Here is a 57,671-nt window from a genome sequence, read left to right on the forward strand (position 1 = left end):
CCAGGGTGTGTCACTTGCTCCACGACACGAACTGTGTCAACTCAGCTGAGACTGAAGAGGACATTTCGTCCGAGTTGACACCCCTCCCTGGGTGTGGCTCGCTCCGGTGCGACTCGTGACGAGACCCACCCCACCCGAAACGCAACCACCTACGCAACCGGCGGCCGCCCAACGCAACCGGCGTGCCATCAACCCGCCCGCGGCGCTGGTGGGTCTTTGATCAGATTGGCGGGGTCCGGGGCGGAGCCCCAGAAAGCAACCGCCGGATCAGGACCCCACGCAACCACCTACGGACACCCAACAGGAACCCGCCAACGCACCAGGGGGACGACCTACGAAACCGACGCGCCCCCCAAAGCCGCCGTACTCCCCCGAACCACCAACGCAGGCAACACATCCTCAACGTCAGTAGGAGAAGCCCCTTCCAACACAGCCAACAAAGCCCGAGCAGCCCGAGCCCCGAACGCGAACGTGTCCCGAGACAACGCGGTCAACCGCCCGTGCTGACACAAAACCGAGTCATCCCAAGCCACGATCGACAACTGAGACGGCACAGCAACCCCAAGCGCCCCAGCCACCTCAGCCCCGGCAACCGCCATCACGTCGTTGTCGTAAACGATCGCAGTAGGCGGCTCCTCAGAACCGAGCAACTCCCGAGTGGCAGCAGCCCCAGCCTCAGCCGTGTAATCCCCGGCCACGATCACACCGTCCACAACAGACGCCAAGAACGCCTGATCCCGCCGAACGGTGTGCAACAACGAGGGCAACCCGGCGACACGGGCAATTCGCCGATGCCCCAACGACTTCAGGTACTCGACCACCGAAGTCATCGCCGCGTAGTCATCCGCCCACACAGAGGCCAGCGACCCGTGGTGCCCCGACCCGCCGACCACGACAGCCGGCAGCCCGAGGTCGGACATCAACGAGACCCGAGGATCCGACACCAGCAGATCCACGAGGAACACCCCGTCCACCCGATGCTCGGCCCACCACCGCCGGTAGAGCTCGATCTCCTCCTCCCGAGACGAAACCACCTGCAGCAGCAACGCGGCAGACATCTCGGACTGCATCCCAGCGATCAGCTGGAAGAAGAACGCCTCGTCCCCCAACGCCCGAGGCGGCCGCACCAGCACCAGGCCGACCGCATCAGCTGACGCGGACGACAACGCCCGAGCGGTCACAGAAGGCCGGTACCCCAACGACGAGGCGACCGACAGCACCCGCGCGCGGGTCGCCTCGGAAACACCGGACCGGCCGTTCAACGCGAGCGACACAGCCCCCTTCGACACCCCGGCCGCGGCCGCGATGTCCTTGATGGTCGGCCTCTTCACGCAGCCACCCTGTCCAAAACGAGACAACAAGACGTCCGGAGGCTAGCCGGAGATAAACCGGTTTAGCTAGGGTCCGCGACCAAGGAGGTGGGTGTCAATGAAGAGGCGCACGTTCCTCGCGGGCCTGGCGGCGGTGCCCGTCGCGGGCTGTGGACTGTCCGGCACGTCCAGCACGTCGTCAGCAGGAAATGGCCAGGTCACGGGCGAGATCACGTTCCAGACCTGGTCGCTCAAGCCCAAGTACACCGACTACGTCAACGGTGTCATCGACGCTTTCCAGAAGCAGCACGCCGGCACGACCGTGAAGTGGGTGGACCAGCCGGCGGACGGGTACCTGGCCAAGGTCATGGCCGACGCGAGCGCGGGCAGTCTGCCCGACGTCATCAACGTGCCGCCGGACCTCAGCTTCCCGCTCGCCAAGGCCGGGCAGCTCGTCAACCTCGACGAGTCGCTCAAAGACGCGAGGTCCGAGTACCTCGGGAACGCCTGGCAGGCCTTCGAGATCCCCGGCAAGGGCGGCTGCTACGGGTTCCCCTGGTACCTCAACACCGGGCCGATCTTCTACAACAAGGCGCTGTTCCGGCAGGCAGGCCTCGACCCGGACAAGCCGCCGACGAACTTCAAGGAGCTGGAGGAGCAGGCGCTCAAGCTCGCCGAGAAGAAGATCGCCATGCTCGGCCAGACACCGAGCATCGCCGACTTCGGGCTGTACGGGGTGAAGCTGTTCGAGAACGACAAGTTCACGTTCAACGAGCCCAAGGGCGTCGAGTTCGTCCAGACCTACAAGCGGATGTACGACGCGGGCGCGCTGATTCCCGAGGCGCTCACGCAGAACTACACCGGCGCCGGCGCGAAGTTCATGGCGCAGCAGACCGCGCTCAGCCCCGGCAGCGCGTACGACCTCGGCAAGTTCAAGACCGACGCGCCGAGCCTCTACGCGAACATCGGCATCACCAAGCCCATCACGAACACGGGCAGCGCCAACATGTTCCTGCACGGCGTTAGCGTGCCGAAGAGCAGCAAGAACCAGGCGACGGCGCTCGCGTTCGGGCGGTTCGTCACCAACGCCGAGAACCAGGTGAAGTTCGCCAAGCTCGCGTCGATCTTCCCGAGCACCAGCAAGGGCGGCGACGACCCGTACTTCACCACGGAGGACGGCACCGACGAGGCACGGGTGCGCGTCGCGGCGGCCAAGCAGCTCAAGACCGCCGTGAACTACACGCCCGTGCAGTTCAGCGACCAGATGCGGGAGGCGCTGCTGCAGCAGCTCGCCGACGCGATGCTGGGCAAGAAGTCCGCGAAGCAGGCGTTGGACGACGCCGTCAACGAGTGCAACCGGCTCCTCAAGTGACCTCGGGAAAATGACGCACAGGCCGTACACCCCGTGGCTGTTCCTGTTGCCAGGACTGGCCGTCTGCCTCATGTTCGTGATCTTCCCGTTCCTGAACATGATCGTGCTCGCGTTCACCGACGCGAGCGCGCTCGGTGGCGGCCGGTTCACCGGTGTGGACAACTTCGTGCGGATGGCCCAGGACCCGAAGTTCTGGGTGGCCGCGCGCAACAGCCTGCTCTACCTGGCGGGCGTCGTGCCGCCGCTGGTGCTGTTGCCGCTGCTGATCGCGATGCTCGCGCAGAAGGTCGTGCCGGGCATCGGGATCTTCCGCACCGCGTTCTTCACTCCGGTGATCGCGTCCGCGGTCGTGGTCGGGCTCATCTGGACGTGGCTGCTCGACAGCCGCGGCCTGGTGAACAACGTCGTGGAGGCGTTGGGCGGCACCAGGATCCCGTTCCTGACCGACTCGACGCTGCTGCTGATCAGCTCGATGCTGGTGACGATCTGGCGCGGCCTGGGCTACTACATGGTGATCTACCTGGCCGCGCTCGCGAACGTGCCGAAGGACCTGCACGAGGCCGCGATGGTCGACGGCGCGGGGCCGATCAGGAGGTTCTGGTCGGTCACCGTGCCCTCGCTCAGGCCCACCATGGTGCTCATCGCGGCCCTGAGCGCGGTCAACGGCTTCCGCGTGTTCTCCGAGATCTACCTGCTGTCGGGCGGATCCGGCGGACCGGGCGGCGCGAGCACCACGCTGGTGATGCTCATCCAGTCGGTCGGCCGCGGCCTCACCGGCGAGGTCGGGTACGCCTCGGCGCTCAGCCTCGTGCTGTTCGTGATCCTGCTGGGGCTCCTGCTGATCACCCTCAAGCTCAACCGCAGGGAGGACCAGCTGTGAAACTCGCACTGCGCTACCTCGGGCTGCTGAGCGTTCTCGCGATCAGCATCGGCCCGTTCCTGTGGCAGTTCATGACCAGCATCAAGGGGCCGGGCGAGGACGTCTTCGTCCCGGACTTCATCCCGGACGACCCGACCTTCAGCAACTACGCGGCGGTGGCCGACGTGGTGCCGGTCTGGACGTTCGCGCTCAACTCGCTCGGCGTCGCGAGCGTCAACGTCGTCACCAACTGCCTGGGCGCCGCGATGGCCGGCTACGCCCTGGCACGGCTGAAGTTCCGGGGCCGCAGGCTTGCCGCGGTGATCTTCGCCAGCAGCATCCTGGTGCCGTTCGAGGCCATCCTCATCTCGCTGTTCCTGGTGATGCGCGGCCTCGGGCTCACCAACACCCTCACCGGCGTCGTGCTGCCCGGCTCGATCGCCGCGCTCAACGTCCTGTTGCTGCGCAACGCCTTCCTCGCACTCCCCGCCGAAGTCGAGGAAGCCGCGATCATCGACGGCGCCAACGCGTGGCAGCGCTTCACCCGCCTCGCGCTGCCGTCGGTGAAGGGCACGCTGGTCGTGGTGGCGCTGTTCTCGTTCATGTTCAGCTGGGACGACTTCCTCTGGCCGCTCGTCGTGCTGAGCGACCAGGAGAAGTACACGCTCACCATCGGGCTGGCGTACCTCCAGGGCACGTTCGTGCAGAACCAGCGGCTGGTGGCGGCGGGCACGATCATCGCCGTCCTCCCGCTGATCCTGCTGTTCCTGTTGCTGCAAAAGCACTTCTTCCGCGGTGTGGGAGAAGGCGCGATCAAGGGATGAATCTGTGCGTTTCGGCGTGAACTACACCCCGTCGGCCGGCTGGTTCCACCACTGGCTCGACTTCTCCCTCGACGACGTCAAAGCCGACTTCGAGTCCATCGCGGGCCTCGGGCTCGACCACGTGCGGGTCTTCCCGCTGTGGCCGGTGTTCCAGCCCAACCGCGGCCTCGTCCGGCCGCAAGCCGTCGAGCAGCTCGCCCAGATGCTCGACGCGGCCCACGAGACCGGCCTGGACGTGCAGGTCGACGTGCTGCAGGGCCACCTGTCGAGCTTCGACTTCTACCCGTCGTGGGTGCAGACCTGGCACCGCCGCAACATCTTCACCGACCCGGATGTGATCAGCGGACAGCGGTTCTACGTCCGCACGCTCGCCGAAGCCCTGCGCGACAAGCCGAACTTCCTCGGCTTCACCCTCGGCAACGAGGTCAACCTGCTCACCGAGTCGAACCCGTGCACACCACAGCAGGCCGGGGAGTGGATCGACGCGCTGCTCGGCGAGTGCGAGTCGGCCGCGCCGGGCCTTCCGCACGTGCACTCGGAGTACGACGCCGTCTGGTACGAGAGCGATCACTCATTCCTGCCGGAGCACGCGGCCACCAAAGGCGCGATGACGACCGTGCACTCGTGGGTCTTCAACGGCACCGCGCAGCGCTACGGACCCCTCAGCACGGAAAGCGTCCACCACGCCGAATACCTCGTCGAACTGGCCAAGGCGCACGCGGAGGATCCGCGGCGCCCGGTCTGGCTGCAGGAGGTCGGCGCCGCCCAGCCCGAGATCAGCGCCGAGCAGGCACCGCAGTTCGCCGAGCAAACGCTTGCGAACGTGCTGACCTGCATGAACCTGTGGGGTGTCACGTGGTGGTGCTCGCACGACGTCGACCGCGCGCTGGTGGACTTCCCCGAACGCGAGTACGAGTTGGGGCTGTTGACGACGGAACGCAAAATCAAGCCGCTCGGGGAGGCGATCGCCAGGATCGTGCGCGATGCGGAACCGGTCCCCGCCGAGCGCACGCCGATCACGCTGCACGGCGACCGGTCCTCGTGGGGACCTGGCGGCGCTTTCTTCGAAGAGTGGATGACCCTCGCGCGCGACGGCGTGCGGGCCTCGATCGAGCTGGGGTGACGACGAAGTGCACGACGAACGCGCGCTGCTGGAAGAACGACTCAACCGCACGCTGAAGGAACGCATCCGCCCGGCGATCTACGGCGAGACCGCGCCGCTGGAGCTGGCCGTGTGGAACGTCCCGGACGAGCCGGTGCCGGTCGCCGAAGCACTGGCAGCAACCTACGAACCGGCGAGCGTGGGCGACGCCTGGGGCGCGCCGTGGAGCACCAGCTGGTTCCGGCTGACCGGGCGGGTTCCGCAGGCGTGGCAGGGCAAGCAGGTCGAGGTCGTCCTGGATCTCGGCTTCACCCACCCCGGCCCCGGTTTCCAGTCGGAGGGCCTCGCCTACAACGCTCAAGGCGAGCCGATCAAGGGCATCGAGCCGCGCAACACCTACCTGCCCGTCGAAGGGGACGAGGTCCTCTTCTACCTGGAGGCCGCGGGCAACCCGACGATTCTCGACTTCCACCCGTTCCTGCCGACCCCGCTGGGCGACAAGGACACCGCGGGCACCGACCCGTTGTACAAGATCCTCAGAGCCGAGCTCGCGGTGTTCCAGCCGCAGGTCTGGCACCTGATGCTCGACATCGAGGTGCTGCAGTCGCTCATGAAGGAGCTGCAGGACCACGACCCGCGCCGGCACAAGATCCTGCACGCGCTGGATCGGGCGATGGACGCGCTGGACCTGAACGAGGTGGCGGCGACCGCCGACTTGGCCCGCGCCGAGCTCGAACACGTGCTCTCGCTGCCCGCCACGGCCTCCGCGCACAAGGTTTCCGCGATCGGTCACGCGCACATCGACAGCGCCTGGTTGTGGCCGCTGCGCGAGACGGTCCGCAAGTGCGCGCGCACCTTCTCGAACGTCACCAGGCTGATGGACTCCTACCCGGACTTCTACTTCGCGTGCTCGCAGGCCCAGCAGTACGCGTGGATGAAGGACCACCACCCGCACGTGTGGGACCGGATCCGCGAGAAGGTCCGCAGTGGACAGTTCGTGCCGGTCGGCGGCATGTGGGTCGAGTCGGACACGAACATGCCCGGCGGCGAGGCGATGGCCCGCCAGCTCGTGCACGGCAAGCGCTTCTTCCTGGACAACTTCGGCGTCGAGACCGAGGAGGTGTGGCTGCCGGACTCGTTCGGCTACAGCGCCGCACTGCCCCAGCTGATCAAGCTGTCCGGCTCGCGCTGGTTCCTCACCCAGAAGCTGTCGTGGAACCAGATCAACAGGTTCCCGCACCACACGTTCTGGTGGGAGGGCATCGACGGCACGCGGATCTTCACGCACTTCCCGCCGGTCGACACCTACAACTCGTCGTTGAGCGGCGAGGAGCTGGCGCGGGCGTCCAGGCAGTTCGCCGAGCACGCCAAGGCCTCCAGGTCGCTCGTGCCGTTCGGCTACGGCGACGGCGGTGGCGGGCCGACCCGCGAGATGATGGAGACCGCGCACCGCGTCGCGAACCTCGAAGGCTCCCCGACGGTGAAGGTCGAGCCGCCGCGCGACTTCTTCCAGGCGGCGCAGGACGAGTACCCGGACGCACCGGTGTGGGCGGGCGAGCTGTACCTGGAGAAGCACCGCGCCACCTACACCACCCAGGCCAAGACCAAGCAGGGCAACCGGCGCAGCGAGCACCTGCTGCGCGAGGCCGAGCACTGGGCCACCGCAGCGGCGCTCCAGGGCCACGACTACCCGTACGAGGACCTCGACCGGTTGTGGAAGACCGTGCTGCTGCACCAGTTCCACGACATCCTGCCGGGCAGCTCGATCGCGTGGGTGCACCGCGAGGCCGAGGCCACCTACGCCCGCGTCGCCGCCGAGCTGAAGGCACTGACCGCACAGGCCATCGACGCGATCAAGGGCGACGGCGACGACGAGCTGACGTTCGACGTGCTCGGCGGTGACGCCCCGAAGCCGTTCGTCGCGCCCCAGAACGGCGTGCTCGACAACGGAAGGCTCCGCGTCACGATCGACGCCGACGGAATCGTGCTGTCCATCTTGGACCTGGAGGCCGACCGCGAGGTCCTGCCGCCGCACGGGTGCGCCGGCCTGCCGCAGCTGCACCGCGACAACCCGAACCAGTGGGACGCCTGGGACATCGACCCGTTCTACCGCAACTGGAAGGCCGACCTGATCCCGTCCGAACGCGTCGACGCCGAAGACGGTGTCGTGGTCACGGCCAAGTTCGGCAACTCGGTGCTCACCCAGACGATCCGGCTCAGGGAGGGCGCCAAGCAGGTCGACTTCGACACCGAGGTCGACTGGCAGGAACGCGAGAAACTGCTCAAGATCGCGTTCCCGCTCGACCTGCGCGCCGAGGTGTCCACCGCGGAGACCCAGTTCGGCCACCTGCACCGCCCGGTGCACACCAACACCTCGTGGGAGGCCGCGAAGTTCGAGATCTGCGCCCACCGCTTCCTGCACGTCGGCGAACCCGGCTACGGCGTCGCGGTGGTCAACGACTCGACCTACGGCCACGAGGTCACGCGCACGACCCGTGAGGACGGCGGAACCACCACGACCGTGCGGCTGTCCCTGCTGCGCGCGCCGAGGTTCCCCGACCCGGAGACCGACCAGGGCGAGCACCGCTTCCGCTACGCCCTCGTGGTCGGCGCGGGCATCCCGGACGCCATCGACGCGGGGTACCGCATCAACCTGCCGCCCCGGACCGTCCGCGGTTCCCTGGCGCCGGAACCGCTGGTGCGCACGGACAACCCGGCGGTGCGCGTCGAGGCCGTGAAGCTGGCGGACGACCGGTCGGGCGACGTCGTCGTCCGGCTCTACGAGGCGCACGGCGGCCGGGCCCGCGCCTCGATCGGCACCTCATTCCCGTACCAGCGGGTCCAGGAGACGGACCTGCTGGAACGGCCCCTCGGTGACGCGTCGGCAGAGGTCGTGTTGCGGCCGTTCCAGGTGATCACGCTGCGCTACACGAGGTAGTGGACCGAACGGAGCAATTCGGGGCCTCACCCACGCGCAAGATCGAGTTCCCGTTCGCCTACACCTGCACGGCGGAGAACGCGCAGCTCGACAGCCAACCCGGCGGACAACGAGATCCTCGCGAGCACAGCAGTGCGCGCGGCGGCCGCACGGATCAACCAGACCCCTCAGTTGGACGCGCGAGGGCCTCACACCTGGGCCTGGGCACCTGGGTAAGGGGTCTCACGGCCGGGCCTTAGGTGATCTTCCGATGTAGGAGCCCACCCCTCAGGAGCACTCTCACTCTCGTCGGAAAACGAACTGAGGAGTGAGTCAGATGGAGTGGACGCCCGAGGCGATCAAGGCGGAGATGGACTACCGGCAGGCTGCCCTGCGGGAGGACGCCCGCCGCGTCCAGGAGTACTACCGCAACGGCGGGAAGCCCCGCTCGTGGTGGCACCGCATGACGCACAGGCATGAGCCTGAGGTCCCCAACGGACAACAGGCTGCGTGATGCCGGGGGTAGTCGTGGGGTGGTTCCTCTCGTCCGGGAACCACCCCACGACTGTGTGCTGAGCTCGCTAGGCCTTGGCCAGCCAGGCCTTGACCTTGTCGCCGTTGGCCTCGACCCACTTCTTGGCCGCGTCCTCGGGCTTCATCTTGTCCTCGGCGATGTACTTGGCGACCGTGTTCTGGTCCTCGTTGGTCCACTTGAAGTTCTTGACCAGCTGGTAGGCCGGGCCGTTCGCGTCGGCGAACTTCTTCGACACGATCTTGTCGAGGTCGTAGTCCGGGTAGTCGCAGGCGACCTTCTCGGCGTCGGCGTCACAGCCGGGCTTGTACTCGGGGAGCTTCACCTTCTCGAGCTTGATCTCGTTGAGCAGCCACTGCGGCGAGTAGAAGTAGCCGATCACCCACTTCTTGTCCTTCTCCGCCTGGCGGAAGGCCTGGATCAGCGCGGTCTCGCTGCCGCCGTAGACGACCTTGTAGTTGAGGTTCAGGTTCTTCACCAGAGCCTCGTCGTTGGTCACGAACGACGGGTCGCCGTCGAGCAGCTGGCCCTTGTCACCGGACTCGGACGTCTTGAACTGGTCGGCGTACTTGTTGAGGTTGTTCCAGTCCAGGACGTCGGGGTGCTCCTTGGCGAGCCACGGCGGCACGTACCAGCCGATCTGGCCCTTCACCCCCGTCGACCCCGCGCTGACGGCCGTCTTCTGCTCGTCGATGTACTTCTTGCGCAGGTCGTCGTGGCCCCAGTTCTCGACGACGGCGTCGACCTCACCGGTGCCGAAGCCCTGCCAGGCGACCTCTTCCTTGAGCTCCTTCTTGGTGACCTTGCACTTGAGCTCCTTCTCGGCCACGTACGCGAGCACGGCCGCGTTCGCCTCGTAACCGACCCACGGGTTGACCGCGAGGTTGAACGTGCCGCAGTCGCCGGCCGCACCCGATGAGGAGTCGCCAACCTTGGCGCCACCGCAACCGGCCAGCGCAAGCGCTCCCACGAGCACTGCTCCCAGCACGCTGTGCCTTGCCACTTTCCAAACCTCCTAGTTGGTCCACCGCTTGGCGGCCGCCTGGGTGAGGCGGTCGAGCATCACGCCCAGCACGACGATCGCGACACCGGCCGCGAGCCCCTTGCCGTACAACTGGCCCTGCGAGAACCCGGCCACGACGTCGTAGCCGAGTGCGCCGGCGCCCACGAGGCCGCCGACGACGACCATCGAGAGCACGTAGATCAGCCCCTGGTTGGCCGCGAGCGTCAACGCCCTGCGCGCCATGGGCAGCTGCACCTTCACGATCGTCTGCCACGAGCTGGATCCCAGCGCCGTGGAGGCCTCGACGGTCGCGGGCGACACCGCGCGGATGCCGTCCGCGATGATCTTGATGGCGACCGGTGCCGCGAACACCACGGCCGCGATGATCGCGGTGAACCGCGTGGCCGAGAACAACGCCAGGATCGGCACCAGGTACACGAACGCGGGCATCACCTGCCCCGCGTCGAGGATCGGCCGGATGAACCGGTCCGCCCGCCTGCTGCGGCCCATCCACACGCCGACGACGACACCGAGGATCATCACCAGGATCGTGGCGACCAGCGTGGACGCCAGCGTGATCATCGCGTCCTGCCACAGCCCCGTCGCGACCAGGACACCGAGGCACGCGGCGGAGACCACGGCCGCCCTCACGCCACCGATCAGGAACGACAACGCGACGATCACCAGCGCCACCAGGAACCACGGCGACTCGGCCAGCAGCGCCTGCAGCGGGTTGATCAACACGGACGTGACGAAATCCTTGAAGCCGTTCGTGATCACCGGCAGCGAGTCCTGCACCCACTCCGTCACGGCCGTCGCACCCTTGCGGATCGAGCTGCCGATCTCCACCTCCGACGGGAACTCCGCCGCCCACAGGTAGGTGTAGGAGAAGTACACGGCGACGCCGGTGACCCCGAAGCCGCCGAAGAAGGCCCAGCGCGGCAGTGAGCGGCGTTCGGTCGCCGCGGTCGTCACGCGGTCCAGCACGATCGCCAGCACCACGATCGCGAGGCCCGCGTTGAACGCCGTGCCGACGTCGAGCGTCTGCAACGCCTTCACGACCGTCTTGCCCAGGCCCGGCGCGTCGATCAGCGCGGCGATCGTGACCATCGACAGCGCGGCCATGATCGTCTGGTTGACGCCGAGCACGATCGTCTTGCGCGCGGACGGCAGCAGCACCTTGAGCAGTGTCTGCTTCCTGGTCGCGCCGAGGGACTCCGACGCCTCGACGGTGTTGTGGGGCACCGAGCGGATGGCGTGCGCGGTGATCCGGATCGCCGGCGGTGCCGCGTAGATCAGCGTGGCGATCGTCGCCGAGGCCGGACCGATCAGGAAGAACAGCGTCAACGGTGCCAAGTAGACGAACGTCGGCATCGTCTGCATGAAGTCGAGCACCGGCGTCATGATGCGGTTGGCCCGATCGGACAGTCCCGCCCAGATCCCGAGCGGAATGCCGAAGAGCAACGCGATCACGACCGCGGCGAGCGTCAGCGAGAGCGTGTCCATGCTCTCCTGCCACAACCCCTGCAGACCGAGGAACACGAAGCCCGCGACGGCGAGCAGCGCGACCCGCCACCCGGCGACGGCCAGGCTGACGAAACCCGCGATCGCGACCACGCCGAGCCAGCCGATCACCGGCACCGGCCGGCCGAACGACGGCTGCGCGATCAACGCCTGCACGAACGTCACGAACTCGTCGATGACGAGCCGGATCTCGTTGAAGAAGTACAGGAAGACCGGGTTGGAGTTCCTGGACGCGCCGACGGCGTCGTTGACGCTGTTGATCCAGCGGTGCAACGGGGTCAGCTCGGAGGCGTCGAGCGCCAGCGTCCCGACGTTGCGGAACACCAGCCACAACACCAGCCAGGCCAGCACGATCCCGCCGACGATCAGGGCCTTGCGCGGGATCTGCCGTCGTGGCACGGCAACGGCGACCATCACACCTCCCCGGCGACGACCCCGAGGATCTCCTCGTCCGCCACCACGCCGAGCAGCTCGCCGTCCCGCACGACCTTCACGGGCTTGTCCGCGCCCAGCACGCTGCGCACGGCTTCCCGCACCACGGTCTCCGGAGAGAGCTCCGGTCCGTCCAGCTCGTCGTCGGGACGCGGCGGCCGCATGATCCACTTCAACGTCAGCACGTGCGAGCGCGGCACGTCCTTCACGAAGTCGCGCACGTAGTCGTCCGCAGGCGCGCCGACCAGCTCGTCACCGGTGCCGACCTGCACGACCTGGCCGTCGCGCATGATCAGGATGCGGTCGCCCAGCTTGAGCGCCTCGCTCAGGTCGTGGGTGATGAAGACCATCGTCTTGCCGACCTCGCGGTGCAGCCTGATCACCTCGGACTGCATGTCGCGCCGGATCAGCGGGTCGAGTGCCGAGAATGGTTCGTCGAAGAACAGAACATCCGGATCACCGGCGAGTGCGCGCGCGAGACCGACGCGTTGCTGCATACCGCCGGAGAGTTGGTCCGGATAGGACTTCTCGTAGCCGGTGAGACCGACGAGGTCGATGACTTCCTGCGACCGCTCTCCACGTTTCGCCCGTGGTACCCCGCGGATTTCCAGTCCGTAACCGACGTTGTCCGCCACCGTCCGGTGCGGCAGCAGTCCGAAGTGCTGGAACACCATGGAGAACTTGTTTCTCCGCAGGTCACGCAACCGTTTGGCGTCCGCTTCGAGAATGTTCTCACCCTCGAACATGATCGTTCCCGCGGTCGGTTCCACAAGCCTCGTGAGGCAGCGGACCAGAGTGGACTTGCCCGACCCGGACAGGCCCATGACCACGAACATCTCACCCGGAGCGACGTCGAAGTCGACTCCACGCACAGCTGCGACGGCACCTGTGCGATCCATCAGCTCCTGCCGTGACAACGACTTCAGCTCGTCGGATGCCACCACTTGAGACGCATTGGAGCCAAATACTTTCCACAGGTTCCCGACCGAAATCACGGGATCCACGCCAAACCACTCCGACCTGTTGCGGCGACCGTTGCGGGACTGCTTGTTGCGGACTGCGCACACCGTTTCTCGATGCGCGACAGCATCGACCCTCACACGAGTACGGTCAAGGGCTGATACAAATAAAGTCCTTTGTGGACAACCAATCATCCCATGACTTGACTGCCACAGATCGATCGGGAAAAGCTGAACTGAGCGGTCTCCTGCACCGCCACCCCCTCGACGAGGAGCTGTTCGTGCAAGCCCCCAGAATCGCTCTGGCAATGACGCTCGTGTTGACAGTTGCCGGATGTGGCAGTGGATCAACAGCGTCACCCCGCTCCAGTTCGGCGGCACCAACCGAACCCTGCGACTCCATCACCATCGCGGTCAACCCGTGGGTCGGCTACGAGGCCAACGCCGCGGTCATCGCGTACCTCGCCGAGAAGCGGCTCGGCTGCAAGGTGACGAAGAAGGAAGTCGACGAGCAGACGGCCTGGCAGGGCCTCGACTCCGGCGAGATCGACGTGATCCTCGAGAACTGGGGTCACGAGGACCTCAAGCAGAAGTACATCGAGGAGAAGCACACCGCCGTGCGCGTCGGCCCGTCCGGCAACAAGGGCGTGATCGGCTGGTACGTGCCGCCGTGGATGAAGAAGACCTACCCGGACATCACGAACTACCAGAACCTCAACAAGTACGCGGACCTGTTCAAGACCGCGCAGTCCGAGGGCAAGGGCCAGGTGCTCGACGGCGATCCCTCGTACGTGACCAACGACGAGGCCCTGGTGAAGAACCTGGGCCTCAACTACAAGGTCGTCTACGCGGGCAGCGAGCAGGCGCTGATCAAGGCGTTCCGCCAGGCCGAGGAGAAGAAGACGCCGCTGATCGGCTACTTCTTCGAGCCGCAGTGGCTGCACCTCGACATCGAGCTGGTCAAGGTCGACCTGCCCGAGTACAAGGCGGGCTGTGACGCGGACGCGGCCAAGGTCGCCTGCGACTACCCGCGCTACGAGCTCGACAAGATCGCCTCCAAGAAGTTCATGGACAAGGGCGGCCCCGCCGCGCGGCTGGTCCAGAACTTCCAGTGGAGCAACGAGGAGCAGAACGCGGTCGCGTCGTTCATCGCCAAGTACAAGATGTCGCCGGACGAGGCGGCACGGCGGTGGATCGAGGCCAACCCCGACCGCGTCGACGACTGGCTGACGAAGGCCAAGCCCTAACTGGAGGTGGTGGTCCTCGACCACCACTTCTCGTCGGGGCCGGAGATGTCCTCGACGCTCAGCCGGCGGACGGACCCGGCTCGCTTGAGCCGGGCCTCCAGCTGATCCTTGCGCTGGGCGAGCCGGCGGTAGATCTCCACGGCCGCCGTCTCGGGCTCGCCCCGCAGCCTCTCCACGGTGCGCCAGTTGCCGAGGAACTCGAGCGTCAGGTCCGCGACCGCCTGCCCGGCCTGCGCGGTCAGTTCATCAGCCGGTGTCGCGTACCGTCCGGCGTGGAACGCCAGGTTCCTGGTGACGTAGAGCCATTCCAGCACCGCGGTGGCGGTGTCCTCCTGCTCCCGCAACCAGCCCGCCAGCGTCGTGGAGTCCGCGAGCCGCGTCCGCCACACCTCGACCAGGTCCTGGACGAGCCCGCCCTCGTTCTCGGCGAGCGCGGTGACGGCGTCCTGGGCGGCCTTGAGCTGTTCTTTCGGGCGGTTGTGCCTGATCAGCACTTCCACCCAGGCGTCGACGGACTTCAGGTGGTGCTTCACACCGGTCGTCGGGACGTGCGCGTCGAGCGGCCCGCGCAGCTCCTCGTCGTGATTCGTGACGATGACGTGCAAGCTCACCAGGTGCTGCCGCAACATCTGCAGCGCGCACGCCTTCGCGAGCCACGGGATCTTGCTCGGATCCAGCCCGGTCGCCTCCAGCGCACTCCACGCCAGCCCGGCACTGGCCATCGGTGCCGTGCTCGCGGAGATCTGCCTGGCCAGGTTCGCCACCCGCATCGCACTGCGCAGGTCGGCGGGCCAGTACGCCGTGAGCGGGTAGGCGTTGCCGACCGTGCGCCGGTGCTCGGCACCACGCGTGACCCGCCCGGTCGGACCGCTGACCTGCCACAGCGGCGCGATGTTCAACTCGGTGAGCCGCTCCCCCGCCGCGTACTGGTCGAGCGCCTCGCTGAGCATCCGCCGCCCCCGCAACGCCGCCGTGTGCGCGTCCGCCGCGTCGACCGGCAGCCGCACCAGCACCGACGACCCCTCCACGGCGTCCTTGAGGAAGTCGTCCTTCGGCAACCTGTTGCGGTGCAACGGCTCCTGCCGCGCGCGGGGCAGCAGCGCGTCCAAATGCCGCAACACCCGCGCGCCCCGCACCACCAGCGCCACCACGTGCCTGCGCGGTTCCGGCCACAACACACCTTCGAGGTCGTCGCCGGGCTTCTTGAGCCACCGCAGCAGATCCGACCTGAGCTGCCTGCCGTCCCTGCCGTGCACCGCCACCACGACCGCGACCTCGGCGATCATCCTGGCCCGCAGCGGAAGCTCCACGCCGTTCCACAGTGGAGTGATCCACTGCCGGACCGCTGTTTCCAGTGCCCGCGGATCCAGCTTCCGCGCCGCCGCGGCCGTGACCTGCGGGTCGAGCTTCTGCGCGTCCACCGCGATGGCCGCGTCGACGTCGAGAAGCGTCTGGCGCGCCTCGGCGAGCTCCTTGGCGCCACCGTGGACGTAAGCGGGCGCGGCGGCGTCCATGCACGCGAGCGAGGTGGTGATGATGCGGCGCAACAGGTTCCACCGCGGCTGGTCCTCGGTGGCGTGGCTGTCGAGCGCCGTCTGCGCCCGCGTGACGGCCAGGAAGGCGCTGTTGAGCCCGGCCACGTGCTCGCCGAGGTGCGCGTCGGGGTCGAGCGCCCGCAGCACACCCTGCAGCAGCGCCCGCTGCCCGCGGTCGAGCCCGGCGTCGTCGAACGCCTGCCGCAGCCGGGCGTCGAGGTACTGGTAGCGCACGTGCAGACCCTAATCGGGGGTCCACACTGGCTGTATGGACAACAGGAAAGCGGTCTTCGCGGGCGCGGACGGACACTCGCTGGCCGGCCGCCTCGAACTGCCCGCGGGACCGGTGGTCGCGACCGCGGTGTTCGCCCACTGCTTCACCTGCGGCAAGGACTCGGTGGCCGCGTCCCGGATCTCCCGCGAACTCGCCGCCCGCGGCGTCGCCGTGCTGCGCTTCGACTTCACCGGCCTCGGCCAGTCCGACGGCGACTTCGCCAACACCACGTTCACGTCCAATGTCGACGACCTGGTGTGCGCCGCCAACCACCTGCGCGACACCGCGGGCGCCCCGAGCGTCCTCATCGGACACTCCCTGGGCGGCGCGGCCGTCCTCGCCGCGGCCCACCGCATCCCCGAGGTCCGCGCCGTGGTCACGATCGGCGCCCCTGCCGACACCGCCCACGTCGAGCACCTGATCGGCCCGTCCACGGCCGACATCGAAACCAACGGCGTCGCCGAAGTGCTGCTGGCCGGCCGCTCGTTCCGCATCAGCAACGACTTCCTCGCCGACATCAAGCAGCAGAACCAGACAGCGTGCATCGCGGGCCTGAACCGCGCACTGCTGGTCATGCACTCACCTCAGGACAACCTGGTCGGCATCGACAACGCCCGACTCGTCTTCGACGCGGCCCGCCACCCCAAGTCGTTCGTCTCCCTGGACGGCGCCGACCACCTGCTCACCAACCGCGCGGACGCGACCTACGTGGCCGAGGTGCTCGCGGCGTGGGCCAGCCGCTACCTGGTGCGTTAGATGCGAAAACCCGCAGCGTTGTACCGCTGCGGGTTTCGTCAACCGATCGGGGCGACAGGATTTGAACCTGCGACCCCCCGCTCCCAAAGCGGGTGCGCTACCAAACTGCGCCACGCCCCGGTTGGAACCAGCTTACCGCCCTCCGCTAAGGTATTGACCGCAGCCCCTCAGGGGGCGGCAACGCGGGCGTAGCTCAATGGTAGAGCCCTAGTCTTCCAAACTAGCTACGCGGGTTCGATTCCCGTCGCCCGCTCGCGGCCGAGGCCGACGTGTGTCTGCGGAGAGCGCAGACCCCGTCGGCCTCTCGCCTTTTTATCTGGGGGCCGAGCCCCCAGACCCCCGCCGGGGGCGAGCCCCCGGACCCCCATCGATGCCGGGTCGGGCACCTGTGTCGGGGGCCGGGAAAGGCGCAGACCCCCGTCGGCCTCTCGCCTTTTTATCTGGGGGCCGAGCCCCCAGACCCCCGCCGGGGGCGAGCCCCCGGACCCCCATCGATGCCGGGTCGGGCACCTGTGTCGGGGGCCGGGAAAGGCGCAGACCGTTGTCGCGGCTTACGCCGATCACTGGGCGACACGCTCCACCGACTCTCGCTGAGGGCGAGCCCTCGGAGCCTCGTCAATGCCGGTTGGGCGGGGGTGTGGGAGCGCAGACCACCTGGCCTATCGCCATTCTTCGAGCGTCGCGCTCGGACCTCGCCGGGGCAACGCCCCGCCATCTCGGTCAGCTGCGAGTGCCCGCAGGCCAACCCTGCATGACTGGGTCCGCATGCGCGGCGCTGCGAGGTCTACCACGGGGGTCGTCGGCGTGCTCCCCGGTGCGAGTCGGGGCGTGTCGTCCAGTGAACGGCATGAGCCCGACGGTGGTCTGGGTTCCAGCACCGCCGAAAGGCGAGCCCACGAAGTCCGCGCCTTTCACGCCACGCACGACAGGTAGACCACGGCTGACTTTCGGGGGCCGCTCTTCGAGTGCGCGCCCGTGACGTGTGGTGAGGAGTGTCACAGGGAGGCCACGCCTACTTGGGTGCGGTGGTGGGTTGGGTGGTCGATTTCGTCGGCCACGGCCAGGGCGAAGTCGGCGTAGGTCAGCTCGTCGGACGCGTTGACCGGGGCGAACTGGTACTTGCCGGTGGGCTTGCCGCCGAACATTCCTGCCGGGCTCATCACCAGCCAGTTTGCGGTGGACTTGGCCAGCACCTCGACGCCTGCCGCGTGGCCCAGGCAGAACGGGCGGTGCTCGGGCGGGAAGTCCGGGGAGTCGACCAGGCGTACGCCCGGTGCGGTTTCCAGCAGCGGGTAGATGCCCACCACGATGATGCGGCCCACGCCGGACGCCACCAGAGCGTTGGCCGCCTCCGTGTAGAACTCCGCGGGGTCGCGGGACAGGTCGACCACCGCGCTCACCGCGACGTCGTGGCCCGCGGCCACCTGTGGCGCCGCCTGGACGCCAGGGTTTCTGCCGATCCTCGTGACCTCGTGGCCGCGGGCCTCTGCCGCGGCCGCGATCTCCCGTCCGGCCTGGCCGGACGCTCCGAAAACAACGATCTTCGCCATGAGCGCGAAGGTAGGGTGCCGGTGGCCGGTTTCCGCAACGATATCGGGGGTGACCAGGTGGAATGCGTCGAGTTGCCGTACCGCATCGGTGACAAGTGGACCGCCCACGTGTTGCGAGGGCTGCAGGGCGGGCGGCGGAGGTTCACCCAGCTGCGCGCCGGTATGCCGGTGGTGACGCCCAAGGTGCTCACCGAGACGTTGCGGGCGATGGAGCGGGACGGCACAGTCACGCGCACCGAGTACGACGAGAACCCTCCGCGCGTGGAGTACGAGCTGACCGGGCAGGGGCGCAAGCTGCTGGCGTTGCTCGACCTCTGCTGCGGGTGGGCCCGAGAGAACCTGGTGGAGACGTGAGGCTCGAACAGATCGTCGTCGACAGCAACGATCCCGCTCGCCTCGTGCGGTTCTGGGCCGAGCTGCTCGGCGGCGAGCCCGTCGAGCGCGCGCACGGGTGGGCGCACGTCGATCCGCCGGAGGGGCCGCGGATGTCGTTCCAGCCGGTGCCCGAGCGCAAGGACGTGAAGAACCGGCTGCACCTCGACTTCGCGGTCGACGACATCGAGGCCGCTGTGGTGAAGGCGGTGAACCTGGGCGCCAGCCGCGAAGGTCTCGTGCACACCGACGAGAAGGGCAGCTTCCAGGTGATGCGCGACCCCGAGGGCAACGAGTTCTGCTTCGTCCGCTGAGAGACCTGTTACTGGACCGCCCGCCACAACGCCTCACCGAAGCGGATCGCGAGGACCAGGAGCAGCACGCCGATCGCGAAACTGATGAGGCACCGGACGATCACCAGCAGCTTGGCGCCTTTCACCCGGCCATGATTTATCGCTGACGGCAAGTGCAACAGAGCCCATCGGGCCCAATAGCGGACCGAATAGCATGCCGCTGTGACCGACTGCCTGTTCTGCCGCATCGTCGCGGGCGAGATCCCGGCGACCGTCGTGACGGAGACCGACACGACGCTCGCCTTCCGCGACATCGATCCCAAGGCGCCCACGCACGTGCTGGTGATCCCCAAGGAGCACCACCAGGCGATCGGCGACGTCGACCCGCTGCTCGCGGGCCAGATCCTCGCCACCGCCCACCAGGTCGCGAAGCAGGAGGGGATCGACGAGTCCGGCTACCGGCTGGTGTTCAACACCGGCAAGGACGGCGGCCAGACCGTCTTCCACGTGCACTGCCACGTCCTGGGCGGGCGCGGACTGACCTGGCCGCCGGGTTAATCCACCTCCGGAATCGCCATCTCCCGCACGAACTTCGCGTCGACGGGATTGCCGTGCCCCGGCACGACGATGCGCGGGTTCAGCTCCAGCATGCGGTCCAGGACGTGCCGCCAGTTGCCCGGCGTCGCGTCCGAGCCGGCCTGGGCGGGCGCGCCTTCCTCGACCAGGTCGCCCGCGAACACCACGTCGACGTCCGGCACGTGCACGATCACGTCGTGCGAGGTGTGCGCCGGCCCGAAGTGGTACAGGTCGACCCTGCGTCCGCCGACGTCCAGCGTCACGGTGTCGCGGAACGTGTGCGTGGGCGGGATGAGCGTGCCCTCGAACGGATCCGAGTGGTACACGGCGCGGCTTTCGAGCAGGGTCTCGTCCACGACGCAGTCCTCGTGCGCCCACACCTCGCACGGCAGGAACGCCTCCGTTGCCAGCACGTGGTCCCAGTGGTTGTGCGTCAACACGATCCGGGACGGACGCACTTCGGTGGCGAGCGCCGGGTCCATGCCGGAGTCCACCAGCAGCGAATCACCTGATCCGGTGATGAGGCCGAGGGTCAGGTCGAGCTCGGTGTGCCGCCGGATGAACACGCCGTCCGCGATCTCGATCACCGCAGCACCCCGTCGACCAGCTTCGGCGCCACGTCGCTCACGCCGATCTGCACCGCGAGATCCACGTCGGCGAGGTGGCCGTTCTCGATCAGCTCACGTCCCGATCCGCAGGCCCGCACAGCGGCCGCGACGTCCGTGTTCCGGAACGCCGTGGCAGCGAGCTGAGCCTCCGGCGAAGCCTCTCCTGGCAAGGCCGCGAGCACGGCACCCGCCCCCAGGTAGTCCTCGACGCACGGACGCAATGGCCCGAACTCGCGCGGCCCTGAGTTGAGGATGTCGAGTCCCCACCGTTCGCCGCCGGGAATCACGCCGATCGTCTCCCCCAGCTCCGCTGCCCGCTTGGCGACCGCCTCGGCGTTGCGCAGACAGGCCGCCAGCACGTGCGCCCCTGTCTCCGCCGCGAGGAAGCACAGGTTCGACCCGTTCGGCGACGGCAGCTCGACCACTCCCGTCGCGTCGACGAGTGATGCTGGTCGCAGCGTCTTGCCCGACGTCGGCTTCCACCTCGACGGCCGGACCTGGCCGCCGTTGCCGACGACCAGGTCGACAGAGGTCGTGAACGACAGCACGTCCACGACAATCAGCACGTCACAGCCTCGCAGCGCGTTGACGCCCTCGGGCCCCCACTCCAGCCGCAGCTGGTACCCCTCTTGACTGAACACACCCACCAGCGTGTCAGACTCCGTGACGTGCGCGTTTATCTGGCAGCAGACCACGCGGGCTTCGAGCTGAAGTCCCACCTTCTCAAGGCTCTCAGCGAGCAGGGCTACGAGCTCGTCGACGTCGGTGCCCACACGTACGACGCCCAGGACGACTACGTGTCGTTCTGCACCGACGCAGCTGAGCGAGTCGTGGCCGACCCCGGCAGCCTCGGCGTCGTCATCGGCGGTTCGGGCAACGGCGAGCAGATCGCCGCGAACAAGGTGAAGGGTGCGCGCGCCGCGCTCGCGTGGAACATCGACACCGCGCAGCTCGCCCGCGAGCACAACGACGCCAACCTGGTCGGCATCGGCGCCCGTCAGCACACCACCGAGGAGGCGACGGCGATCGTCTCGGCGTTCCTCAAGACGCCGTTCTCCGGCGAGCCCCGGCACCAGCGCCGCATCGACAAGGTCAGCGCGTACGAGAACAGCGCCCACGAGAACAGCGCCCACGAAAACAAGGCCTGATGCCTGAAGGCCACACGCTGCACCGCCTGGCGCGCCTGCACCAGCGCCGGTACGCGGGCAAGCCCGTGTCCGTCACCAGTCCACAGGGACGCTTCGCGGCGTCCCTCGTGGACGGACGCAAGCTCGTCCGCGCCGAGGCGCACGGCAAGCACCTGTTCCACGTCTACGGCCCGGACGCGATCGTGCACGTCCACCTCGGCCTGTACGGGACGTTCACGGAGTCGCCGCTGCCGGTGCTGCTGCCCGTCGGCCAGGTGCGCATGCGGATGGTCGGCGAGACCCACTGGACGGACCTGCGCGGCCCAACCGCGTGTGAAGTGCTCAACTCCGACGAGGTCAAGGCGATCCGCGAGCGGCTCGGGCCCGACCCACTGCGCAAAGACGCCGACCCCGACCGCGCCTACGAGCGGATCATCCGGTCGAAGCAGCCGCTCGCCGTGCTGCTGATGGACCAGAAGATCCTCGCGGGCGTCGGCAACGTCTACCGCGCCGAGGTGTTGTTCCGGCACAACGTGAACCCGTTGCTGGTCGGCAACAAGGTCAGCCGGGAACTGTGGGACACGCTGTGGAACGACCTCGTCGTGCTGATGAAGGACGGCGTGAAGGTCGGCCAGATCAACACCGTCCGCCCGGAGCACCTGCCCAAAGCCATGGGCCGCGCGCCGCGCGTGGATCGGCACGGCGGTGAGGTGTACGTCTACCGCCGTGCCGGTGAGCCGTGCCTGATCTGCGGCACCGAGGTCCTGACCACGGAACTGGCGGCCCGCAACCTCTTCTGGTGCCCGGTCTGCCAGCCCTGAAACTTTTCGGTCGGGGCGGTTTGGGGTGCGGCTGGAAAGTGCTCAGTTGATGAGCACTTTCAGAAGTCGAACCCGCCCATGTCGCCGAAGTCGAAGCCACCGGCGTCACCCACGTCAGCGACACCGCCCATGTCTCCCATGTCGCCGCCGAAGTCGCCCATGCCCATGTCGGCCATGCCGTAGTCACCGACACCGTGCATGCCGGAGAACATGGCGTCCATCAGCAGGAACGTGCCCACGCCCCATGCACCGGCGACGAGCGCGGGCTTCCACCACGGCTCGGAGTACCACCCACGCGGCACCGGGCGTCCGGCGACCATGCCGCCGGGGTAGTAGTAGGGCGTGCCGGCACCGGAGTGCGGCGACGCGGCGTACTGGTGGCCCTCGACGGTGACCTGACGGTCCTCGCTGACGGCACCCGCCTGCTTCTGACCCGCGATCTCGGGCAGCGCGGGACCGGGATCCATGCCCATGGCCTCACGCGCGGCGCGGACGTAGTGCAGGCCCTCCATCGCGGTCTGGGTGACGAGCCGGGCCTGCTGGATCGTGCGGGCCTGTTCCATCTGCGACCCGGCGGCGGTGAAGCGCTCGGACGCGTCGGCCAGCGCCTGCGTGGACGCGGCGTTCGAGCCCGTGAGGCTCATCACCTGCCCGCCCAGCCGCTCGACCCACCGGCGGGCCTCCGCCTTGGCGTCGTCGAGTTCCCGCGCCTTGCGCGCATTGCTCTGGCTGACCAGGTAGAACACGCCTGCGACCAGCAGAACCAGTACAACCACCCACACGATGGTGCCCACGGCTTACCTCCCACACCAGGTAAACCGTCAACGCGTGAACGCCGGTCGTAGTTCCGTCAGAAAACCTCTGGGCAATGGGGGTAGTACGCGCCGAGGAACGCGATTGTGAGCGCATCCACATGTCCTGGCGTGTGCTCGACCACGCGGTGTGCGCGCTTCAGCACGGAAAGCCGTGCTCCGCCGAGGAAAGCGCTGCCGAGCGCCGCGGCGTCCAGCGTCACGTCCGCCGGGTCCTCGGTGCGGGCCACGGTGGCCTCGCCGTTCTTGACCGTGAAGCGCCAGCGACCGTTGTTCCACGGGCAGAAGGAGTCCTCGACCTCGAGCACACTGTCCACATCGGACGAATAGTGGCGCAGCGGCAACGCGCGGTCGACGTCGACGATCCGCAGCCACAACGCGTCGGAGGCCTCGCGGCGCACCTTCCGCGGGTTGTCGACCATGTGCAGGATCGGGTCGTCCCAGGCGGTGTAGAAGGAGATGGCGCCCGCGAGGTCCATGTCCAGCAGGTACCGGTAGAGGTCCGCGTACGCCTGTTCGGTCTCGCACACCAGCTCGCGCACGTGCAGTTCGTGCTGAGGGCCGCTCGGGTCGCCCTGGTACTTCACGCGGAACACCGCGTACCCCTCGGGATGCAGGACGTACCGGTAGGAGGTGAGGCCGTCGCGGTCGACCTCGCGGTCGGCGAGCTGCACGTCCCAGGTCTCGGCCCTGCGGCTCAGCCAGCCGACCTTCGTGCGGCGCACCCGCTCGTGCACCTCGCGCATGAACGGCATCGCCTCGTCCCGCGTGACCTGGCGGATCCGCGTGTCGCTCACGCGCACACCGGGGTGGAACGCCATGCGCGTCGGCATCGTCAGCATGGCCAGGCTGGTCGCGTACTCGCCGTAGCCGAAGCGGCGGTAGATCGAGCCCTCCGACGCCCAGAGGATCGCGATCGCCTCGCCGTTCTCGTGCATGCCGTGCAGCTGCGTCTTCATCAGCAGCGACGCCACACCGCGGCGGCGATGGCCCGGCTTCACCGACACCACCGTGACCGCGCCGACCGGGACCTGACGTTCACCCGGAACGGTGATCTCGCGGCTCAGCACCCCGGCCGTGCCGATCATCTCGTCGCCGTCGAACACCGCGTGCGCCCGGTCCAGCTCCAGGACCTTGAGCCACTTGCTGTCCTCGCCGGAAGGATCGGCGAGGAACGCCCACGCCATCACGGTCTGGAACGCGTCGACGTCGGATCGCCCGATGGTCCTGATGCTCAGCGCTGAGTCAGCCATAGCGGCAGTGATACGCCGCCATGGCCGCTCTCGCAGCTCATTTACCGCTGGATCGACTTGATCTCGCAGAACTCGTCGAGGCCGAACCTGCCGAACTCGCGACCGTTGCCGGACTGCCGGTAGCCGCCGAACGGCGCGCTGGTGTTGAACGCGGCACCGTTGATGTCGACCTGCCCGGTGCGCAGGCGCTTGGCGACCTTCAGCGCACGGTCGGTGTCCGCGGAGAACACACCGCCCGCCAGTCCGTAGATGGTGGAGTTGGCGATGCGCACCGCGTCGTCCTCGTCCGCGTACGGCATGACCGACAACACCGGCCCGAAGATCTCCTCCTGCGCGATCGTCATCTCCGGCGTGACGCCACCGAACACCGTCGGCGTGACGTAGAAGCCCTGCGGCAACGGCGCTTCCGGTCCGCCGGCGGCGAGCTGCGCGCCTTCCTCGACGCCCTTGCGGATGTAGCCGACCACGCGGTCGCGCTGCGCCTTGGACACGGCCGGGCCGATGCGCGTCGACGGGTCCGCAGGGTCGGCAGGGGTGTACTTCTTCGCTGCCGCGGCGGCCAGCTCGACGGCCTCGTCGTGCCGGTCGGCGGGCACCAGCAGGCGGGTCCACGCGCTGCACGCCTGACCGTTGTTCATGAACGAGTTGGCGACCGCGATCTTCACCGCGCGCCCGAAGTCCGCGTCGTCGAGCACGATGCAGGCGGACTTGCCGCCCAGCTCCAGCGCGACCCGCTTGACCGTCTCGGACGCCACCGCGGACACCCTGCGACCCGCGCGCGTGGACCCGGTGAACGACACCATGTCGACGTCCGGGTGCGCCGCCAGCGCCTCACCCACGACGGGCCCGGTGCCGTGCACCAGCTGGAAGACGCCGGGCGGAGTCGCCGCCGTGATGATCTCGGCCAGCAGGTCGGCGGTCCCCGGCGCGAGCTCGCTCGGCTTGAGGACCACGGTGTTGCCCGCGGCGAGTGCCGGCACGACCTTGGCGACCATCTGCTGCAGCGGGAAGTTCCACGGCGTGATGGCCGCGACAACCCCGATCGGCTCGCGCAGGATCAGCGAGTTGCCGATCTCCTCGGGCTCGAAGTAGCCGCGCTCCAGCACGTCCGCGACCCCCTCCGCGATGGCGATGGGGTTCGCGACCTGCACCTTCTGGCTGAACGTGATGGGCGTGCCCATCTCGCGGGTCATGGTCCGCGCGAGCTCCTCGCCGCGCTCCCGGAGGCCGTCGATGATCGCCCGGACCGCCTTCGCCCGCTCCTCGACGGACGTCTCCGACCAGGCCGGGAACGCGGCCTTCGCGGCGGCAACGGCCGCGTCGGCGTCGGCCGGTGTGCCCTCGGCGAGCGTGCCGACGACTTCCTCGGTGGCGGGGTTGACGACCTCGATCACGAGAGCCCTCCAGGCGGATGTGACACCCAATGCGCTGACAACGGTCCAGCCTGTCACATCGGGTCGCGGTGGTCACGTCCGCGATCGAGGTGGACCGGTGAAGCGGGGAGGGCGGCGCGGTGGAGGTGTGAGCGGCAGTCGCGCCCGCGATCGAGGTGCGTCGGCACAGCGACAGCACACAGCCAGCGCAGACGCGAACCCGGCACAGCCACCCGCGAACAAGCCACACCGGGAAGGGCGGGAAGCACGGCAGTCACGCCCCGGCAGAGGCCATCACACCTCCGATCCGCCGCTCCCGCAGCACCCGGAGATGCACCGACGCCCACGTCCGATACGGCCGCCACGCCTCGGACACCTCCGCCAACGGCCGTCCGTACCGCTCACGGACCTCGTCGGCGAGCCGGGACTCGTTGTGCGGCACGGCGTCCGGAGCGTTCGCCCCGCGCAGCACGACCAGCTCGGCGGCGAACGGGCCCAGCCCTTTGATCTGCTGCACGGCCAGCACCGCCGCCGCGGGCTTCATAGCGCGCAACGTCACCGCGTCCAGCAGGCCGTCGAGCGCCGCCTCGGCCACCGCGCGCAGGTACTCGGGCTTGCGCCCCGGCAGGTCGAGGTCGAGCCCGCGCAGGACCTCGGGCGCCGGGAACACGCCATCCCTGACCAGCGAGGCCTTCAGCGCGGCCGCCTGCGACACGCGGACCCGTTGCGACAGCACCGACCACGCCGCCGCCTCGTACGGCGAGTAGAACCCGCACGGCCGCAAGCCGGGTAACTCCGCCTGCGCAGCCGCGATCACCGGATCACGGGTGCCGACGGCAGGCCAGCCCCGGCCGTCGACGTCCAGCGCCAGGAACCGGCAGACCTGGGCCGCCGCCAGGTCCAGGTCGCCTTCGCCGGACAGGGACAAGACGGCAGTGGCGCCGCGTTGGGTCACGGAGACCGAAGCACGGCGCCACTCACGCTCGACCAGGAACGTCGACCGCAGCGCCTCGCCCTCGCGCTCAGGCAGCGCGGACGGGGTGAAGCCCTCCCAGAAGGCCCGGGACGTAGCCAGTGACCAGGGTCCCTGAACTGCGACTTCGACGTGGTGGTGTGCCATGTCCCATGACGTTAGCGAGCACCACCGACAAAAAATTCAGCTGAAGTCCAGGTCGCCCGTGCGGGTGCGCTTGAGCTCGAAGAAGTACGGGAAGCCGGCGAGCATCCGGGCACCGTCGAAGATCGTGCCCGCCTCCTCGCCCCGCGGGATCTTGGTCAGCACCGGGCCGAAGAACGCGACGCCGTCGATGTGGATCGTCGGGGTGCCGACGTCCATGCCGACCGGGTCCATGCCTCGGTGGTGGCTCTTCTTCAGCTCGTCGTCGAACTCGGTCGAGTTCGCGGCGTCGGCCAGCTCCGCCGGGAGCTCGGCGTCGGCCAGAGCCAGCTTGATGACCTCGTCGAAGTCCTTGTTGCCCTCGTTGTGGATGCGGGTGCCCATGGCGGTGTACAGCCGCGGCAGCACCTCGTTGCCGAACTTCTGCTCGGCGGCGATGGCGACGCGGACCGGGCCCCAGCCCTTGGTCATGAGCTCTTTGTACTGCTCTGGCAGGTCACGACCCTCGTTCAGCACGGACAAGCTCATCACGTGGAAGCTGAGGTCGATGTCGCGGACCTTCTCCACCTCGAGGATCCACCTCGAGGTGATCCAGGCGAACGGACAAAGAGGGTCGAAGTAGAAGTCGACCTTCGCCTTGTCGGCCATGCGTGCCCCTTCAGTGACGGTAGGTGGCGTTATCGCCCCATCAGCCCAACCAGATCACCCTGTCATCTCTTCCCGCACGGCGGTTCCGTGATTGGATGCGGGAGTCATAACCATTCCCGACGACGTCAGCGCGTAACCACACGCGCGGCAGACGAGGTGACCAGTGGCCGCGCCCAACCTCACCCGCGACCAGGCTCAGGAACGTGCTGAGCTGCTGGAAGTGGAGTCCTACCGGATCGAGCTGGACCTGACCGACGGCGGCGGAAAGCCGGGTTCGGACACGTTCCGCTCCACCACCACCGTGGTGTTCCGCAGCCGGACTCCTGGCGCTTCCTCGTGGATCGACATCGTGGCGGCGACCGTGCACCGCGCTGTGCTGAACGGCAGCGAGCTCGACGTCTCCGACTACCGCGAGGAGGACGGCATCAAGCTGCCGGACCTCGCGGAGACCAACGAGCTCACGGTCGAGGCCGACTGCCGGTACATGAACACCGGCGAGGGCCTGCACCGGTTCGTCGACCCGGTCGACGGCGGCGTGTACCTGTACTCGCAGTTCGAGACCGCGGACGCCAAGCGCATGTTCGCGTGCTTCGACCAGCCCGACCTGAAGTCCGTCTACTCCATGAAGGTGACGGCTCCGCACGACTGGAAGGTGATCTCGAACAGCGAGATCATCGCCACGGAGGACGGCGAGGGCGGCGCGGACGTGCACACGTTCGCCACCACCAAGCCGATGTCGACCTACATCGTGGCTCTGGTCGCCGGTCCCTACGCCGAGTGGCGCGACGAGTTCGTCGAGGGCGACTTCCGCATCCCGCTGGGCATCTACTGCCGTGCCTCGCTCGCTCCGCACATGGACCACGAGCGGCTGTTCACCGAGACCAAGCAGGGCTTCGGGTTCTTCCACAAGGCGTTCGGGGTGCAGTACCCGTTCGGCAAGTACGACCAGTGCTTCGTGCCGGAGTTCAACGCGGGCGCGATGGAGAACGCGGGCTGCGTCACGTTCCTGGAGGACTACGTCTTCCGCAGCCGCGTCACCCGCTACCTCTACGAGCGGCGCGCGGAGACCGTGCTGCACGAGATGGCGCACATGTGGTTCGGCGACCTCGTGACCATGCGCTGGTGGGACGACCTGTGGCTGAACGAGTCGTTCGCCACCTGGGCGTCCGTGCTCGCTCAGGCCGAGGCCACCGAGTACCGCCAGGCGTGGACGACGTTCGCGAAGATCGAGAAGTCGTGGGCGTACCGGCAGGACCAGCTGCCCTCGACGCACCCCGTCGCCGCGGACATCCCCGACGTGCAGGCGGTCGAGGTCAACTTCGACGGCATCACCTACGCCAAGGGCGCTTCGGTGCTCAAGCAGCTCGTCGCGTACGTCGGGCTGGAGAACTTCCTGGCGGGCCTGCGGGTCTACTTCGCCAAGCACGCCTGGGGCAACGCGACGCTCGCGGACCTGCTGGGCGCGCTGGAGGAGGCGTCCGGCCGCGACCTGTCGTGGTGGAGCGCGCAGTGGCTGGAAACGACCGGCCTGAACCTGTTGCGCCCCAAGTTCACCGTTGACGTGGACGGCAAGTTCACCGAGTTCGCGGTGCTGCAGGGCGGCGCGCGTCCGGGCGCGGGCGAGCTGCGCACGCACCGCATCGCGATCGGCGTGTACGACGACGACGGCTCCGGCAAGCTCGTCCGCACGCACCGCCACGAGCTCGACGTGACGGGCGACCGCACCGAGGTGCCTGAACTCGTCGGCGTCCACCGCGGCAAGATCGTGCTGGTCAACGACGACGACCTCACGTACTGCACGATGCGCCTCGACCCGGACTCGCTGGCCGCGCTGATCGACCACATCTCCGACATCGCCGAGCCGCTGCCCCGCACGCTGTGCTGGTCGGCAGCGTGGGAGATGACCCGCGAGGCGGAGCTGAAGGCCCGCGACTTCGTGAACCTGGTGCTCGGCGGTCTGCACGCCGAGTCCGAGGTCGGTGTCGTGCAACGGCTTCTGCTGCAGGCCCAGACCGCGCTGTCGTCCTACGCGGACGACTCCTGGCGCGGCGAGGGCTGGCGCCGGTTCGTGGCGAAGACCCTGGAGCTGGCCCAGGCCGCCGAGCCTGGTTCCGACCACCAGCTGGCGTTCGTGAACGCGCTGGCGTCGTCGGTGCTGGACGAGTCCACTTTGGACGTGCTGCGCGGCTGGTACGACGGAAGCGCCGTGCTGGAGGGCCTGGACGTCGACACCGACCTGCGCTGGCGTCTGCTGCAGGCCCTGGTCGCGCACGGCAAGGCGGACCTGCCGGAGATCGAGGCCGAGGAGCAGCGCGACCCGACCTCCACCGGTCACCGCCGTGCGCAGCAGGCCCGTGCGCTGCGCCCGACGGTCGAGGCCAAGGACGAGGCCTGGGACCGCGCGGTGAACGACGACGAGCTGCCCAACGCGGTCAGCGAGGCGATCATCGCGGGCATCTCGCACCCCGGCCAGAAGGAGCTGCTCGCGCCGTACGTCGAGCGCTACTTCGCCGACGTGAAGGGCGTGTGGGACCGCCGCACCTCCGAGCGCGCGCAGTCCATGGTGGTCGGCATGTTCCCGGCGTGGTCGATCGCGAAGTCCACTGTGGAGGCCGCCGACGCGTGGCTCGCGGGTGACCACCCGCCTGCGTTGCGCCGCCTGGTGTCCGAGGGCCGGGCGGGCATCGTGCGCGCGCTGGCCGCGCAGGAGTTCGACCGCTCCTGAGCACTGTTTGTGGAAGCCCCGCAATGCGTTCGCGCGTTGCGGGGCTTTTCACATACGGTCGAAGCATGATCGGTGACCTGGTGGAGCGCTGGCACCGCGGCTGGATCGCCGCCGACGGCCTGACGTCCGAGTACCGCGACGGCCACCTGGTCGTCCACGTGAACCGGTCGCGCCGCAAGTACGAGTGGATCGTCGCGGACGACGCGGACACCGGTGCGGTGGCCAGGATCGTGGCCGCCACGGACGAACCGAACTGGGTGAGCGTCCTGACGCACGCGTCGTCGAAGGTGGCCGCGGAGATCGAGGCCGCCGGGCTGGTCGTGGCGCGGCCGGACGAGACGTTCATGCGGTGCGAGCTCGCCGATCATCCGCAGTTCGACGCGCCCGAGGGCTATGCCGTGGAGGTGCGCCGGGGTCCGGTCATCGGGGTGCGGGTGGTGCGGGACGGCGAGGAGGCCGCGAGCGGGCTGATGGCCGTCGTCGGTGAAGACGCTGTCGCACATCGCATCGGGACCGTGGAGGCGCATCGGCGGCGAGGGCTGGCCAGCGTCGTCATGGGCACGTTGGCGCGGGAAGCCGTGAAGGAAGGGGCGAGGACCGGGCTGCTGTTCTCGTCCAACGAAGGTGTGCACCTGTACAGCAGGCTCGGCTGGGAGAAGATCTGCGACCTCGTGGTGGCGCGCAACGACGTCAGCGCGTGAAGAGGCCCCCGGCAAGCACGCCGGGGGCCTTCTCCGGTGCGAAACCTACGAACGCGGTGCGCTGCCCGCCTGGTCGGTCAGCATGCGCAGGCCCGACACGAGGCCGCCCGCGAGGTCGCCCTCCTTGAAGGACGCCACCATGCTCATCACGGCGAGCTTGGCGCCGCGGTCGGCGAGGCGGCGGTGCGACTCCTCGCCCGTCACGATCTCGACGACGCGCTCGCCCGGCGACACGGCCACGAGGACGTGGTGGGACGGGCGGTCGGTCGAGGCGTGCAGCTCCTCCGCGCGCTCGCGCGAGGACGAGCCCAGCTCGCCGAGGTACACGCTGAAGTCCAGGCCCGTGGTGCGGCTGGAGAGCGTCAGCGCCTCGTCCAGCTGCGCGAGCTGAGCCGACGTGAACGGCAGCTCCGGGGCGTGCGGCTCGTACATCTTCGCCACGGAGACGCGGCCGCTGTTCGTCACGACCGCGCCGACCGGCAGCGTCGACGGGTCGACGGCCTCGATCGCCTTACCAGTTGCCACGGGCGCCTCCCTTGGCGGTCGAGCCCGACGGCGCGGGCTCGGCGGTGCTGTGGTGGTCCGCGCTCAACCCGGCAGGGTTCGCGCTCCACCACACCGGGGCGTAGCCCCACTCCTGGCCGGGCCGGTACCGGGGAATCCGGGTGGCCTTGGGCCTCAACGTCAGCAGCATGATCACGCCGTAGAGAGCCAGCGGGATCAGCGCGAAGACGAGGACGGTCTCCACGATGGTCACGGCGGTACGGTAGCCGAACTCAGCCGCGCGTGAGCGGCCGGGCCAGCGTGATCGCGGTCAATCCCACGATCGTGCCCGCCACGACGTAAACGGCACCCAGCGACGTCCACGACGCGAGCGGCCCGGCGAGACCGGCACCCAGCGGCGACAGGCCCCACGCCAGCACGCGGTACGCGCTCGTCACGCGGCCCATCATCGGTCCCGGTGTGAGTCGTTGGCGGCGGGTCGCGGACAGCACGTTCCAGCCCGCGGACGCGACGCCGAACAGCACGCACGCGGTCACGGCCACCACCAGCCACGGCACGAGCCCGAACAACGCGAACGCAGCGCCCAGAAGTGCCAGGAACCCGACCATCACCGGCCCTGCGCCCCACCGGGACGCGAGCCGCGGCGACACCCAGGCGCCTAGCAGAGCACCGGCCGCCATGCACACCACCAGGCCGGGAACCACCGGTTCGGAGAGCCGGAGCACCTGGATGGAGTAGAGGGCCAGCATGGCGTTGACGGCCGCCGCACAGACGGCTGTGATTGCAACGGCAACTACCAGTGACCGCAGGCCAGGGGTCCGCGCGAGGAACCGCGCGCCCTCCACCAGCTGCCCGCGAAGATCACCTCCGGAGCGTTCGGGAGCGACGTCCGGCACGCGGGACACCAGCACTGCGGCGGCGACGAACGAGGCCGCGTCCAGCGCGAAACAGGCAGCCGGCGCCCACCAGAAGAGCACCGCGGCGGCCAGCGGACCGGCGAGGTCCATCCCGACGGTCTCGACGGTGACGAACCTGCCGTTCGCCGCCTCCAGGTCGTCCGGGCCCGCCAGCTCGACCAGCAGCACCTGCGACGCCGAGTCCGCGAACGTCTCGGCGGAGGTCAGCACGAAAGCGGTGGCGCACAAGACGACGACCGTGGCGTGTCCGGTGTGGACCGCCAGGGCGAGCAGTCCGGTCACCCCCGCGCGCAGCCAATGTGCCACCACGACAACGGTCCGAGGTCTCCAGCGATCCACGAACGCCCCCGCGGGCAACGCGACGAGCAACCACGGCAGGGTCGTGGCGACCGCCACCGCGGACACGGCGAGCGGGCTGCGGGTGCTCGCGGCGGTGAACAACGGCAGCGCGACGACGCGCACGCCGTCCCCGACGAGCGACACCGCCCAGGCGCCGGTGAGCGCTCGGAAACCACGTCCGTACAGGCCTTTCGCGGTATGACGCACGTCACGTTCCATCGGTTTGAACGCTACAGAGCGTGTCCATACCGGCCAGTAGAGGCAATGAGTGCTCTCGTGCGGCGCAGCGGTTACACCCGGTCAGGCCTCACCCGGTCGGATGCGAACGGGTGCCGGTTTGGGGTCTTGTTCCCGGAACACCCACCTCTTAGCTTTTCACCTATACGGGTCTTGCGCACCCGCCCCGAGAGTCCTGGAGGACACAAAATGTTCACGATGACCCGCCCCCAGGCCCTGTCCATCACTCTTCCGAGCTACAAGGACGATTCAGTGCGTATCACGGCAAGTGACTCCGTTCGCATCACGGCGCGCGACTCCGTTCGGATCACGGCGGCCGATTCGGTGCGCATCACTGCCGCGGACTCGGTGCGCATCACGATGGCAGACTCGGTCCGCATCACGGCGAGCGATTCGGTCAGGATCACGATGGCCGATTCGGTGCGGATCACCGCCCGTGAGGACTCCGTTCGGATCACGGCGCGGCAGGACTCGGTCAGGATCACGGCGCGTGAGGACTCGGTCCGCATCACGGCGAACGACTCCGTCCGGATCACGATGGACGACTCGGTCCGGATCACGGCTCAGGACGACTCGGTCCGCATCACGATGGACGACTCGGTGCGCATCACCGCGCTCGACGACAGCGTCCGCATTACGGCGCTCGACGACTCCGTCCGCATTACCGCGCACGACGACAGCGTCCGCATCACGGCACACGACGACTCCGTGCGCATCACGGCGCTTGACGACAGCGTCCGTATTACCGCGCTCGACGACTCCGTGCGCATCACCGCGCACGACGACAGCGTCCGCATCACGGCACACGACGACTCCGTGCGCATCACGGCGCTGGACGACAGCGTCCGCATTACCGCGCTCGACGACTCCGTGCGCATCACGGCACGCCAGGACGACTTCTCCCTCGCGGCCTGACCCCACCCGAAGGCAGATCAGGCCGCGGGTTCACCCAGGTACGGCAACCACTGGGGATCAGCCTCGGCCACCCCGGCGAGCAACCGCCAGTGCGGCCCACGCGGCGCCGCCGGCACGACCCGCAGCCGCCAGCCCAGTTCGGACAGCAGCTTGTCCGCCTTGCGGTGGTTGCACTTCGCACAGCAGGCGACGCAGTTGGTCCAGGTGTGAGGTCCGCCACGCGAGCGCGGCACGACGTGGTCGATCGTCTCGGCCCGCCCGCCGCAGTAGGCGCAGCGGTACCGGTCGCGGTGCATGAGCCCGGCACGGGTCATCGGCACACGACCGCGATAAGGAACCCGGACGTAGGTGCTCAGCCGGATCACGGACGGCACGAGCACCTCGGACTTCGACGAGTGCAGCACGAGCCCGGAGGCGTCCCCGTGCACGACCTCGGCTTTGCCGCACACCACCAGCACGACCGCCCGGCGCAGTGACAACGCCGTGAGCGGCTCGAACGTGGCGTTCAGCAGCAGGACCTTGCGTCTTCCCCAGGGGAAAACCGCCGGCGACTGACCGGAACCTCCCCCATCTCGATCCCCGTCGGGCACCGCCCGCAGCTCTGCCTGTTTTCGGCATGAGGAGACCGTCGGCGCTGTCTCGCCTGGAAGCGAGGCGCCGATAGGGGTCGGTTGTCGGTCTGGCACGCGACCACCTCCACCGGTTCAGCCATAGGAGACCACACTTACCAGGAAAAAATCACGTGTGATAAGTGACGCGTCATTGAGGTGTGATCAAACCTGGGGTGAACCAGCTCCCTATCGGAAGTGGTTTTCATCGCCCGCTACTCTTGACAAGGTGACAGAGGCTCCTTCCACCCCACTGCCTGCGACGATCACCTACCCGATCGCGGAGCGGCTAAACCTCGTCGAGCAGATTCACGGTCGTGACGTCGCCGACCCGTACCGCTGGCTCGAGGACACGAGCGACCCGCGCACCGAGGCGTGGTCGCAGGCGCAGGACGTGCTCGCGCGGTCCTGGCTGGACGCGATGCCCGGCCGTGCGCGCCTGGGCGAGCGGCTGAAGGAGCTGATGCGCACGGGGTCGGTGTCCACCCCGGTCTGGCGCGCCGGCAGGGCCTTCTTCACCCGCCGCGGCCCCGAGCAGGACCACCCCGTCGTCATGGTGCGCGAGACCGACGGCACCGAGCGCGTGCTGCTCGACGTGAGCGCCCTCGACCCGTCCGGCCGCACCACCCTCGACAGCTGGTCCCCCAGCCTCGAAGGCAGGCTCCTCGCGTACCAGGTGTCCGTCGGCGGCGACGAGCACTCGTTGCTGCACGTCGTCGACGTCGACTCGGGCGAGCTCATCGAGGGCCCGATCGACAGGTGCCGTTACTCGGCGATCGGCTGGCTGCCGGGCGGCGAGGAGTTCTTCTACGTGCGCCAGCTCGACCCGGCGCTCGTGCCGGAGGACGAGAAGCTGTTCCACCGCCGGGTGTGGCGCCACCGCGTCGGCACGGATCCGGAGACCGACCTCAACGTCCACGGCGACGGCCAGGCACACACCTTCTACTACACGCTGAACGTCTCGCACGACGGCCGCTGGCTGGTCGTGAGCGGCGCGCCCTCCACGATGAAGCACGACTCCGTGTGGATCGCGGACCTGCACGGCGACGGCGCGCTCAAGCCGGTGATCCTGACCGAGGCCGGTGTGCAGTGCTCGGCTTTCGTCGCCCGTGACGGCAGGCTCTACCTGCACACCAACCACAACGCTCCCCGGCAGCGCCTCTGCGTCGCCGACCCGGCGAACCCCACCGAGTGGACCGAGCTGATCAGCGAGGAGCAGGACTCCGTGCTGGACGGCGTGCGCTGGCTGAACGGCGACCTGGTCGTCCTGCGCACCCGGCACGCGGTGTCCGAACTGCACCTGCACGACGCCGCGACCGGCGCGCACAAGCAGGAGATCCCGCTGCCGGGCACGGGTTCGCTGCACGGCATGTCCGTCGTGGACGCCGCCACCGACCACGACCAGGACACGGTGTGGTTCGGGTGGACGGACTTCGTGACGCCGCAGTCGGTGTACCGCTTCTCCACGTCCACCGGCGAAACCGTGCTGCACGAAGCGGCGCCCGGTCGCGTCGAGCTGCCCACCGTGACGACGCAGCAGATCGCGTACCGGTCCAAGGACGGCACGACGGTCCGCATGTTCGTCGTGAGCGGTGAGCAGAAGCCGGACCTCCCCCGTCCCGCGCTGCTCACCGGCTACGGCGGCTTCGCGATCGGCCGCGGCCCCGGCTACAGCGCGACCACGCTGGCGTGGGTCGAAGCGGGCGGCGTGTGGGTGCACGTGTCGTTGCGCGGTGGCGACGAGGAAGGCGAGGAGTGGCACGTCGCCGGCATGCGCGCCAACAAGCAGAACGTGTTCGACGACTTCCACGCCGCGGCCGAGCGGTTGATCACCGACGGGTGGACCACACCGCAGCAGCTCGCGATCATGGGCGGCTCCAACGGCGGCCTGCTCGTCGGCGCGGCGCTCACCCAGCGCCCGGAGCTCTACGCGGCCGTGGTGTGCTCAGCGCCACTGCTCGACATGGTGCGCTACGAGAACTTCCTGCTCGGGCGGTTGTGGGCCGACGAATACGGCAGCGCGAGCGTTCCGGAGGAACTCGACTGGCTGCTCTCCTACTCTCCGTATCACCGAGTGGTAACGGATGTTGAGTACCCTTCCGTGTTGTTCACGGTGTTCGAGTCGGATTCTCGTGTGGACCCCAACCACGCCAGGAAGATGTGCGCCGCGCTGCAGCACGCTTCGACAAGTGATCCGACCAAGCACCCGGTGCTGATCCGCCGCGAGACCGAGGTCGGTCACGCGGGCAGGTCGGTCAGCCGGACCGTCGCTCTCGCCGTGGACCAGCTGACGTTTCTCGCGAATGCCACCGGCATGGAGTTGTAGGAGGGCACGACCACGTGTTGGCGCAGAGTCCCGTGGATGACGCCGCGAACAAGACCGCGCAGGCGGTGGAGTTCTTCGAGAGGTACGGGCCAGCCATCATCGCGGGCGCGATCAAGATCGTCCTGATTCTGATCGCCGCCTTCGTGCTGAGGGCGGTGCTGCGCAAGATCATCGACCGGATCACCACGCCCTCCAAGGAGGGCAAGAAGCCTGGCCTGCTCAAGCCGTTGCGCGAACGTGCGCCCCAGGCGCTCGGAAACCTGATCTCCGAGCGCCGCGAGCAGCGGGCGAAGACGATCGGCTCGGTGCTGAAGTCGATCGTCACCATCCTGGTCTTCGGGATCGCGTTCCTGGAGATCATGATCGTGCTGACGCTCGACATCACACCGGTGCTGACCTCGGCGGGCATCCTGGGCGTCGCGATCGGTTTCGGCGCCCAGAACCTGGTGAAGGACTTCCTGTCCGGCATGTTCATGCTGCTCGAGGACCAGTACGGCGTCGGCGACGTCGTCGACCTCGGCCCGTCGATCACCGGCACCGTCGAGGCGGTCGCTCTGCGCACCACCACGATCCGCGACACCAGCGGCACGGTCTGGTACGTCCGCAACGGCGAGATCCTGCGCGTCGGCAACTCGTCGCAGGGCTTCGCGGTCGCGGTCGTCGACCTGCCGCTGAGCTACGGCGCGAACCTCGCAGAGGCGACCAAGGTGCTGGAGCGCAAGGTCACGGAGGTCGCCGAGTCCGAACCGGTCAAGTCGGACATCACCGCCAAGCCCGAGGTGCTCGGTGTGGAGAAGTTCACACCGGACAACATCACGCTGCGGGTGACCGTGAAAACGCGGCCCGGCCGCCAGTGGGCGGTCCAGCGCAACCTTCGTGCGCAGCTCATGCCCGCTCTCGAGGAGGCGGGCTTCACGGCCAAGTGAGGTCGAACACCCATTCGAGACGGCCAATCACCGGGGCGGCCTGCACGCGACGGCTCGCGTGAGTCAGGATGGGTGTGTGGGCAACCCGGTGAGCTTCTTCGAACAGGTCGGTGGCGAGGAGACGTTCCACCGCATCGTCGCGCGCTTCTACAAAGAGGTGAAGGCCGACGAGATCCTCCTGCCCCTATATCCCGAAGAGGACCTCGGACCTGCGGAGGAACGGCTCCGGCTGTTCCTCATGCAGTACTGGGGCGGCCCCCACACCTACTCGGAGAACCGGGGCCACCCGAGGCTGCGGATGCGCCACGTGCCGTTCAAGATCGGTCCGATCGAACGCGACGCGTGGCTGCGCTGCATGCGGATCGCCGTCGACGAGGCCGGCCTGGACGAGGCCCACCGCAAGCAGCTCTGGGACTACCTGGAGATGGCCGCGAACAGCCTGATGAACAGCTGGTCTTGATCGCCCATCACCCGATCGGGTCCTTTCGCAACGCGACGAATGGCAGGATGACCCCCCGTGCGACGATCCTCCGACCTCACTCCCGAGATCGCCGAAGAGTCCCTCTGGTGGCGTGACGCCGTCTTCTACCAGGTGTACGTGCGCTCCTTCGCGGACTCCAACGGCGACGGCGTCGGCGACCTCGACGGCATCCGGTCCCGACTCGGTTACCTGGAACTGCTCGGTGTCGACGCCCTGTGGCTCACCCCGTTCTACCGCTCCCCGATGGCCGACCACGGCTACGACGTGGCCGACCCGCGCGACGTGGACCCGCTGTTCGGCGACCTGGCCGCGTTCGACCGGCTGGTGGCGGACGCGCACGAGCACAACATCCGCGTGACGGTCGACCTGGTCCCGAACCACACGAGCGACCTGCACGAATGGTTCCAGGAGGCGTTGCAGGCCGGCCCCGGCAGCATGGAGCGGTCGCGCTACATCTTCCGCGAGGGCCGCGGCTTCGACGGCTCCCAGCCGCCGAACAACTGGGTCTCCGTCTTCGGCGGCCCCGCCTGGACGCGCGTGCCCGACGGCCAGTGGTACCTGCACCTGTTCGCGCCCGAGCAGCCCGACCTGAACTGGGACCACCCCGAGGTCAGGGCTGACCTGGAGCACACGCTGCGCTTCTGGCTGGACCGCGGTGTCGACGGCTTCCGCATCGACGTGGCGCACGGCATGGCCAAGCCAGAGGGCCTGCCGGACATGGAGATCCGCACGCAGATTCCCGGCGTGCTGTCCGACGACGTCCACGACCCGCGGTTCGACAACGACGGCGTGCACGAGATCCACCGGATGATCCGCAAGGTCATGGACGGCTATCCCGGCACCATGGCCGTCGGCGAGATCTGGGTGAAGGACGACGAGCGCTTCGCCGCCTACGTCCGCCCCGACGAGCTGCACCTGGGCTTCAACTTCCGCCTGGTCGAGGCGGGCTTCGACGCCGACGCGGTCCGTTCGGCCATCGAGCACTCGCTGGGCGCGGTCGCGTTGACCGGCTCCCCCGCCACGTGGACGCTCTCGAACCACGACGTGGTGCGCCACGTGACCCGCTACGGCGGCGGCGCCCTGGGCGAGCAGCGGGCCCGAGCGATGACGCTGGTCGAGCTGGCGCTGCCGGGCGTCATCTACCTCTACAACGGCGAAGAGCTCGGCCTGCCGAACGTGGAGCTGCCGGACTGGGCCCTGCAGGACCCGACCTGGGAGCGCTCCGGCCACACCGAGCGCGGCCGCGACGGCTGCCGCGTGCCCATCCCGTGGGAGGGCACCACGCCGCCGTTCGGGTTCTCGACGGCCGTCAACACCTGGCTGCCGCAGCCGAACGAGTGGGACCACCTCACGGCGGAGGCCCAGCTGGAGGACCCCGGTTCGATGCTGTCGCTGTACCGGGAGGCGCTGGAGCACCGGAAGTCCAACCCGGCCTTCTCCGGCAGCGAGCTGGAGTGGTACGGCGCCCCTGCGGGCTGCTTCGCGTTCCGGCGCAAGGGCGGCGGGCTGATCTGCGCGCTGAACACGTCCGGCGCGTCCGTGCCGCTGCCGCCCGGACAGGTGCTGCTGTCGTCCGGCCCGATGGACGGCGACCAGCTGCCTCCTGACACCGCGGTCTGGCTGGTCTGAACGGACTGTCAGACCCTCCGAGTACGTTGAAACGCAGGGGTTCCCAGCACGGGGGTACCCCTGCGTCAGCGTGGGCGTCAGGCTCGTAGCTTGGCCTCGACCGCCAACAAAGCACCGAAAACGACGACGAGCGCGGCGACCTGCGCGATGGCCAGCCACAGCCCGATGGGTACCGTCGCCAGCGCGGCGAGCAAGGCGATGATCCGCCACCTGTTGGTGCCGATCTTCAGCCGCGCGCGGAAGTAGATCTCGCCCAGCAGGAAGATCGCCGCACCGCCGCCCAACGCCAGCGCCCCGCTGAGGTAGAGGTGCTCGGTGGCGTGCCCGATGGTCTTCTTCACGCCGACCGCCAGCACCACGATGCCGAGCAGGATCGGCGCGTGGGCCCACCCGAACGCCGACAGTGCCGCGCGCGCCCGTTCGGACTGCGACATGGTCGCGAGGGCGTGCTCCGCGCGCACGTCCTGCTCACGGCCGAAGTAGCACCACCAGAGCTGGTAGACGAGCGTGAGACCGAGCAGCGCCGCGATGACGAGCTGCAGGTTGATCGGCAGCCCGGCCGCGCCGATGCCGATCGCGATGATCGACTCGCCGAGCGCCACGATGACCACCAGACCGTGCCGCTCCACGAAGTGCGCCGACCTGATGCGGAACTCGCCGTGCCGCCGGTTCACGTATGGCGACACGATCATGAGCACCACCGCCGCGACCCACGCGACCGCCCGCGGGGTGCTGGGCAGGAACCCACCGACGAACACCAGGCCCGCCGACCCCAGGTTGAACGGCGCCAGCCGGGCCATCGCGGCGGCCGACCCCGGTCCTCCCGCGGAGATGAACAGCCCGGAGTGCACCAGGTTCACGATCAGGTAGCCGACGCCGAACGCAATCCCGGCGGAACCGAACGCGTTGGGAATCGCCAGCGCGATGACCAGAAACCCACCCATGCCGCCCATGAGCAGCAACCGCCGCACGGTGGTGTTCGGCGCGACGGCGTTGGTGAGCCAGACGTACCCGAAGTACATCCACAGGATCACGCAGAGCATGATCACGACCTGCGCGAACCCCAGCGGCGACGTGTCGCCGGCGAGCGTCCCGGTCAGCTGCGTGATCGTGAAGACGAAGACCAGGTCGAAGAAGAGCTCCAGCGTGGAGACCCGGTACTCGGTCTCCTCGTGCGTTTCGGCGGACACGCGCGACATCGTGCCACGATCATCCGCTCCGAATCAGACGATCAACGGCAACATCGAGTGCCGGCGCCGGACCACCGCGCCGTACTTGGCGTCGATCCGCAGCCACGAGTCGGTCGCGGTGACCCGCACGTCGCCGGTGTCGCCGAGAAAACCCATGCCGGACAAGGCGAACAGGCACCGCAGCGGGATCTTCACGTCCAACCCGGACCCGCTGACCGTCAGCACCGTCTGGTCCAGCAGGGAGGCGGGCGGAGTGCCGTGCGGGCCGACGTTCTCCCGTGCCACGGCAACGCCTTCGTCCGCGAGCTTCGACACGACCTCGACGGGCAGCCGGTCGACCATGAGCCAGCCCTCCGCGGGCGGCAGGGCCGAGCGCCACATCAGGTCCTTGGCGGGCCCCGGATCGATGCGCTCGTCGCGCATCACCGCGAGACCCGTCAGCAGCTCCGAGCCCGACACCGTCACGTCGGCCGGATTCGCTTGTCCCGCAACGGTTCGCGTGGCGAGCGTGTCGAACGGCGTGGCGACCCACGCGTCGAGCAGCTCTTCGTTGCGGTTGCGCAGCCGCACCACGGTCTGCCCGTCCAACCGCACCGCACGCGCCGCGAACGCCCCGAGGTCGTCTCTCTCGGCCGTATCGGCCAGCACCAGCTCAGGCACCATTACCCCCTGCTCGCCACCCGGCGAGGAAATCGCGCTCGGCGTCGGTGAGACGACGCGGCCGCGCGGTCGTCACGTTGTAGGGCACCATGAGCGTCTCCGCCTTGGTGACCACGGGGCTGTTCGCCTCGCGGTTGCCGCGCACCAGGTAGTCGAGCGTGAACGACGCCGATTTCAGGTCCCGCACGGACATCTCGACCACGATGTCCTCGCCGGTGAACACGATCGGCGAGAGGTAGTCGACGAAGAGCTTCGCCACGACCATCCCCTCCGCCATCTCCTTCACCCCGTGGCGGGCCGCCTCGGTGAACAGCAGCTCGATCCGGGCCTCCTCCAGCAACGTCACCGTGTTCGCGTGGTTGACGTGGCCGAACGCATCCATGTCCGACCATCGTGGTCGCACACCAGTGACGAAGACACCCATGCAGGGACCCTACCGCCCGCGAACCTTCACAGGATCTCCACGCCAGCCGATTGAAAGTCGATAGGCAGCGCTCGATACTCGATCTATGTTCCGCTCACTGGTGATCGTCCTGCAGGCCATGCTCGCCGTCGCGTTCCTCGTGGGGCTGTTCGCTCAGGTCGTGGTGATCCCGACAGCCGCGGCGGACGAGGTCGCGTTCTTCCCGCCCTACGAGTCCGTGCGGGTGCCGTTCGTGACGTTCGCGATCGTCTTCGTCGCGTGCGGCCAGGTGCTGTTGGTGGCGCTGTGGGGAGTGCTGCACCGGGCGGGCAAGGGCACCGTCTTCGAGCCGGGCGCGCTCGCGTGGACGAACATCGCGATCGGCGCCGTCGCCGCCGCGGCCGTGGTGCTCGCCTCGGTGTGCGGCTACGTCTTCTTCACCGACATCCCCACGCCCTACGACGGCATGGAGCTCCTCGGGCTGTGGATGGGATCCGGTGCCGCCACGCTCGTGGCGGCCGTTCTCGCGTGCATGCTCCTGGTGGTGCGGTACTGGCACCGGCACGCGATCGCGCAGCGTGCGGAGCTGGAGCAGGTCGTCTGACCTGCTCCAGCTCTTTCCGCACTACCTGACCATGCTCCGCACCTGACGGGCGGCGACGGACAGGGTCGCGAGGTCCAGCTGGTGGACCCGGTTGATCTCGTCCAGCGCACCGCGCGAGCGAGCCAGGCGGGAGGCGTTGGCCTGCTCCCACTTCGCGATCTTCTCGGCGGCCGTGTCGCCCAGATCGCTCGCCCTCAGCACGTCGAGGGTGATGGCCCGCAACGACGAGTAGAAGTCGTCGCGCAACGCCAGGCGGGCGAGGGCGTGCCAGCGGTTGCCGCGCTCCAGGCTCGTCACCGAGTCCAGCATGTGGTCGATGTCGAGGTGGTCGGACAGCGCGAAGTACAGCTCGGCGGTCTCCCGGTGCGAACGCTCCGGGCCCATGCCACCGGCCGGGCCGATCTCGCGCTCGGCCAGCTCGGCGATCTCGGTGACGTCGAGCAGGCCGTACATGTAGAGCAGCGCCGCGACCTTGCGGGCCAGCTCCGCCGGGACACCCTGTTCGACGTACCTGTCCGCCTTGCCGGCGACCACGTCGTACTCCTTGCCCTGCAACAGGTCCAGGGCGAAGGGGCTGAGCTCCTCGACGACGCCGCGGAAGCGGTTGATCGTCGAGCCCACCGCCAGCGGCTGCGGGCGGTTCGAGAGCAGCCAGCGCGACGCGCGGTCCAGCAGACGACGGGTCTCCAGGACCATGTTGTCCTGGACGTGGGTCGCCACCACGTTGTCGAGCGCCTGGATCTCGCGCCAGATCGTCGGCAGGTCGAAGACCTCGGTGACCACGGCGTAGGAGCGGACCGCGTCGGTCGCCGACGCGCTCATCTCCTCGGCCAGGCGGAACGCGTAGGAGATGCCACCGCCGTCGACGACCTCGTTCACGACCACCGTGGTGATGATCTGCTTGGCCAGCGGGTGGTTCGGGATCGCCGCGCCGAACCGCTCGCGCAGCAGCGTCGGGAAGTAGTCCGGCAGCTTGTTCTTGAACGTGTCGATCGTCGGGATGTCGCTCGCGAGCAGCTCTTCCTTCAGCGTGAGCTTGGTGAACGCGAGCAGCGTGGCGAGCTCCGGCGAGGTGAGGCCCTGGCCGCTCTTCTCCAGCGCCTTGAACTCCGCGACGCTCGGCAACGCCTCCAGCTGGCGGTCGAGCGCGCCACGCTCCTCCAGGTCGGCCGTGAGGCGCGCGTGCACCGACAGCATCGGAGCGGCGTGCGCCCGGCTGACGCCGAGGACGTTGTTCTGCGAGTAGTTGTCCGCCAGCACGAGCTCGCCGACCTCGTCGGTCATCTCGCCGAGGACCTCGTTGCGCTGCTGCTGCTCCAGCGAACCCTCCCGGACCAGGTGGTCCAGCAGGATCTTGATGTTGACCTCGTGGTCGGAGCAGTCGACACCCGCGGAGTTGTCGAGCGCGTCGGTGTTGACCTTGCCGCCGGCGCGCGCGAACTCGATGCGGCCGCGCTGGGTGAGGCCCAGGTTGCCGCCCTCGCCGACGACCTTGACCCGCAGGTCGGCGCCGTTGACGCGGATCGCGTCGTTGGCCTTGTCGCCGACGTCGGCGTGCGACTCGGTCGAGGCCTTGACGTACGTGCCGATGCCGCCGTTCCACAGCAGGTCGACCGGCGCGAGCAGGATGGCCTTCTTCAGCTCCGGCGGGGACAGCTTCTCCACTCCCTCCGGCAGTCCCAGCGCCACGCGGGCCTGCTCGGAGATCGGGATCGACTTCGCCGTGAGCGGGAAGATGCCGCCGCCCTCGCTGATCAGCGAGCGGTCGTAGTCGTCCCACGACGAGCGCGGCACGTTGAACAGCCGCACGCGCTCGGCGAACGACGTCGCCGCGACCGGGTTCGGGTCGATGAAGATGTGCCGGTGGTCGAACGCGGCCACGAGCCGGATGTGCTCGGACAGCATCATGCCGTTGCCGAACACGTCACCGGACATGTCGCCGATGCCGACGACGGTGAACTCCTCGGTCTGCGTGTCCACGCCGAGCTCGCGGAACGAGCGCTTCACGCTCTCCCACGCGCCCTTGGCCGTGATGCCCATGGCCTTGTGGTCGTAGCCGATCGAGCCACCGGAGGCGAACGCGTCGCCCAGCCAGAAGCCGTAGCTCTGGCTCACGCCGTTGGCGATGTCGGAGAACGTCGCGGTGCCCTTGTCCGCGGCCACGACCAGGTACGTGTCGTCGCCGTCGTAGCGCACGACCTGCGGCGCGGGCACGACCTCGTTGTTGATCAGGTTGTCGGTGAGGTCGAGCAGGCCCGAGATGAACATCTTGTAGCAGGCGATGCCCTCGGACATGAAGTTCTCGCGGTCGATGCCGGGGTCGCCCGTCGCCGGGACCGGGCGCTTCACGACGAAGCCGCCCTTCGCGCCGACCGGCACGATCACCGCGTTCTTGACCGCCTGCGCCTTGACCAGGCCGAGGATCTCCGTGCGGAAGTCCTCGCGACGGTCGGACCAGCGCAGGCCACCGCGCGCGACGCTGCCGAAGCGCAGGTGCACGCCCTCGACCCGCGGCGAGTACACGAAGATCTCGAACTTCGGCCGCGGCAGTGGGAGGTCCGGGATCGCCTGCGGGTCGAGCTTGACCGACAGGTACGGGCGCGCATTGCCCTCCGCGTCGCGGAAGAAGTAGTTCGTCCGCAGCGTGGCGTTGATCAGCGTGAGCAGGCTGCGCAGGATGCGGTCCGCGTCGAGGCTCGTCACGTCGTCGATCAGCTTGCCGATCTCGGTGACCATGGTGTCGGTGCGGTCGGCGCGCGTGGCCTCGTCCAGACGCGGGTCGAACCGCGCCTCGAACAACGCGACCAGCGCGATCGCCACGCTCGTGTGACCGAGCACCGCGTCCTCGATGTAGTCCTGCGAGTACGGCGTCCCCGCCTGGCGCAGGTACTTCGCGTACGCGCGCAGCATCGCGGCCTGCTGCCAGGTGAGCCCCGCCTGCAGCACCAGCGAGTTGAACCTGTCGACCTCGGCCTCACCGCGCCAGACGGCGGCGAACGCGTCCTGGAACCGCACGCGCACGTTGTCGAGGTCGGCCTCGGACAGCTGCGCGAGCGCCGCGGCGTCGATGCGCAGGCCGAAGTCGTAGATCCAGCACTGCACGCCGTCTTCGCGGGCGATCTCGTACGGCCGCTCGTCGACGACGATCACGCCCATGCGCTGCAGCATCGGCAGCACGTCGGACAGGGTGATGCCCTCACCGGTCACGAACAGCTTGAAGCGCCGCTCCCCCGGCTCGGCGTCCTCCGGCACGTAGAACACCATGTCGAGGTCGCCCTCGGCGAGCGCCTCGATGCGCCGGTAGTCCTCGAGACCCGTGGTCGCCGGGAAGTCCTCCTTGTAGGCCTCCGGGAACACCGCGGCGTACCGCTGCCCCTGCTCGGTGGCCGACTCGGCGCCGACACCGTCGTCGCCGACGACGGCCTCGACCATGCGGTCGTCCCAGCTGCGGATGGCCTCGGCGAGTTTGGTCTGGATCGCCTGGGTGTCCGGCTCCAGCACGCGGGCCGGGTCCGTGTGCACCATGAAGTGCACGCGGGCGAGAGCGGACTCTCCTATGCGCGCGCTGTACTCGAGGTTCAGGCCACCGAGCTCGGCGAGCAGCACCTCCTGCATCGCGAGGCGGCTCGTCGTCGTGTAGCGGTCGCGCGGCAGGTAGACCAGGCACGAGAAGAAACGGCCGTACGGGTCGCGGCGCAGGAACAGCCGCAGCCGCCGCCGTTCCGCGAGCGCGATGACGCCCGTCGTCGTCTGGTAGAGCGTGTCGGCGTCCACCGAGAACAGCTCGGTGCGCGGGTAGTTCTGGATCACCTCGAGCATCCGCTGCCCCGAGTAGGACTGCAGCGGGAAGCCGGCCCGGTGGATCACGTCGCGCACCCGGCGCTCGATCACCGGGATGTCGAGCACGTCCTCATGCAGCGCAGTGGTGCTGAAGACACCGAGGAACCGGTGCTCACCGGAGACGTTGCCTCGCGCGTCGAACGTCTTCACGCCCACGTAGTAGGGGTAGACGCTGCGGTGCACGGTGCTCTGCGCGCTCGCCTGCGTCAGCACCAGCAGCTCGGGGCTGAGCGCCTGCGCGCCGTTGTCCGGCCCGGCGGTGAGGCTGCGCGCCGCGAGGCTGTCCTGCCGCAGCACACCGAGCCCGCTCGCGAGCACGGCGCGGAGAGCCGGTTCACCGTCGTCCTGCACCAGCTCGTACTGCCGGTAGCCCATGAACGTGAAGTGCCCGTCCGCGAGCCACCTGAGCAGCTTCGCGGCGTCCGTGGTGGCCTCGGACGAGTCCTTCTCCAGTTCCTCGGCGAGCTGCGTCGCCGTGGTGATCATCCGATCGGTGTCCTCGACGACCTCGCGGACGTCGGTCAGCACCGCCAGCAGCCGGGTCTCCAGCTCACGCGCCCGATCGGGGTCCGTGATGAGGTCGACCTCGATGTTCATCCACGACTCGGCCAGCGCGTCGGCGGGCGGGTCGGCCGGATCGGCGGTCGGCAGCACCTCGAGACGCTCACCGGTCACCGGGTCGCGGCGCACGACGACGATGGGGTGCACAACACGCTGCACCTGCACACCGGCCCGCGTCAGCTCGGACGCGACCGAGTCCACGAGGTAGGGCATGTCGTCCGTCACGACCTGCACCACGGTGACCGGACACTGCCAGCCGTCGGCGGACCGTGTCGGGTTCAGGATGCGCACCGCGGCGCGTCCGGGAATGCGGCTCTCGGCGAGCTGGTAGTTCGACCGCACCGCTCCGACCAGGTCCACCGGGTCGTCGTCGTTGACTTCCTCGGCGGGCACGTGCCGGTAGAAGAGGCGGATCAGATCAGCGAGCTCGGGGGCATTGGCGGCGGCCCGTTCGATCAACTCGTCACGGACCTGTTCAGGACTGGCCGGTCGACTCCCACCACCCGCGGCAGCTACCGCGGAGGCGTCGTCGGTTCGGGTCGGGGCTCCAGTCGAGGTCATCTTCAGGCGACTCCACGCTATCCGGCACCTCTGTGTGCCGGGTCCAACCCCACCCTAGATGGGGTGGCGGCCGTCACCGGCAACGGGAGGGGCACTGACGGACCACTGAATCGTGGGCTGAATCGAGTCACATCATCAGTGGCGACAACGCATTCCGCATCGTGGACCCACCCGTGTCGCGCAGGCCCACGCCGATTCTCGGGATCAAGGGCCCGGCGGTGTCGTCCTGACCGCCGAACCGCAAAAGTCACACGCCCGGCCGTGCCAGGCCACCCGACCAGCGGGCGAGCCCGGGCACTCCGCGTGCACCCCGCCGGGTCCGGCAGGGCGGTGTCCGCCCTGCCGTTCCCACTCGGGCGCGGGTTCACGCCAACACATTTCGGAAATCTGCCGTCGGGATGCGGATCCCGCCACGTGCCAGGATCCGCTCACGTGCCGGGCAAGGTCCAGCCCGCCGGACCGTCCGGCCGAACAGGACGGATCGGACCGGTCGTCTCGTTGTCCGGCGTGGCGCCCACGGGGACGATCGGGCCGGTCTTCTCCTCCTCGGACTCCGCGGACGGCTGCTCCGGGAAGAAGTAGGACCGCGGCTCCGGACCCTGCTGCGTCTCCGGACTCTGTTGCGGCGCCGGTTCCGGGGAGCCGAACGACAGCCCGGTCCGGAACAGCGCGTCGTCGGCAGCGGGTTGCTGCGCGCCGAACGACTGCCCCGGCTGGTACAGGGACTCGCCACCCCCGCCGGCCCCCGCCGACTGACCTGGGCTGAAGAGCGAGTCCGTGCTGGGCGGCCGCTCTGCTTCGGACGGCCGCTCTGCTTCGGCGGGCGGCTGCGCCAGGTAGGACTGGTCGGACACCTCGGACCGCTCGCCTCCGCCGGACCACTCCGGCGCGACCACGTCGGAGGCCTGCAGCTGCTCCTCGTCGGAGCGGCGACCGGTCTCGTACGCGACGAGCGCCTCCGCGAGGAGGTCGGCAAGGCTCAGGTCGCTGGGCTTGCGGCGGCTGCTCGGGCGGCCTGTTCGTGCGCCGGTCTCGCTCTTCTCCTCGGTGGGCTGGTCGCTGCCGGTCGGCGTGGACTCGGCCGTCGCCTCGCCGAGCCCAGTCTCGGTGGCGGAGGGTTGAGCGGTGTCCGGCGGGGACTCCGTGGCGAAGAAGTCGTACTGCGGGGATGAGTCGGACTCGGTGGCCGAGCCGAAGCCGGCGGCGCCCGCAGCCTCGGAAGACGCCGCCGAATCAAAACCGGCACCCGCAGACGAACCGGCAGATGCGGCCGAACCGAACCCGACATCCGTGGCGGGCCCAGTCGACACTGCAGGGTCGAACCCGGCGCTCGTGTCAGAACCTGAGGACGCAGCCCGATCGAACCCAGCACCCATGGCCGAGCCCTGGTCGAACCCGGTGCGCGGGCCAGAACCCAAGGCCGGGTCGTCGTCCGACGGGGTGGACTGGCCCACGTCTGCGGCACGGCCCGTTTTGGTGCCGGAGTCGGATGTGGTGGCCGGGCCCGTCAACATCACCAGGTTGGCGCTCGCGTCGTAGTCGGGCGCGATGTCGAAGTTGGCCCACGCTGCCGGATCTGGCTGGTGTGGCAGGTCGGGTGCGGCATCCGCTGGGCCGGCCTGGGTGGACGCGTCCGGCTGGGCCGGTGCGCCATCTGAGGGCGCCGGGTCGGGTTGGGGGCCGAAGCCCGGCTGCGTGCCGAAACTCGTTTGGGTGCCGAACGTCGTCTGGGTGCCGAAGGTCTGGGTCCCGAAGGTCGGCTGCGTGCCGAAGCTCGTTTGCGTACCGAAGCTCGACTGGGCGCCGGGCTGGGTGCCGAAGCTGTGCTCGGGCTCCGCGCGAAATCCCGTGCCCGAGGCCGGCACGGCGCCGAAGCCGCGCTCGGTGTCGGCGTCTGGCTGGGCGCCGTAGGTGGGCTGGTCCGGCGTGGCGCGGATCGGGGTGGTGGGGAGGTTCGAGGTGTCGTCCTCCGGCTCCACGTCCGCCGGGCTCAGGAACGTGCTCGAGAGCAGGTCCGGCTCTGGCGGTTGCGGGATCTCGTCGGGGGTGGGCACCGGCGGGATCGGGTCCGGGAGTGGCGGCAGCGGCTTGCGCTCCGGGTCCGGGGGCTGGGTGGGGTTCGGCGGTTCGGCCGGGTCCGGGGACGGGACCGACGCCGTCGACCACTGCGGGGTGCTGAAGTCGAAGGCGCTGTAGTCGCGGTTGGGGAGGTTGCGCTCGTTCTGGTCGGACGGCGTCGCCGGGAAGCCTGCGGCCGGGGTGTGCGGCGGGTAGGCCGGGGCCGGGTCGTCCAGGTGGGGGCCGAAGTCCGGGGCCGCCGGCGGGCGGGAGAAGGCCGCGGCGAGGTTCGAGCGGGACGGCGTGTCCGGGTCGGCGTAGTAGTTCGGGCCGGCCAGGGGGTCTGGCGCGGAGTGGGCGCCGGCGAAGAAGTCCTGCTGGGGCTGGGACTTCTCGGCAGGGTCGTCCTGGCGCAAGCGGGACGGCGGTTCCACTCGCCAGGACGGGGTGGCTGGTTCCTCGTCGGTGTCCGGGGCCCGGCGGCGGCCGCCTGCTCGCAGTCCCTGGGCCTTGAGCATGTCCATCACGCTTTCCGGCTGGGCTCTGGTGGCCTCTTCGCGGGCAGCGGCTTCCCTGGCCGCTTCTCTCGCGGCTTCCTGGCGCGCCGACTCCTGGCGCGCGGCCTCCTCGCGGGCCGCGGCTTGGCGGGCCGCTTCCTCGGCTGCCTCGCGTTCGGCCGCGGCTCGTTGTTCGGCGCGGGCCTGGCGCTCCGCCTCGATCTGGCGGCGGGCCTCGCGCTGCAGCTCCATGAGCTGTTGCTCGACCTTGCGCTTGCGTTCCTGTTCCGGGGACAGCGCAGGGGTTTCGGCCGGGGTTGCTGCGGCCGGTGACGGTGGTGATGGTGGTGTGGGCTGGTCGTCCTCGATCTCGCCCGCGGCCACTCGGGCGGCGCGGCGGCGGCCGCTGACCATGGCGCCTGCCGAGGCGATCAGGCCCGAGGCCGGGACTGTGCGGTCGGACGAGGGTGCTGCTGGAGGCTGGGGTTCCACTGGGTCCGGTGTCTTGTCGTCGGGTTCGCCGAACGGCTGGACCATGCGCCACCGGTCGGCGGCGTGCTGGCGTGCCGCGGACAAACCCTCCACGGTCATGTCTTCGGCAGCTCTGCGGACGCGCTTGACCTTCAGGCCGTCGCCCTTGCGGACCTGGACCGGGCGCCACTGGCGGAGCTGTTGTTTCAGGGCGGCGGACAGCACGCCGTCGGTGACCATCTGCATGCCGTCGAACGGGCGGAGCAGGCTCGCCAGTTGCTGGTGCAGGTCGGCCGGCTGGCGGTGGACGCCGGAGAACTCGGCGGCGAGGCGTGCGCGCACCGCGTAGACGGCGCGGGCGCGACGGCGTTCGGCGGCGTGGGCGGCGCGCAGGTTCGTGAGCGCTTCGGCCAGTTCGCCGGACACCTCGTGCACGTGGGCCAGCGCGAGCAGGCTTTCGGCGAGCAGCGTGTCGAGCTGGTGGCGTTCGGCGCTCGCGGCGGCCTCGCTGAGCATCTCGCGGGCCACGGCCACCCGGCCGGCGGGCAGGTGGACGCGGGTCGCGAGAGCCAGCCGGAGCCAGCCCGTCGTGGACGCCGACGGCGCGCGCACCGGGCGGTCGAGCATCGGGGAGCCGACCTCGCTCGCGTCGAGCAGGCGGTTCGCGTCCATCAGCGCGAGTGCCAGCTCGAGCGTGAGGCGGCCCATGCCCTGGCCGCTGTCCGCCAACGGGTCGGTGAACCTGGCGAGCAGGTCGAGGCCTTCGCGGGCGGCACCGATGGCGGCGGCGATGTCGCCCCACCGGCGGTGCTGGGCTGCCTGCACCGCGCGGATCAGGCCGCGCAGCAACAGGCGGGTGTCGTCGTCGAGCGACTTGTCGGCGACGTAGAGCTGGTCGGCCTCCGCGAGCGCCCGCGTGGGTTCGTCGCCGCGGCCGACCGTGACGAGGCATTCGCTGGCCTGCACCAGAGCCGACGCCCGCAGTTCCGCGGGCACGTCCGGCGCTTCCAGCACGGGCGTCACCGCGGCGAAGCCCGTCAGCGGTGCGCCCACGGACCGCGCGCACGCCGCGAGCTCGACCCGCAGCAGCCACGCGGTCTCGTGTTCACCGGCGGCCTCGGCCGCCTTCAACGCGTCGATCGCCCTGTCGGCGATGCGGACACCGCGGCCCACGCGGTTGCCGGCGAAGACCACCAGCGACTCGGCGCGGAGTCGGTCGGCTTCGTCGTGACGGGCGGAGGCGAGCGCGAGTGCGCGCTCACCCAGCACCAGAGCGAGCTCCGGTGCCCGCCAACGCAGCCGCCAGGCGGGCACGACCAGCGTGCTCACCTCGACGTTCGCCTGCGTCTCGCCCCTCGCCGCCACGACGTCGCCGTTGCCCTCTCAGTCCCGTGTCAGCTTGCGGTACGTAACACGGTGCGGACGGGCCGCTTCGGCACCCAGACGCTCGATCTTGTTCTTCTCGTAACCTTCGAAGTTGCCCTCGAACCAGTACCACTGCGACGGGTTCTCGTCCGTGCCCTCCCACGCGAGGATGTGCGTGGCGACGCGGTCGAGGAACCACCGGTCGTGGGAGATCACGACGGCGCAGCCGGGGAACTGCTCGAGAGCGTTCTCCAGCGAGCCCAGGGTCTCGACGTCGAGGTCGTTCGTCGGCTCGTCCAGCAGGATCAGGTTTCCACCCTGCTTGAGCGTGAGCGCGAGGTTGAGGCGGTTGCGCTCACCACCGGACAGCACGCCGGAGGGCTTCTGCTGGTCCGGGCCCTTGAAGCCGAACGCGCTGACGTACGCGCGGGACGGCATCTCGACGTTGCCGACGTGGATGTAGTCGAGCCCGTCGGACACGACCTCCCACACGTTCTTCTTCGGGTCGATGCCCGCGCGGTTCTGGTCGACGTACGAGAGCTTGACCGTCTCACCGATCTTGACGGTGCCTGCGTCCGGCTGCTCGAGACCCACGATGGTCTTGAACAGCGTGGTCTTGCCGACGCCGTTCGGGCCGATGACGCCCACGATGCCGTTGCGCGGCAACGAGAACGACAGGCCGTCGATCAGCACGCGGTCGCCGAAGCCCTTCTTCAGGTTGTCGACCTCGACCACGACGTTGCCCAGACGCGGGCCCGGCGGGATCTGGATCTCCTCGAAGTCGAGCTTGCGGGTCTTCTCCGCCTCGGCCGCCATCTCCTCGTAGCGACCCAGACGGGCCTTGGACTTGGCCTGGCGGGCCTTGGCACCCGACCGGACCCACTCCAGCTCGTCCTTGAGGCGCTTCTGCAGCTTCTGGTCCTTCTTGCCCTGGACCGCGAGACGCTCGGCCTTCTTCTCCAGGTAGGTGGAGTAGTTGCCCTCGTACGGGTGGGCACGGCCGCGGTCGAGCTCGAGGATCCACTCGGCCAGGTTGTCCAGGAAGTACCGGTCGTGGGTGACGGCGAGGACCGCGCCGGGGTACTGCGCGAGGTGCTGCTCCAGCCACAGGACGCTCTCCGCGTCCAGGTGGTTGGTGGGCTCGTCGAGCAGCAGCAGGTCGGGCTTGCTCAGCAGCAGCTTGCACAGCGCGACGCGGCGGCGCTCACCACCGGAGAGCTTGGTGACGTCGGCGTCCGGCGGCGGGCAGCGCAGGGCGTCCATCGCCTGCTCCAGCTGGGAGTCGAGGTCCCACGCGTTCGCGTGGTCGAGCTCCTCCTGGAGCTTGCCCATCTCCTCCATCAGCTCGTCGGAGTAGTCGGTCGCCATCAGCTCGGCGATCTCGTTGAAGCGGTCGAGCTTCACCTTGATCTCGCCCAGGCCCTCCTGGACGTTGCCGAGAACGGTCTTCTCCTCGTTGAGCGGCGGCTCCTGCTGGAGGATGCCCACGGTGTAACCGGGGGACAGGTAGGCCTCACCGTTGCCAGGTGTGTCCAACCCCGCCATGATCTTGAGCACGCTCGACTTGCCGGCGCCGTTGGGACCGACCACACCGATCTTCGCGCCGGGGTAGAACATGATCGTGACGTCATCGAGGATGACCTTGTCACCGTGCGCCTTGCGCACCTTTTTCATGGTGTAGATGAACTCGGCCATGGCGGCGATCGTAGAGCGGTGTCCGGAGGCCACTGACCTCGGTCGCCGACAAGCAGCCGTTCGCCCCCGGATCGAGCGTCACGCGGGTCGGTGACCAGCCCGTTCCGTTCGAACGTGAACAACTGTCGGCGATCGGTCCTCATCGGCCCCGATCTACGAGCTTCCCTCCTTCTCGGATCGCAGTGCGTACATCTTCTCCGGCGGCGCTGCCGGAGAAGGCGGGATCGGGGAACTCCCACGCGCGGTTGCCCCGAAGGGCGCAAGATCAAAACGGCACGGGTTCCTCGGCGAGATCATCGCTCACCCGCGGTTCAACGACGGGAGCGGAGCCGAGTGACTGCACACGGCTCAAATCCAGCCCGACGTGCAGCGCGTCCAGGTTGAACGTCGTCTTCTTCACGTCGTCCTTCTCGTAGGTCCGCATCCGCAGCTTGCCCTGGACGATCACGGGATCACCTTTGGACAGCGCGGTCTTCACGCTGTCGGCGAGCTTGCGCCAGCAGGAGACGCCGAGCCAGAGCGACTCGCCGTCCTCCCAGTCGCCGATCGAGGTGTTGTACCGGCGCTCGGTCGAGTTGATGCGGAAGAACGCGTTGGTCCTGCCGTCCTCGCCGTACCGGTAGGAGATCTCACTCGCCACCTGACCAACGACGGTGACCACCGTGGAATTCCAGGACATCGGGTTCTTGCCTCCAGGGTTGTGGGGTTGCTGGTCCAGGTTGCTCCTGGAGGGCGGGGTGGGAGCCGGGTGGACGGGGATCTGTGGATTACTCGCGGGTTGTGGACAGGTAGGGATCTTGAGCGGCCTCGGACCGCGGAATTGTCGGGGCGGTGTGCTAGTGCGGCGCTCGACCCGAGCGAATGAGTGAGCGCCCACTCATTGACATGAGTGAGTGCCCACTCATACAGTGGTGGACGTGTCAGAGGAACCGCGCCGCCGCCGCGCCCCCGCGATGAGCCCGGAAGATCGCCGCGAGGCGATCGTCCAGGCAACGCTGCCGCTCGTCGTGAAAGCCGGTGCGAACGTCACCACCAGCCAGATCGCCGCCGCCGCCGGAATCGCGGAAGGCACGGTGTTCCGCGTCTTCAAGGACAAGGCGGAGCTGCTCGACGCGTGCGTTCAACGAGCGCTGCGCTCAGACGAGGAGGTCGCTCTCCTCGAGGCGATCCCGGCGGACGTGCCGTTGGAGGAACGGTTGACCTCGGGAGTCGCCACGTTCAGCGGCTACCTCGACCGCATGTGGGGCCTCATCGGCACGTTGCGGGAGACCGGCTACCAACCGCACGACGAGGAACACAAGAAGCACAAGGGACCGCCGATCGGCATGCAGCAACTGACCAAGGCGGTCGCCGGCCTGTTCGGCGACGCTGAGCTGCGCGTCGGCCACGACCTCGCCGCGCGGATGCTGCTCGGCGCCGTCTTCACGAACCGCATGGGCGCGGGCTTCGGCGAGACCACCGCCGAACCCGACGCCATCGTCGAACTTTTCCTGCACGGCGCACTCAAGGGGGAGACAAGATGAGTGAGCTCATGATCGAAGCCGCCGACGTGAGCAAGAAGTTCGGTGACGTGCACGCCCTCGACGGCGTGAGCGTCACCGCGAAGAAGGGCTCCGTTCTCGGCCTCCTCGGCCACAACGGCGCCGGCAAGACCACGCTGGTCAACATCCTCACGACGATGCTGCCGCTGTCCAGTGGCAGCGCGCGCGTCGCCGGGTTCGACGTCGCGAAGCAGGGCCACGAGGTCCGCAGCCGCATCGGCCTGACCGGCCAGTTCGCCGCCGTCGACGAACAGCTGAGCGGCCACGACAACCTCGTGCTGATCGCCCGCCTGCTGGGCGCCAGCCGCAGGCAAGCCCACCAGCGCGCGGACGACCTGCTCGAGCAGTTCGACCTCACCGACGCCGCCAAGCGCAACGCCAAGACCTACTCCGGCGGCATGCGGCGCCGGCTCGACCTGGCCGCGTCCCTGGTCGGCCGCCCTGAGGTGTTGTTCCTGGACGAGCCGACCACGGGCCTCGACCCGGCCAGCCGCATGGCGATGTGGGAGATCGTCGAGAAGCTCGTCGCCGACGGCACCACCGTGCTGCTCACGACGCAGTACCTCGACGAGGCCGACCGGCTCGCCGACACGATCACCGTGCTGTCCCACGGCAAGGTCGTCGCGTCCGGCACGTCGGCCGAGCTCAAGGCCCAGGTCGGCCAGCGCACGGTGACCGTCACGCTCGACTCGGCGTCCGAAGTGGACACCGCGCTGAAGGCGATCAACGCGGTGGGCCTCCACCCCGTCGCCGAAGGCCTCACGCTCACCACGCCCGTCAGCGCGTCACGCGACCTCGCGACGGTCGTGCGCGCGTTGGACGACAACGGCTTGGAGGCGCACGAAATCGGCCTCGCCGAGCCCACGCTGGACGACGTCTACCTCACTCTCGCCGCGAACTAGGGGGACATCATGGCGACCTTGACCTGGCACGGCAGCAGCTACCCGACACAGGTTCTCGTGCTGACCGGCCGTTCACTCAGAGCGTTGTTGCGCACGCCCGCACTCGTCTTCTTCAGCGTGCTGCAGCCGTTGATCATGCTGACGCTGTTCAGCCAGATCTTCGGCAGCATCACGTCGACGGCGAACTTCCCGCCGGGCATGACCTACATCAACTACCTGCTGCCCGCGATCCTCGTGAACACCGCGATGCAGTCCTCTCTCGCTTCCGGCATCGGACTCGTGCAGGACATGTCCAACGGTGTGCTCGCACGGTTCCGTTCGCTGCCCATCAGGCCGAGCACGGTTCTGTTGGCGCGCAACCTGTCCGACGCCGTCCGCACCGGGTTCCAGCTCGTGCTGATGATCGCGTTCGGCGTGCTGGTCTTCGGTTTCCGGCCCGACGGCGGCATGCTCGGCACCCTCGCGGCGCTGGGCCTCGCGCTGGTCGTCGGATGGGCGCTGAGCTGGGTGTTCATCGCGATCGCTGCGTGGGTGCGCAAGGCCGAGCTGATGCAGACCGTCGGCTTCCTGGCGATGTTCCCGCTCATGTTCGCGTCCAGCGCGTTCGTGCCGGTCAACGGCCTTCCTGGCTGGCTGCAGGCGATCGCGAAGGTCAACCCGCTGACCTACGCGGTCGACGCCGCCCGCAGCCTGGCGCTGGCCCACCCCGTCACCGGAGTGGCCGGCGCGCTGGTCACGAGCGGCGCGATCGCGGCGGTCGGCGCGTTCTTCGCGATCCGCGGCTTCCGCCGGCCGCTGTCGATCTAGTCCTTCCCCGCCATCTTCCTGAGCATCGCGTTGTAGGCCTCGAGGTCGGCGTCGCCATCGGCGTCGGCCTTGCGGTCCAGCCGCTTCGCCTCCCGGCTGTCCTGCCGCGCCCACTGCGCGAGCAGGGCGACCATTACCACGAGCAACGGGATCTCCCCCGCCGCCCACGCGATGCCGCCGCCGAGTCGCTGGTCCTCCAGCAGGTTCTGCACCCACGGCAACGACAGGCCGCGGTAGAACTGCTCACCGATGACGGTCTGCGAACTCATCAGCACGACGCCAAAGAACGCGTGGAACGGGATCGACGCGAACAAGAGCCCCAACCGTCCGAGCGGCGGCAGCTTGTTCGGTGCCGGGTCCACGCCGATCACGGGCCAGTAGAAGACGTAACCGGCCAGGATGAAGTGGGCGTTCATCGCGAGGTGCGCCCAGTGGAACGGCAGCGCGGCCTCGAACAGCCCCGAGAAGTACAGCGCGTAGAAGGACCCGACGAACAATCCCAGCGCCACAAAGGGGTTCGTCAACAAGCGCGCCAGCGGTGAGTGCACGAACGCCAGCACCCACTCTCGCGGCCCAGGAACCTCCTTGTTGACCGGCAACGCGCGCAACGCCAGCGTGACCGGCCCACCCAGGACGAACAGGATCGGCGTCAGCATGGACAGCACCATGTGCGCTTCCATGTGGACGCTGAACATCGCCGGCGAGTACCGGCCCATGCCCGACGACGTGGCGAACAAGAGAGAGAAGCACCCGCACAGCCACGCGACCGTGCGTCCGACCGGCCACTTGTCACCGCGCTTGGTGAGCCGTCGCACGCCCAGCACGTAGAACAGCGCGAGGGCCAGCGCCGCAGTGCCGTAGATCAGGTCGAAGCGCCAGTCGAACAGGATGCGCGCCAGCGTCGGCGGCCCGTCGAGGTCGTAGCCGATGGCGATCTCCGTGCGGCTGGGCAGTTCGACACTGCCGCCGGGCGGAGGCGTGCGGGCCAGCGCCACGGCCAGGCCGATCGTGA

The 57,671-nt window shown here is 68.8% G+C and carries 49 protein-coding genes and 2 tRNA genes (1 of these 51 running past the window's edge); 25 read left to right on the top strand and 26 right to left on the bottom strand.

The genetic code is table 11. The annotated features are described in order from the left end of the window. Positions 1-332: 332 nt before the first annotated feature. Positions 333-1,331: a LacI family DNA-binding transcriptional regulator gene (locus IEZ09_RS18885; protein WP_189255046.1), complete on the bottom strand. Its 999-nt coding sequence runs from the start codon at positions 1,329-1,331 to the stop codon at positions 333-335. A 97-nt stretch (positions 1,332-1,428) separates the two neighbouring features. Here IEZ09_RS18885 and IEZ09_RS18890 point away from each other — a divergent pair, with 97 nt between their 5' ends. From IEZ09_RS18890 to IEZ09_RS18915, 6 genes are all read left to right on the top strand, one after another. Next, a complete protein-coding gene (locus IEZ09_RS18890) occupies positions 1,429-2,682 on the top strand; it encodes an ABC transporter substrate-binding protein (RefSeq protein WP_189255047.1) in 1,254 nt (417 codons plus the stop codon). A gap of 10 nt (positions 2,683-2,692) precedes the next feature. Then, entirely contained in the window at positions 2,693-3,562 is an 870-nt protein-coding gene (locus IEZ09_RS18895; protein ID WP_189255048.1) for a carbohydrate ABC transporter permease, read from the top strand. Next, the gene (locus IEZ09_RS18900) at positions 3,559-4,365 is read left to right on the top strand and encodes a carbohydrate ABC transporter permease (protein WP_229812701.1); all 807 of its coding nucleotides are present in this window, start codon (positions 3,559-3,561) and stop codon (positions 4,363-4,365) included. Before IEZ09_RS18895 ends, IEZ09_RS18900 begins: the two co-directional genes overlap by 4 nt. Positions 4,366-4,369: 4 nt before the next feature. Continuing rightward, complete coding sequence (locus IEZ09_RS18905) at positions 4,370-5,488, top strand: glycoside hydrolase 5 family protein (RefSeq protein ID WP_229812702.1); 1,119 nt, start codon at positions 4,370-4,372, stop codon at positions 5,486-5,488. Between the two features lie 7 nt (positions 5,489-5,495). After that, a complete protein-coding gene (locus IEZ09_RS18910; RefSeq protein WP_189255050.1) occupies positions 5,496-8,405 on the top strand; it encodes an alpha-mannosidase in 2,910 nt (969 codons plus the stop codon). Between the two features lie 316 nt (positions 8,406-8,721). After that, positions 8,722-8,898 carry a hypothetical protein gene (locus IEZ09_RS18915; RefSeq protein WP_157985346.1) on the top strand — a complete coding sequence of 59 codons (177 nt, stop codon included), beginning with the start codon at positions 8,722-8,724 and terminating at the stop codon, positions 8,896-8,898. 67 nt (positions 8,899-8,965) lie between these two features. Here the strand turns inward: IEZ09_RS18915 and IEZ09_RS18920 are convergent, their stop codons facing one another. The 3 genes from IEZ09_RS18920 to IEZ09_RS18930 are packed head-to-tail and all read right to left on the bottom strand — an operon-like array spanning position 8,966 to position 12,879. Beyond that, a complete protein-coding gene (locus tag IEZ09_RS18920; RefSeq protein ID WP_229812703.1) occupies positions 8,966-9,919 on the bottom strand; it encodes an ABC transporter substrate-binding protein in 954 nt (317 codons plus the stop codon). 12 nt (positions 9,920-9,931) lie between these two features. Then, positions 9,932-11,857, bottom strand: coding sequence for an ABC transporter permease (locus IEZ09_RS18925; RefSeq protein ID WP_189255051.1), 1,926 nt, complete (start codon positions 11,855-11,857; stop codon positions 9,932-9,934). Then, positions 11,857-12,879 carry a quaternary amine ABC transporter ATP-binding protein gene (locus tag IEZ09_RS18930; RefSeq protein ID WP_370467727.1) on the bottom strand — a complete coding sequence of 341 codons (1,023 nt, stop codon included), beginning with the start codon at positions 12,877-12,879 and terminating at the stop codon, positions 11,857-11,859. Before IEZ09_RS18930 ends, IEZ09_RS18925 begins: the two co-directional genes overlap by 1 nt. A gap of 236 nt (positions 12,880-13,115) precedes the next feature. Between IEZ09_RS18930 and IEZ09_RS18935 the strand changes: the two genes are divergently transcribed. Continuing rightward, positions 13,116-14,081 carry an ABC transporter substrate-binding protein gene (locus tag IEZ09_RS18935; RefSeq protein ID WP_229812705.1) on the top strand — a complete coding sequence of 322 codons (966 nt, stop codon included), beginning with the start codon at positions 13,116-13,118 and terminating at the stop codon, positions 14,079-14,081. Here IEZ09_RS18935 and IEZ09_RS18940 read toward each other — a convergent pair. Continuing rightward, on the bottom strand, positions 14,078-15,850 hold the full coding sequence (locus tag IEZ09_RS18940; protein ID WP_189255053.1) for a hypothetical protein: 1,773 nt from the start codon (positions 15,848-15,850) through the stop codon (positions 14,078-14,080). The two genes, IEZ09_RS18935 and IEZ09_RS18940, sit on opposite strands and share 4 nt — an antisense overlap. 34 nt (positions 15,851-15,884) lie before the next feature. On the opposite strand from IEZ09_RS18940, the gene IEZ09_RS18945 reads away from it, so the two are divergent. Continuing rightward, positions 15,885-16,646 carry an alpha/beta hydrolase family protein gene (locus IEZ09_RS18945; RefSeq protein ID WP_189255054.1) on the top strand — a complete coding sequence of 254 codons (762 nt, stop codon included), beginning with the start codon at positions 15,885-15,887 and terminating at the stop codon, positions 16,644-16,646. A gap of 46 nt (positions 16,647-16,692) precedes the next feature. On the opposite strand, the gene IEZ09_RS18950 is transcribed toward IEZ09_RS18945, so the two are convergent. Then, positions 16,693-16,766, bottom strand: a tRNA-Pro gene (locus tag IEZ09_RS18950). A gap of 62 nt (positions 16,767-16,828) precedes the next feature. On the opposite strand from IEZ09_RS18950, the gene IEZ09_RS18955 reads away from it, so the two are divergent. Then, positions 16,829-16,899 (top strand) — tRNA-Gly (locus IEZ09_RS18955). 742 nt (positions 16,900-17,641) lie between these two features. Here IEZ09_RS18955 and IEZ09_RS18960 read toward each other — a convergent pair. Further along, positions 17,642-18,196, bottom strand: a complete 555-nt coding sequence (locus tag IEZ09_RS18960) for an NAD(P)-dependent oxidoreductase (protein WP_189255055.1) — start codon at positions 18,194-18,196, stop codon at positions 17,642-17,644. A 57-nt stretch (positions 18,197-18,253) separates the two neighbouring features. Here IEZ09_RS18960 and IEZ09_RS18965 point away from each other — a divergent pair, with 57 nt between their 5' ends. The 3 genes from IEZ09_RS18965 to IEZ09_RS18975 all read left to right on the top strand — a co-directional run bounded on the left by IEZ09_RS18965 (position 18,254) and on the right by IEZ09_RS18975 (position 19,419). Next, positions 18,254-18,550, top strand: a complete 297-nt coding sequence (locus tag IEZ09_RS18965; protein ID WP_229812706.1) for a winged helix-turn-helix transcriptional regulator — start codon at positions 18,254-18,256, stop codon at positions 18,548-18,550. Then, positions 18,547-18,882 (top strand): VOC family protein, encoded by a 336-nt coding sequence (locus tag IEZ09_RS18970; RefSeq protein ID WP_189255057.1) that lies wholly within the window; start codon positions 18,547-18,549, stop codon positions 18,880-18,882. The genes IEZ09_RS18965 and IEZ09_RS18970 overlap by 4 nt, the downstream gene beginning before the upstream one ends. Positions 18,883-19,083: 201 nt before the next feature. Continuing rightward, positions 19,084-19,419, top strand: coding sequence for a histidine triad nucleotide-binding protein (locus tag IEZ09_RS18975; RefSeq protein ID WP_189255058.1), 336 nt, complete (start codon positions 19,084-19,086; stop codon positions 19,417-19,419). On the opposite strand, the gene IEZ09_RS18980 is transcribed toward IEZ09_RS18975, so the two are convergent. Beyond that, entirely contained in the window at positions 19,416-20,024 is a 609-nt protein-coding gene (locus IEZ09_RS18980) for an MBL fold metallo-hydrolase (protein ID WP_189255059.1), read from the bottom strand. The genes IEZ09_RS18975 and IEZ09_RS18980 overlap by 4 nt on opposite strands. Continuing rightward, positions 20,021-20,686, bottom strand: a complete 666-nt coding sequence (locus tag IEZ09_RS18985) for a 2-phosphosulfolactate phosphatase (RefSeq protein ID WP_440590321.1) — start codon at positions 20,684-20,686, stop codon at positions 20,021-20,023. The genes IEZ09_RS18980 and IEZ09_RS18985 overlap by 4 nt, the downstream gene beginning before the upstream one ends. A gap of 27 nt (positions 20,687-20,713) precedes the next feature. On the opposite strand from IEZ09_RS18985, the gene IEZ09_RS18990 reads away from it, so the two are divergent. Together IEZ09_RS18990 and IEZ09_RS18995 are read left to right on the top strand one after the other, a co-directional pair. Next, positions 20,714-21,193, top strand: a complete 480-nt coding sequence (locus IEZ09_RS18990) for a ribose-5-phosphate isomerase (protein WP_189255061.1) — start codon at positions 20,714-20,716, stop codon at positions 21,191-21,193. Next, on the top strand, positions 21,193-21,993 hold the full coding sequence (locus IEZ09_RS18995; RefSeq protein ID WP_189255062.1) for an Fpg/Nei family DNA glycosylase: 801 nt from the start codon (positions 21,193-21,195) through the stop codon (positions 21,991-21,993). Before IEZ09_RS18990 ends, IEZ09_RS18995 begins: the two co-directional genes overlap by 1 nt. Before the next feature lie 59 nt (positions 21,994-22,052). On the opposite strand, the gene IEZ09_RS19000 is transcribed toward IEZ09_RS18995, so the two are convergent. The 5 genes from IEZ09_RS19000 to IEZ09_RS19020 form a co-directional block, all read right to left on the bottom strand. After that, positions 22,053-22,787, bottom strand: a complete 735-nt coding sequence (locus IEZ09_RS19000) for a hypothetical protein (protein ID WP_189255063.1) — start codon at positions 22,785-22,787, stop codon at positions 22,053-22,055. Positions 22,788-22,843: 56 nt separating this feature from the next. Next, complete coding sequence (locus IEZ09_RS19005; RefSeq protein WP_189255064.1) at positions 22,844-24,058, bottom strand: GNAT family N-acetyltransferase; 1,215 nt, start codon at positions 24,056-24,058, stop codon at positions 22,844-22,846. Between the two features lie 41 nt (positions 24,059-24,099). Next, on the bottom strand, positions 24,100-25,452 hold the full coding sequence (locus IEZ09_RS19010; protein ID WP_189255065.1) for an aldehyde dehydrogenase family protein: 1,353 nt from the start codon (positions 25,450-25,452) through the stop codon (positions 24,100-24,102). Between the two features lie 253 nt (positions 25,453-25,705). After that, a complete protein-coding gene (locus IEZ09_RS19015) occupies positions 25,706-26,551 on the bottom strand; it encodes a DNA-3-methyladenine glycosylase family protein (protein ID WP_189255066.1) in 846 nt (281 codons plus the stop codon). A gap of 36 nt (positions 26,552-26,587) precedes the next feature. Continuing rightward, complete coding sequence (locus IEZ09_RS19020; protein ID WP_189255067.1) at positions 26,588-27,196, bottom strand: mycothiol-dependent nitroreductase Rv2466c family protein; 609 nt, start codon at positions 27,194-27,196, stop codon at positions 26,588-26,590. 163 nt (positions 27,197-27,359) lie between these two features. Here IEZ09_RS19020 and pepN point away from each other — a divergent pair, with 163 nt between their 5' ends. After that, positions 27,360-29,921, top strand: a complete 2,562-nt coding sequence (gene pepN / locus IEZ09_RS19025) for an aminopeptidase N (protein ID WP_189255068.1) — start codon at positions 27,360-27,362, stop codon at positions 29,919-29,921. Positions 29,922-29,986: 65 nt separating this feature from the next. Continuing rightward, entirely contained in the window at positions 29,987-30,622 is a 636-nt protein-coding gene (locus tag IEZ09_RS19030) for a GNAT family N-acetyltransferase (RefSeq protein WP_189255069.1), read from the top strand. 45 nt (positions 30,623-30,667) lie between these two features. On the opposite strand, the gene IEZ09_RS19035 is transcribed toward IEZ09_RS19030, so the two are convergent. Genes IEZ09_RS19035 through IEZ09_RS19045 form a run of 3 tightly spaced genes read right to left on the bottom strand, consistent with a single transcriptional unit; the run spans position 30,668 to position 32,601 of the window. Then, positions 30,668-31,147, bottom strand: a complete 480-nt coding sequence (locus tag IEZ09_RS19035; protein WP_189255070.1) for a DUF5130 family protein — start codon at positions 31,145-31,147, stop codon at positions 30,668-30,670. Then, entirely contained in the window at positions 31,134-31,379 is a 246-nt protein-coding gene (gene ctaJ, locus IEZ09_RS19040; protein WP_189255071.1) for an aa3-type cytochrome oxidase subunit CtaJ, read from the bottom strand. Before ctaJ ends, IEZ09_RS19035 begins: the two co-directional genes overlap by 14 nt. A gap of 19 nt (positions 31,380-31,398) precedes the next feature. Then, positions 31,399-32,601 (bottom strand): MFS transporter, encoded by a 1,203-nt coding sequence (locus tag IEZ09_RS19045; protein ID WP_189255072.1) that lies wholly within the window; start codon positions 32,599-32,601, stop codon positions 31,399-31,401. Positions 32,602-32,871: 270 nt separating this feature from the next. Here IEZ09_RS19045 and IEZ09_RS19050 point away from each other — a divergent pair, with 270 nt between their 5' ends. After that, a complete protein-coding gene (locus IEZ09_RS19050; RefSeq protein WP_189255073.1) occupies positions 32,872-33,534 on the top strand; it encodes a DUF2345 domain-containing protein in 663 nt (220 codons plus the stop codon). A 17-nt stretch (positions 33,535-33,551) separates the two neighbouring features. On the opposite strand, the gene IEZ09_RS19055 is transcribed toward IEZ09_RS19050, so the two are convergent. Next, positions 33,552-34,124, bottom strand: a complete 573-nt coding sequence (locus IEZ09_RS19055; protein ID WP_229812707.1) for an HNH endonuclease — start codon at positions 34,122-34,124, stop codon at positions 33,552-33,554. Between the two features lie 247 nt (positions 34,125-34,371). On the opposite strand from IEZ09_RS19055, the gene IEZ09_RS19060 reads away from it, so the two are divergent. From IEZ09_RS19060 to IEZ09_RS19075, 4 genes are all read left to right on the top strand, one after another. Then, positions 34,372-36,468 (top strand): prolyl oligopeptidase family serine peptidase, encoded by a 2,097-nt coding sequence (locus IEZ09_RS19060; RefSeq protein WP_189255075.1) that lies wholly within the window; start codon positions 34,372-34,374, stop codon positions 36,466-36,468. A gap of 65 nt (positions 36,469-36,533) precedes the next feature. Next, on the top strand, positions 36,534-37,394 hold the full coding sequence (locus IEZ09_RS19065) for a mechanosensitive ion channel family protein (protein WP_229812728.1): 861 nt from the start codon (positions 36,534-36,536) through the stop codon (positions 37,392-37,394). 76 nt (positions 37,395-37,470) lie between these two features. After that, entirely contained in the window at positions 37,471-37,854 is a 384-nt protein-coding gene (locus tag IEZ09_RS19070) for a globin (protein WP_030468201.1), read from the top strand. A 57-nt stretch (positions 37,855-37,911) separates the two neighbouring features. Continuing rightward, positions 37,912-39,504, top strand: a complete 1,593-nt coding sequence (locus IEZ09_RS19075) for a glycoside hydrolase family 13 protein (RefSeq protein WP_189255076.1) — start codon at positions 37,912-37,914, stop codon at positions 39,502-39,504. Between the two features lie 77 nt (positions 39,505-39,581). Here the strand turns inward: IEZ09_RS19075 and IEZ09_RS19080 are convergent, their stop codons facing one another. The 3 genes from IEZ09_RS19080 to IEZ09_RS19090 are packed head-to-tail and all read right to left on the bottom strand — an operon-like array spanning position 39,582 to position 41,778. Beyond that, a complete protein-coding gene (locus IEZ09_RS19080) occupies positions 39,582-40,694 on the bottom strand; it encodes a low temperature requirement protein A (protein ID WP_229812708.1) in 1,113 nt (370 codons plus the stop codon). 33 nt (positions 40,695-40,727) lie between these two features. Continuing rightward, positions 40,728-41,354, bottom strand: a complete 627-nt coding sequence (locus IEZ09_RS19085) for a DUF8010 domain-containing protein (RefSeq protein WP_189255177.1) — start codon at positions 41,352-41,354, stop codon at positions 40,728-40,730. Continuing rightward, positions 41,347-41,778: an acyl-CoA thioesterase gene (locus IEZ09_RS19090; RefSeq protein WP_189255078.1), complete on the bottom strand. Its 432-nt coding sequence runs from the start codon at positions 41,776-41,778 to the stop codon at positions 41,347-41,349. Before IEZ09_RS19090 ends, IEZ09_RS19085 begins: the two co-directional genes overlap by 8 nt. Before the next feature lie 85 nt (positions 41,779-41,863). On the opposite strand from IEZ09_RS19090, the gene IEZ09_RS19095 reads away from it, so the two are divergent. Next, entirely contained in the window at positions 41,864-42,361 is a 498-nt protein-coding gene (locus IEZ09_RS19095) for a DUF2975 domain-containing protein (RefSeq protein ID WP_189255079.1), read from the top strand. A gap of 21 nt (positions 42,362-42,382) precedes the next feature. Here the strand turns inward: IEZ09_RS19095 and IEZ09_RS19100 are convergent, their stop codons facing one another. The 4 genes from IEZ09_RS19100 to ssb form a co-directional block, all read right to left on the bottom strand. After that, positions 42,383-47,323 carry an NAD-glutamate dehydrogenase gene (locus IEZ09_RS19100; protein WP_189255080.1) on the bottom strand — a complete coding sequence of 1,647 codons (4,941 nt, stop codon included), beginning with the start codon at positions 47,321-47,323 and terminating at the stop codon, positions 42,383-42,385. Positions 47,324-47,751: 428 nt separating this feature from the next. Beyond that, positions 47,752-51,714, bottom strand: a complete 3,963-nt coding sequence (locus tag IEZ09_RS19105) for a hypothetical protein (protein ID WP_189255081.1) — start codon at positions 51,712-51,714, stop codon at positions 47,752-47,754. Positions 51,715-51,732: 18 nt separating this feature from the next. Next, a complete protein-coding gene (gene ettA, locus IEZ09_RS19110; RefSeq protein ID WP_189255082.1) occupies positions 51,733-53,409 on the bottom strand; it encodes an energy-dependent translational throttle protein EttA in 1,677 nt (558 codons plus the stop codon). Positions 53,410-53,674: 265 nt separating this feature from the next. Continuing rightward, positions 53,675-54,070 carry a single-stranded DNA-binding protein gene (ssb, locus tag IEZ09_RS19115; RefSeq protein ID WP_189255083.1) on the bottom strand — a complete coding sequence of 132 codons (396 nt, stop codon included), beginning with the start codon at positions 54,068-54,070 and terminating at the stop codon, positions 53,675-53,677. A gap of 256 nt (positions 54,071-54,326) precedes the next feature. Here ssb and IEZ09_RS19120 point away from each other — a divergent pair, with 256 nt between their 5' ends. From IEZ09_RS19120 to IEZ09_RS19130, 3 genes are read left to right on the top strand one after another with little or no spacing between them, the layout of a single operon-like run. Further along, the gene (locus IEZ09_RS19120; protein ID WP_189255084.1) at positions 54,327-54,932 is read left to right on the top strand and encodes a TetR/AcrR family transcriptional regulator; all 606 of its coding nucleotides are present in this window, start codon (positions 54,327-54,329) and stop codon (positions 54,930-54,932) included. Continuing rightward, positions 54,929-55,852: an ATP-binding cassette domain-containing protein gene (locus IEZ09_RS19125; protein ID WP_189255085.1), complete on the top strand. Its 924-nt coding sequence runs from the start codon at positions 54,929-54,931 to the stop codon at positions 55,850-55,852. The genes IEZ09_RS19120 and IEZ09_RS19125 overlap by 4 nt, the downstream gene beginning before the upstream one ends. Positions 55,853-55,861: 9 nt before the next feature. Continuing rightward, positions 55,862-56,659, top strand: a complete 798-nt coding sequence (locus IEZ09_RS19130) for an ABC transporter permease (RefSeq protein ID WP_189255086.1) — start codon at positions 55,862-55,864, stop codon at positions 56,657-56,659. On the opposite strand, the gene IEZ09_RS19135 is transcribed toward IEZ09_RS19130, so the two are convergent. Further along, positions 56,656-57,671, bottom strand: partial view of a bifunctional copper resistance protein CopD/cytochrome c oxidase assembly protein gene (locus IEZ09_RS19135; RefSeq protein WP_189255087.1) — the 3' portion only. Its footprint extends 916 nt past the window's final position; 1,016 of the gene's 1,932 nt are visible here — the last part of the coding sequence; the start codon falls outside the window, past its right edge; its stop codon occupies positions 56,656-56,658. The genes IEZ09_RS19130 and IEZ09_RS19135 overlap by 4 nt on opposite strands.

It is taken from the genome of Lentzea flava, assembly GCF_014648475.1.
Classification (GTDB): domain Bacteria; phylum Actinomycetota; class Actinomycetes; order Mycobacteriales; family Pseudonocardiaceae; genus Lentzea; species Lentzea flava.

Bases quoted from the DNA above. Each gene is read 5' to 3' on its own strand.
- IEZ09_RS19125 (WP_189255085.1), top strand. From the start codon at position 54,929: ATGAGTGAGCTCATGATCGAAGCCGCCGACGTGAGCAAGAAGTTCGGT.
- IEZ09_RS19045 (WP_189255072.1), bottom strand. From the start codon at position 32,601: ATGGAACGTGACGTGCGTCATACCGCGAAAGGCCTGTACGGACGTGGT.
- IEZ09_RS19020 (WP_189255067.1), bottom strand. From the start codon at position 27,196: ATGGCCGACAAGGCGAAGGTCGACTTCTACTTCGACCCTCTTTGTCCG.
- IEZ09_RS19005 (WP_189255064.1), bottom strand. From the start codon at position 24,058: ATGGCTGACTCAGCGCTGAGCATCAGGACCATCGGGCGATCCGACGTC.
- ettA (WP_189255082.1), bottom strand. From the start codon at position 53,409: ATGGCCGAGTTCATCTACACCATGAAAAAGGTGCGCAAGGCGCACGGT.
- IEZ09_RS18925 (WP_189255051.1), bottom strand. From the start codon at position 11,857: ATGGTCGCCGTTGCCGTGCCACGACGGCAGATCCCGCGCAAGGCCCTG.
- IEZ09_RS18995 (WP_189255062.1), top strand. From the start codon at position 21,193: ATGCCTGAAGGCCACACGCTGCACCGCCTGGCGCGCCTGCACCAGCGC.
- IEZ09_RS19100 (WP_189255080.1), bottom strand. From the start codon at position 47,323: ATGACCTCGACTGGAGCCCCGACCCGAACCGACGACGCCTCCGCGGTA.
- IEZ09_RS18915 (WP_157985346.1), top strand. From the start codon at position 8,722: ATGGAGTGGACGCCCGAGGCGATCAAGGCGGAGATGGACTACCGGCAG.
- IEZ09_RS18945 (WP_189255054.1), top strand. From the start codon at position 15,885: ATGGACAACAGGAAAGCGGTCTTCGCGGGCGCGGACGGACACTCGCTG.
- IEZ09_RS19015 (WP_189255066.1), bottom strand. From the start codon at position 26,551: ATGGCACACCACCACGTCGAAGTCGCAGTTCAGGGACCCTGGTCACTG.
- IEZ09_RS19030 (WP_189255069.1), top strand. From the start codon at position 29,987: ATGATCGGTGACCTGGTGGAGCGCTGGCACCGCGGCTGGATCGCCGCC.
- IEZ09_RS18890 (WP_189255047.1), top strand. From the start codon at position 1,429: ATGAAGAGGCGCACGTTCCTCGCGGGCCTGGCGGCGGTGCCCGTCGCG.
- IEZ09_RS18960 (WP_189255055.1), bottom strand. From the start codon at position 18,196: ATGGCGAAGATCGTTGTTTTCGGAGCGTCCGGCCAGGCCGGACGGGAG.
- IEZ09_RS18895 (WP_189255048.1), top strand. From the start codon at position 2,693: ATGACGCACAGGCCGTACACCCCGTGGCTGTTCCTGTTGCCAGGACTG.
- IEZ09_RS19090 (WP_189255078.1), bottom strand. From the start codon at position 41,778: ATGGGTGTCTTCGTCACTGGTGTGCGACCACGATGGTCGGACATGGAT.
- IEZ09_RS19130 (WP_189255086.1), top strand. From the start codon at position 55,862: ATGGCGACCTTGACCTGGCACGGCAGCAGCTACCCGACACAGGTTCTC.
- IEZ09_RS19095 (WP_189255079.1), top strand. From the start codon at position 41,864: ATGTTCCGCTCACTGGTGATCGTCCTGCAGGCCATGCTCGCCGTCGCG.